This is a genomic window from Paenibacillus sp. sgz302164 (assembly GCF_056120505.1).
This window is the reverse complement of the sequence record NZ_JBVYOL010000003.1, coordinates 230686-288356: the sequence shown is the minus strand read 5'-3', so window position 1 is coordinate 288356 and position 57671 is coordinate 230686. Positions and strand designations below refer to the sequence as shown.

47 protein-coding genes, 1 tRNA gene, 2 pseudogenes, 1 riboswitch and 1 other annotated feature (1 of these 52 running past the window's edge) are annotated in these 57671 nt (G+C 52.0%); of the genes and pseudogenes, 45 read left to right on the top strand and 5 right to left on the bottom strand.

From position 1 onward, the window contains the following. Window positions 1–43 precede the first annotated feature (43 nt). The 15 genes and pseudogenes from AC0LWT_RS06885 (at window position 44) to AC0LWT_RS06815 (ending at window position 15970) form a co-directional block, all read left to right on the top strand. Window positions 44–1112 (top strand): annotated as a pseudogene (locus AC0LWT_RS06885) (DNA-methyltransferase). 30 nt (window positions 1113–1142) lie between these two features. Then, window positions 1143–1445, top strand: coding sequence for a LexA family protein (locus tag AC0LWT_RS06880; RefSeq protein ID WP_474680483.1), 303 nt, complete (start codon window positions 1143–1145; stop codon window positions 1443–1445). A 6-nt stretch (window positions 1446–1451) separates the two neighbouring features. Continuing rightward, complete coding sequence (locus AC0LWT_RS06875; RefSeq protein ID WP_474680482.1) at window positions 1452–2255, top strand: phage replisome organizer N-terminal domain-containing protein; 804 nt, start codon at window positions 1452–1454, stop codon at window positions 2253–2255. Then, entirely contained in the window at window positions 2197–3015 is an 819-nt protein-coding gene (locus AC0LWT_RS06870; RefSeq protein WP_474680481.1) for an ATP-binding protein, read from the top strand. Before AC0LWT_RS06875 ends, AC0LWT_RS06870 begins: the two co-directional genes overlap by 59 nt. Window positions 3016–3017: 2 nt before the next feature. After that, window positions 3018–4397: a phosphoadenosine phosphosulfate reductase domain-containing protein gene (locus tag AC0LWT_RS06865; RefSeq protein WP_474680480.1), complete on the top strand. Its 1380-nt coding sequence runs from the start codon at window positions 3018–3020 to the stop codon at window positions 4395–4397. Between the two features lie 78 nt (window positions 4398–4475). Then, a complete protein-coding gene (dnaN, locus tag AC0LWT_RS06860) occupies window positions 4476–5564 on the top strand; it encodes a DNA polymerase III subunit beta (RefSeq protein WP_474680479.1) in 1089 nt (362 codons plus the stop codon). Between the two features lie 24 nt (window positions 5565–5588). Continuing rightward, window positions 5589–5996 carry a RusA family crossover junction endodeoxyribonuclease gene (locus AC0LWT_RS06855; RefSeq protein WP_474680478.1) on the top strand — a complete coding sequence of 136 codons (408 nt, stop codon included), beginning with the start codon at window positions 5589–5591 and terminating at the stop codon, window positions 5994–5996. A 119-nt stretch (window positions 5997–6115) separates the two neighbouring features. Continuing rightward, window positions 6116–8284: a DNA cytosine methyltransferase gene (locus AC0LWT_RS06850; protein WP_474680477.1), complete on the top strand. Its 2169-nt coding sequence runs from the start codon at window positions 6116–6118 to the stop codon at window positions 8282–8284. 78 nt (window positions 8285–8362) lie between these two features. After that, window positions 8363–8590, top strand: a complete 228-nt coding sequence (locus AC0LWT_RS06845; RefSeq protein WP_474680476.1) for a hypothetical protein — start codon at window positions 8363–8365, stop codon at window positions 8588–8590. A 70-nt stretch (window positions 8591–8660) separates the two neighbouring features. Further along, window positions 8661–8810, top strand: a pseudogene (locus AC0LWT_RS06840) (helix-turn-helix domain-containing protein); the annotation flags it as partial. Between the two features lie 213 nt (window positions 8811–9023). Next, window positions 9024–11579: a response regulator gene (locus AC0LWT_RS06835; RefSeq protein ID WP_474680475.1), complete on the top strand. Its 2556-nt coding sequence runs from the start codon at window positions 9024–9026 to the stop codon at window positions 11577–11579. 333 nt (window positions 11580–11912) lie between these two features. Beyond that, a complete protein-coding gene (locus AC0LWT_RS06830) occupies window positions 11913–12542 on the top strand; it encodes a hypothetical protein (protein WP_474680474.1) in 630 nt (209 codons plus the stop codon). A gap of 763 nt (window positions 12543–13305) precedes the next feature. Further along, window positions 13306–14355 (top strand): GerMN domain-containing protein, encoded by a 1050-nt coding sequence (locus tag AC0LWT_RS06825; protein WP_474680473.1) that lies wholly within the window; start codon window positions 13306–13308, stop codon window positions 14353–14355. A 228-nt stretch (window positions 14356–14583) separates the two neighbouring features. Continuing rightward, window positions 14584–15345, top strand: a complete 762-nt coding sequence (gene rph, locus AC0LWT_RS06820) for a ribonuclease PH (protein ID WP_474680472.1) — start codon at window positions 14584–14586, stop codon at window positions 15343–15345. Further along, a complete protein-coding gene (locus AC0LWT_RS06815) occupies window positions 15329–15970 on the top strand; it encodes an XTP/dITP diphosphatase (RefSeq protein WP_474680471.1) in 642 nt (213 codons plus the stop codon). Before rph ends, AC0LWT_RS06815 begins: the two co-directional genes overlap by 17 nt. 72 nt (window positions 15971–16042) lie before the next feature. Here AC0LWT_RS06815 and asnB read toward each other — a convergent pair whose 3' ends face one another. Continuing rightward, a complete protein-coding gene (gene asnB / locus AC0LWT_RS06810) occupies window positions 16043–17887 on the bottom strand; it encodes an asparagine synthase (glutamine-hydrolyzing) (protein WP_474680470.1) in 1845 nt (614 codons plus the stop codon). 175 nt (window positions 17888–18062) lie between these two features. On the opposite strand from asnB, the gene AC0LWT_RS06805 reads away from it, so the two are divergent. The 4 genes from AC0LWT_RS06805 (at window position 18063) to AC0LWT_RS06790 (ending at window position 20803) form a co-directional block, all read left to right on the top strand. Further along, complete coding sequence (locus AC0LWT_RS06805; RefSeq protein ID WP_474680469.1) at window positions 18063–18419, top strand: hypothetical protein; 357 nt, start codon at window positions 18063–18065, stop codon at window positions 18417–18419. A gap of 46 nt (window positions 18420–18465) precedes the next feature. Then, window positions 18466–18579, top strand: coding sequence for a DUF4023 family protein (locus tag AC0LWT_RS06800; protein WP_474680468.1), 114 nt, complete (start codon window positions 18466–18468; stop codon window positions 18577–18579). Between the two features lie 151 nt (window positions 18580–18730). Further along, window positions 18731–18862 (top strand): hypothetical protein, encoded by a 132-nt coding sequence (locus AC0LWT_RS06795; protein ID WP_474680467.1) that lies wholly within the window; start codon window positions 18731–18733, stop codon window positions 18860–18862. Window positions 18863–19028: 166 nt separating this feature from the next. Then, window positions 19029–19228, top strand: a riboswitch (cobalamin riboswitch). Window positions 19229–20434: 1206 nt separating this feature from the next. After that, entirely contained in the window at window positions 20435–20803 is a 369-nt protein-coding gene (locus AC0LWT_RS06790) for a (2Fe-2S) ferredoxin domain-containing protein (protein WP_474680466.1), read from the top strand. A 130-nt stretch (window positions 20804–20933) separates the two neighbouring features. Here AC0LWT_RS06790 and AC0LWT_RS06785 read toward each other — a convergent pair. Beyond that, window positions 20934–21007 (bottom strand) — tRNA-Arg (locus AC0LWT_RS06785). A 236-nt stretch (window positions 21008–21243) separates the two neighbouring features. On the opposite strand from AC0LWT_RS06785, the gene AC0LWT_RS06780 reads away from it, so the two are divergent. The 6 genes from AC0LWT_RS06780 (at window position 21244) to AC0LWT_RS06755 (ending at window position 28536) form a co-directional block, all read left to right on the top strand. Continuing rightward, window positions 21244–22140 (top strand): HEAT repeat domain-containing protein, encoded by an 897-nt coding sequence (locus AC0LWT_RS06780; protein WP_474680465.1) that lies wholly within the window; start codon window positions 21244–21246, stop codon window positions 22138–22140. A gap of 141 nt (window positions 22141–22281) precedes the next feature. Further along, window positions 22282–23583 carry a trigger factor gene (tig, locus tag AC0LWT_RS06775; protein WP_474680464.1) on the top strand — a complete coding sequence of 434 codons (1302 nt, stop codon included), beginning with the start codon at window positions 22282–22284 and terminating at the stop codon, window positions 23581–23583. Between the two features lie 252 nt (window positions 23584–23835). Further along, entirely contained in the window at window positions 23836–24426 is a 591-nt protein-coding gene (gene clpP, locus AC0LWT_RS06770; RefSeq protein ID WP_474680463.1) for an ATP-dependent Clp endopeptidase proteolytic subunit ClpP, read from the top strand. A 12-nt stretch (window positions 24427–24438) separates the two neighbouring features. Next, window positions 24439–25704: an ATP-dependent protease ATP-binding subunit ClpX gene (clpX, locus tag AC0LWT_RS06765; protein ID WP_474680462.1), complete on the top strand. Its 1266-nt coding sequence runs from the start codon at window positions 24439–24441 to the stop codon at window positions 25702–25704. Between the two features lie 95 nt (window positions 25705–25799). Beyond that, complete coding sequence (gene ispG, locus AC0LWT_RS06760; RefSeq protein WP_474680461.1) at window positions 25800–26897, top strand: flavodoxin-dependent (E)-4-hydroxy-3-methylbut-2-enyl-diphosphate synthase; 1098 nt, start codon at window positions 25800–25802, stop codon at window positions 26895–26897. Window positions 26898–27717: 820 nt separating this feature from the next. Continuing rightward, window positions 27718–28536 carry a divergent polysaccharide deacetylase family protein gene (locus AC0LWT_RS06755; protein ID WP_474680703.1) on the top strand — a complete coding sequence of 273 codons (819 nt, stop codon included), beginning with the start codon at window positions 27718–27720 and terminating at the stop codon, window positions 28534–28536. Here the strand turns inward: AC0LWT_RS06755 and AC0LWT_RS06750 are convergent. Continuing rightward, window positions 28533–29204, bottom strand: a complete 672-nt coding sequence (locus AC0LWT_RS06750; protein ID WP_474680460.1) for an N-acetylmuramoyl-L-alanine amidase family protein — start codon at window positions 29202–29204, stop codon at window positions 28533–28535. The two genes, AC0LWT_RS06755 and AC0LWT_RS06750, sit on opposite strands and share 4 nt — an antisense overlap. 172 nt (window positions 29205–29376) lie before the next feature. Between AC0LWT_RS06750 and lonB the strand changes: the two genes are divergently transcribed. The 15 genes from lonB (at window position 29377) to hemG (ending at window position 46916) form a co-directional block, all read left to right on the top strand. Next, entirely contained in the window at window positions 29377–31095 is a 1719-nt protein-coding gene (lonB, locus tag AC0LWT_RS06745; RefSeq protein WP_474680702.1) for an ATP-dependent protease LonB, read from the top strand. Between the two features lie 168 nt (window positions 31096–31263). Further along, window positions 31264–33612, top strand: a complete 2349-nt coding sequence (lon, locus tag AC0LWT_RS06740) for an endopeptidase La (RefSeq protein ID WP_474680459.1) — start codon at window positions 31264–31266, stop codon at window positions 33610–33612. A gap of 19 nt (window positions 33613–33631) precedes the next feature. Further along, a complete protein-coding gene (yihA, locus tag AC0LWT_RS06735) occupies window positions 33632–34252 on the top strand; it encodes a ribosome biogenesis GTP-binding protein YihA/YsxC (protein WP_474680458.1) in 621 nt (206 codons plus the stop codon). A 232-nt stretch (window positions 34253–34484) separates the two neighbouring features. Further along, entirely contained in the window at window positions 34485–35072 is a 588-nt protein-coding gene (locus AC0LWT_RS06730) for a non-ribosomal peptide synthetase module (protein WP_474680457.1), read from the top strand. A 304-nt stretch (window positions 35073–35376) separates the two neighbouring features. Next, window positions 35377–35778 carry an adenosylmethionine decarboxylase gene (speD, locus tag AC0LWT_RS06725; protein WP_474680701.1) on the top strand — a complete coding sequence of 134 codons (402 nt, stop codon included), beginning with the start codon at window positions 35377–35379 and terminating at the stop codon, window positions 35776–35778. Window positions 35779–35890: 112 nt separating this feature from the next. Further along, entirely contained in the window at window positions 35891–36427 is a 537-nt protein-coding gene (locus AC0LWT_RS06720; RefSeq protein ID WP_474680456.1) for a hypothetical protein, read from the top strand. A 161-nt stretch (window positions 36428–36588) separates the two neighbouring features. Next, on the top strand, window positions 36589–37992 hold the full coding sequence (gene hemA, locus AC0LWT_RS06715) for a glutamyl-tRNA reductase (RefSeq protein WP_474680455.1): 1404 nt from the start codon (window positions 36589–36591) through the stop codon (window positions 37990–37992). A 35-nt stretch (window positions 37993–38027) separates the two neighbouring features. Continuing rightward, window positions 38028–38858 carry a cytochrome C assembly family protein gene (locus AC0LWT_RS06710; RefSeq protein WP_474680454.1) on the top strand — a complete coding sequence of 277 codons (831 nt, stop codon included), beginning with the start codon at window positions 38028–38030 and terminating at the stop codon, window positions 38856–38858. 7 nt (window positions 38859–38865) lie between these two features. After that, on the top strand, window positions 38866–39579 hold the full coding sequence (locus AC0LWT_RS06705; RefSeq protein ID WP_474680453.1) for a precorrin-2 dehydrogenase/sirohydrochlorin ferrochelatase family protein: 714 nt from the start codon (window positions 38866–38868) through the stop codon (window positions 39577–39579). A 5-nt stretch (window positions 39580–39584) separates the two neighbouring features. Then, complete coding sequence (hemC, locus tag AC0LWT_RS06700) at window positions 39585–40532, top strand: hydroxymethylbilane synthase (protein ID WP_474680452.1); 948 nt, start codon at window positions 39585–39587, stop codon at window positions 40530–40532. Between the two features lie 7 nt (window positions 40533–40539). Beyond that, complete coding sequence (cobA, locus tag AC0LWT_RS06695; RefSeq protein WP_474680451.1) at window positions 40540–42078, top strand: uroporphyrinogen-III C-methyltransferase; 1539 nt, start codon at window positions 40540–40542, stop codon at window positions 42076–42078. A 40-nt stretch (window positions 42079–42118) separates the two neighbouring features. Further along, the gene (hemB, locus tag AC0LWT_RS06690) at window positions 42119–43111 is read left to right on the top strand and encodes a porphobilinogen synthase (protein ID WP_474680450.1); all 993 of its coding nucleotides are present in this window, start codon (window positions 42119–42121) and stop codon (window positions 43109–43111) included. Between the two features lie 302 nt (window positions 43112–43413). Then, on the top strand, window positions 43414–44478 hold the full coding sequence (gene hemE / locus AC0LWT_RS06685; RefSeq protein WP_474680449.1) for a uroporphyrinogen decarboxylase: 1065 nt from the start codon (window positions 43414–43416) through the stop codon (window positions 44476–44478). Between the two features lies 1 nt (window position 44479). Then, on the top strand, window positions 44480–45424 hold the full coding sequence (hemH, locus tag AC0LWT_RS06680; RefSeq protein ID WP_474680448.1) for a ferrochelatase: 945 nt from the start codon (window positions 44480–44482) through the stop codon (window positions 45422–45424). Between the two features lie 34 nt (window positions 45425–45458). Continuing rightward, window positions 45459–46916, top strand: coding sequence for a protoporphyrinogen oxidase (hemG, locus tag AC0LWT_RS06675; protein WP_474680447.1), 1458 nt, complete (start codon window positions 45459–45461; stop codon window positions 46914–46916). Window positions 46917–46924: 8 nt separating this feature from the next. Here the strand turns inward: hemG and AC0LWT_RS06670 are convergent, their stop codons facing one another. Then, the gene (locus AC0LWT_RS06670; protein WP_474680446.1) at window positions 46925–47587 is read right to left on the bottom strand and encodes a Crp/Fnr family transcriptional regulator; all 663 of its coding nucleotides are present in this window, start codon (window positions 47585–47587) and stop codon (window positions 46925–46927) included. Between the two features lie 72 nt (window positions 47588–47659). On the opposite strand from AC0LWT_RS06670, the gene hemL reads away from it, so the two are divergent. Next, window positions 47660–48958: a glutamate-1-semialdehyde 2,1-aminomutase gene (hemL, locus tag AC0LWT_RS06665; RefSeq protein WP_474680445.1), complete on the top strand. Its 1299-nt coding sequence runs from the start codon at window positions 47660–47662 to the stop codon at window positions 48956–48958. 450 nt (window positions 48959–49408) lie between these two features. Here the strand turns inward: hemL and AC0LWT_RS06660 are convergent, their stop codons facing one another. Beyond that, a complete protein-coding gene (locus tag AC0LWT_RS06660) occupies window positions 49409–50887 on the bottom strand; it encodes a phosphodiester glycosidase family protein (protein WP_474680444.1) in 1479 nt (492 codons plus the stop codon). Window positions 50888–51153: 266 nt separating this feature from the next. Between AC0LWT_RS06660 and AC0LWT_RS06655 the strand changes: the two genes are divergently transcribed. The 4 genes from AC0LWT_RS06655 to AC0LWT_RS06640 all read left to right on the top strand — a co-directional run. Then, the gene (locus AC0LWT_RS06655; RefSeq protein ID WP_474680443.1) at window positions 51154–52041 is read left to right on the top strand and encodes an RluA family pseudouridine synthase; all 888 of its coding nucleotides are present in this window, start codon (window positions 51154–51156) and stop codon (window positions 52039–52041) included. A 120-nt stretch (window positions 52042–52161) separates the two neighbouring features. Then, entirely contained in the window at window positions 52162–53190 is a 1029-nt protein-coding gene (locus AC0LWT_RS06650; protein ID WP_474680442.1) for a LysM peptidoglycan-binding domain-containing protein, read from the top strand. Between the two features lie 312 nt (window positions 53191–53502). Then, window positions 53503–53759: a binding site (T-box leader), on the top strand. 388 nt (window positions 53760–54147) lie between these two features. Then, window positions 54148–56817 carry a valine--tRNA ligase gene (locus AC0LWT_RS06645; RefSeq protein WP_474680441.1) on the top strand — a complete coding sequence of 890 codons (2670 nt, stop codon included), beginning with the start codon at window positions 54148–54150 and terminating at the stop codon, window positions 56815–56817. 61 nt (window positions 56818–56878) lie between these two features. Beyond that, window positions 56879–57671: the 5' portion of a bifunctional folylpolyglutamate synthase/dihydrofolate synthase gene (locus AC0LWT_RS06640; RefSeq protein ID WP_474680440.1), read on the top strand. The gene runs 593 nt beyond the window's last position; only the first 793 of its 1386 coding nucleotides appear in the window; it begins with the start codon at window positions 56879–56881; its stop codon lies beyond the right edge, outside the window.

Genomic DNA, 57671 nt, shown 5'->3' with positions numbered 1-57671 from the left:
CATGGAAGGTAGCCCGATTCTACATGGCGATAATGTGGTCGTGATGCGCGAACTTCCAGAGAAGTTTTACTATACGTGCGTTACATCACCACCATACTGGGGGCTTCGGGACTACGGGGTGCCACCTAGCGAATGGCCAGAAATCACATATACCCCTATGGCTGGACTTCCGCCAGTCACCGTTCCATCATGGACCGGATGTCTTGGTTTGGAGCCAACGCCAGAAATGTTCGTTGCCCACATCATCTATGTGTTCCGTGAGGTATGGCGGGTTCTGAGGGATGACGGCACCGTCTGGATGAACTTTGGTGATTCGTATGCTGGTGGAGGTAAAAACGCCGGTAACAGCAAACCCCATCCTAAAGCTTATAAGGGCCTTGAGTACCTGGGGGATCAAGTAAAAACAAAGATTCCTAATGCGCTGAAAGCAAAAGATTTAGTCGGGATTCCATGGCGAGTTGCATTTGCTTTGCAGGCAGATGGATGGTATCTGCGGATGGATAATATCTGGAGCAAGCCCAATCCTATGCCTGAGAGTGTGCAGGATAGGACAACTAAGTCTCACGAGTACATGTTCTTGTTTTCTAAGAGTGGGCGGTATTACTACGACAGAGAGGCAATTCAAGAATCTTCTGCATCGGATCACCCCCCCCGGGAATCACTCACATAAAGGTACTGATGCTTACGAATCAGGAGATAGCAAACATCGGACTAAAGCTGGTTTGGTGAAGTACGCGGAGAAGGTAAGGGCGAACTCATTCGCTCGATCTGTAAAAGAGCAGCCACCACCAGGTCAGCCATCACAACATCGGGAAGATCGAGAAGACATCGAATACAGTGGTACGCGAAACAAACGCAGCGTTTGGACAGTAGCGACGCAACCATTTCCAGAAGCCCACTTTGCAACATTTCCTGAAAAGCTAATCGAACCTTGCATCTTAGCCGGAGCGCCCGTTGGTGGACATGTCCTTGATCCGTTCGGCGGCAGCGGCACGACGCGGAAAGTGGCGCTTGAGAATGGCAGAGAATGCACGCTTATCGACATAAATCCAGAATATATTAAAATTCAGGAGCGTCGGACGGAAGTAATTCAGCCTAAAATGCAGTTTTGAAAAAAGCAAGCCTTATAAGGTGGTGTAACAATGAGCAGGCAACAATCCATCCTTGATTTCATTACTCAGTATAATAACTCGAATGGCTACTCCCCGACTTTTAAAGAAGTCAGGGAGGCCGTAGGGTTAAAATCATCTTCTTGCGTTTCTAGGTATTTAAATCAATTGGAAAAGCAAGGGGACATTAAAAGGGCTCCAGGTTCAGCAAGGGCTATAGAGGTCGTAGGAGCCCGCAAACAGACCGATGAGGTAACGGTATTGAAGAAGCACAAAGATATCCCTAGCGTCATTCTATGGCAGGAAAGACGATATGTATATGATCCAATGAGGTGAAATGACGTGTCTGATATTAAATGGATAAAAATAACTACAGACATGTTTGAAGATGAAAAAATCGACTTTATTTCGAGTTTACCAGAAGCTGACGCATTAATTGTTATCTGGGTAAGATTATTAACTCTGGCCGGAAAGTGCAATGCTGGAGGGTACATTCTACTTACTGAAAAAATACCATATACAGATGAAATGCTGGCTCATAAATTCAAAAAACCATTAAATACAATCAGGCTTGCACTAGAAACGTTCCGTCGGTTAGAAATGATTGAAATGGATGAGTTTGGTATATTCATCCCTAAGTGGGAGAAGCACCAAGAGGTTGATAAACTCGAAAAAATACGTGAACAAACACGGGCAAGGGTATCAAATCACCGCAAAAAAAGTAAGTTGGAGCTTCAAAAATGTAACGTTACAGTAACGGAAGAAGTAACGCCAAGTAACGCTATAGAACAAGAATTAGAACTAGAACCAGATAAAAAAGAAGATAAAAAAGAAGATAAAAAAGAAGATAAAAAAGATTATGCGCCTGACGACGCCAAAACCAAACGGAAGTATGCTGATTTCGTTTTTCTGACGGAAGAAGAGTACCGCAAACTCTCCGATCTGCTGAAAGATGAACTTCAAGACTACTTCATTCGCTTTGGAAGTTGGTTAAGCGGACAGACCGCAAGAGTTCAGAAGAGCCGCAGCGCCTATCTCACGATTCTAAATTGGCACCGCGAGGACATTAAGAAACGAGGTGTAAAAAATGCAGTCAATGGGCGACGTTCTGAAAACCATAATTCCGGGGTCGACTTTGGGTTCTGAGATCGGCCGGCATATCTGTGAAGGATGCGGAAACGAAGTCGTTATCATTCAAATGCCAATCTTAGGCGGACCCGACAAAGGAAAACTAATCACCAAAAATCGCGGCTGCGTATGCTGGGAAAATGATCAGGCTCGGGATGCAAAACGGATTCAAAGAGCACTGAAGATCAAGCATATGGTAGACCGCTATAGCACGGTTAATCCGGACTTGAAAAATGCGGAGTTTGATAATTTCGAGGCAGACACGCCTATTTTAAAAAAATCTTTAGAGGTCTCAATCCAGTATGCACAAGAATTCTCGTTTGATAGACCAAAGAACCTGCTTTTCGCCGGATTGTATGGTTTAGGTAAATCACATCTTGCCTACTCGATTTGCAAGTCATTGCAGGCAAGGGGATTCTTGGCGATATTTATCTCAGTGCCGAAACTGCTCACGATCATCAAAAGCACGTACAACAAAAGCAGTGATTTTACGGAGGCTGAACTTCTGGACGTGCTCTCGAAAGTGGGTCTTCTTGCCTTGGACGACATCGGGGCAGAGAAATCGAGAAAGGAAGAAGAGGGCGAGACATGGTCGACGGAAAAATTGTTTGAGATCATTGATGGCAGAAGCGGACGTCATACGATCTACACGACGAATCTAACGTCGGAAGAATTGGCTCGGAAGGTCGGGCAAAGGAACTTTTCGCGAATGATGATGAATACGAAACCGGTCAAGTTTGATGGTGAAGACTACCGAATTAAAAATAAGAGGTTTTAGCCATGCTCGAGCGTCTTCATGATGACCCTCGACCGGAAATCATCCAAGATACAAAACTATGGAATAGGTTGTTTCGCTTAATGATCGAAATGGAAGACAGCAAGAACAGGATGGAGGTAAAAACTGTTATGGATCTTCAAACAAAAATGATGCTTACCGTGGCTGAAATCGCAGAACAATATATGAACCCTGAAACCGAAGGTCAGCCGTGGGCAGTGGCTTGGAGCGGTGGAAAAGACAGCACAACCGTACTCGCACTGCTTTGTCGAGCGCTCCAAATGATACCATCAGCGAAACGGACTCGCGATATTCGTGTAGTTATGTCCGATACAAAAATGGAAAACCCCATTTTGGAACGATACATGCATAGGCAAGTCGATTTGGTCAATGACTGGGCGTACAAGAACAGCATCCCACTCGAAGTTAGAGTCGTTACTCGTGAGAATAACCGCAGCTTTTTCGTCGGTGTGATCGGAAAGGGCTGGACACTTCCGACAAACGGGGATGATCGCTATTGCACCCATATGCTGAAAATCGACCCGCAAAATAAGGCTGTAGAAGATATTAACCCTTGTCTGTTATTGATCGGGTCACGTTCGGATGAGTCTGCCAGGCGGGCAGCTACAATTGAAAAATATCGTGAAGAGAAAGGCAGTCGATTTTCGGTCAGCCCATACAATAAAGGCAGGAAAATTTACTTGCCGATTGTTGATTACTCCACTGAGGAAGTTTGGCAGATTCTGTTGAATCCGCTGCCGTGGGGAAGTAGCGACGACATCCGGAAGCTTTACAAAGATGCAACCGGCGAATGCGCGATTATCAACCCTAATGGAGCGGAAAAAGCGTCGAAATTTTGCGGTGCGCGTTTCGGTTGCTGGACCTGCCCGCCGATTACCAAAGACAAGAGCACGGAAAACATGAGCAAAAAATATGATTGGATGGTTCCATTAACGGAGTGGCGCAAGCTACTCAAAGATGTCCATAATCCGAAGAAAAACCCGCACTTCCGCAGTGGATACCGCAGAGATAAAACACCACTCGGCCCGGGAAAAGGTTGCTTGGCGATCTCTGCGAGGAAGTTCCTTCTAGAAAAACTTCTTCAAGCACAAGAGGATGTAAACCGGCTTCGATCACATGATGCCGACCCTTTGAATCGTGGACCCATCCAACTCATTAGCCCGGATGAAATCGAATTGATACGTGAGTATTGGGTTGAGGATGAGCAAGAGCGACCGTACTTAATCGATAACCGCGAAATGGTTCTCGGAGATTGGGACAAAGCAGATGAGCGAAATGCTGAAAGAAAGGAGTTGAGACGGCAAAAGAAAGAAGCCAAGATAATAGCCGCTGGCGGTGTGGTTCAACAGATTATGTCGATATAAAACAGGGATGAACGTTATTCCTTCGAGCAATCACAAACAAAAACCGAACACCAGTTCTATTATAGGAGGATTTTAAAGGTGAAAATACAAATTCAACAGTCCATTTTAAGCAAACAGTTGGACAATGCAGCTAAGTTCCTACCCAAGAAAGCTCTTATGCCGATCCTATCACATATTGTTTTATCTGCAACTTCTGCTGGATTGGAAATCATAGCGGGGGATACTGATGCATTTATTAAGCCGGTTGTTAAGCAAGAAGATTTCATAATTGAGAAATTAGGAGCTGCTGCAATACCCGGTAAAGAACTAAGCGATATTCTAAATAAATTATCGGGACTGGTTACGATTGAAGTTAAAACTGGTCAAGCGGTGATTAGTACTGGGAAATCTGAATTTGTACTATCTGTAATGGATGCTGAAGAATATCCCGCCTTCCCGGCAGTAACTGAGCCAAACATCACTATGAAGGGCAAGGATTTAAAGGAGCTTATTACTACGACTGTATACGCAGCAAGTACCAATGAAGCCACGCCTATTCTTACCGGGATATTGTTTAGCCAACTGGGTGGTATGTTAAAACTGACAGCTTGTGACCGTCACCGGCTGGCAGCGATTGAAACTGAGAATGAAGGAGAGGAATTTCTTGCAGTAGTTTCAGCACCAACACTGACTGATCTTTCGAAAATAGTAGGTGAGGGAGATTTGGAAATCAGTTTCATAAATTCTTTTATTGTCAAAAACTCTGAATTTACGTTCTATTCCCGGATACTTGACGGTTCATATCCCAATACCAAAGAACTCATACCTACCAGATTTTCAACAGAAGTGACGGTGAATAAACGTGATTTTGCCGAAGCAATTGACCGTGTACGCATCGTTGCGAAAGAAAGTAAAAACAATCTAATGAAAATTAGTATTAGCCAAAATGTAATTACAATCGAGTCAAAAGAAGAAACAAAACGGGCAAGAGAAGAAGTTGACATCAAGGAACTATCCGGCAAAGAACTGGTTATAAACTGCAATGGAAAATACTTGGATGATGCATTGAAAACAATAGGTTCGGCAGAAATAGTCATTAGACTGAATGGTTCAATGGATTCATTTATCATCAGGGGAAAAGATGAATTGTCATATCATCTGATCCTCCCATATCGAACAACAACCTAACAGTTATGGAAGGAAGGTGAACAAATGGAACGTTTGATTCTTCCTGAAATACCTCCAAGCGTAAATCACATGTATGAAAATAGGTCCCATCATTATCGTGATAAAAAAGGTCAACTGAGGAGCCGTAGGATGCGCGTACTAACACCCGCGGCACAACGTTGGTTTGACAATACAGTCATTTTTACAAACTCTTGGAGAAACAAAAATAAATGGATGACGGAACAAGGGAAAGTAATTGTCAGGCTTTGGTTTTACTTCCCTAATCACAACCACATAGATACGCACAACGGATTAAAGGGCTTACTTGATGCCTTTGAAGATGCACTTATATATCAAAATGACCGGAACGCTTTGCCACGGATTATGGATTTTGAAGTAGACAAAGAAAACCCACGGCTGGAAGTCGAATTCGAAAGGATGAATAAAGAGTGAACAATCAAGAAGAGAAAGACCTGAATAGCGACAATGTAACCGAAGATACAAACCAAGTAACATTACGTATCGATGAGAATGTATTTATTGTCCCAAGATATGAAATGGGGGATTGAATCATGGTTGATATTGAGAATACAGAAAAGACAGTTGCAGTCCTCTATGGTGGTGCTGGTGGGTACACAAAGGGAATAATCCGGTCCAAATCCGAAATGTATGGGAAGTTATATAAGTTTCGAGTGTTATGCAGTATCGACTATGATCCTATTGCGAATCATAACCACGATCTACTGCTTGGAGATAATCTCTCTGTGACAATGGATTTGTTTGATAGAGAACAATATATTTCTTTTCATGGTCATGAGCCGCCGGCAGAATGGCATGAGGCGTCAGGTTTGGATATCTGGCAGTCGTTTGGTTGTGAAGTTCCCGACCTAATCTTTTTAAGTCCGCCTTGTAAGGGGTTCAGTGGTTTATTGCCGAAGAAGTCCGCTGAATCAATGAAATATCAAGCTTTAAACAGACTTACGTTGCGCGGACTTGAATTAGTTTTGAAGGCATGTATTCGATATGGCGGCGATTTACCATCATTCATTCATTTTGAAAACGTGCCAAGAATTCAATCCCGAGGCAAAGCGCTTCTTGACCGAATTATACGACTTCTTAAACGATTTGGATTCGAAACGAACATGAGGGCCGATCATAACCTGGGGGAGATTGGGGGCCTTGGTCAAAGCAGGCCGCGTTTTTTGATTCTGGCCAGAAACAAGAGTAAGATTCCTAACTTCACATATCTTCCCCCGAAAAAGCGTTTACGTACTATTGGGGATATAATCGGTCCACTCCCGATGCCTGGCGATACTCTTAGAGGCGGGAAGATGCACAGAATTCCAATGCTAACCAGAAAATCATGGGAAAGGTTATGTGTCATTCCCGCTGGTGGAGATTGGAGAGCTTTGAACAAGGCTGATTGGCAAAATCTTCGTCTTATGTATGAACCACGTGGCGGCGGTGCATTCGGAGTGCAGGACTGGAATGAACCGGGCAATGCAGTGATCGGCAATGTAAGAATAAATGGTAGTAATGGTAGTGCATCAATTGCCGATCCTAGAATCAATCATCAACCGAGAGACGGTTCATATGAAATTACGAACTGGAATGAACCATCGAAAACAATAACTGGCAATACAGCTATTGGTAAAAGTAATGGTGTTTCAGCCATCAGTGATCCAAGGTTGGGGTTAGATATCAATGGTAAAGCGAACATCTATCGGATGCAGAGATTTGAGGAAACCGCGAGCTGTGTAACTGGGGCAATAGGGCCAAGCAATGGTGCCGCATGTGTTTCCGACCCACGCTTGAAAGAACGCGAAGGCAGGCACCCTGCAGTTTATAGAATCGTCCGAATAGATGAGCCTGCACCTTGCGTAACAGGAACAAGATTCGGCAGCGGAGCGATTGCTATTGCAGACCCAAATTTTGAATCCAAAGATCCAAAATATAACCATACCTACAAAGTAACGGATTGGAACGATGTAGGCGGAACAGTAACAAGTGGTGGAGGTCCTTCGAATGGAGGCCATGTTATTGCTGATCCTCGTGTCAAGACGGACCTTCACCCCGATTCTTACGGTGTTCAGGAATGGGAATCGACGGCCAAAACAGTCAGGGGTGCTTCACGAATTATGCAGTCTGCATCATCAATAAGTGACCCCAGGGTGAACGATCGACCCGGGCGTTATACAGATCAATATCGAATGCAGAGTATGAACGAACCAGCGGGAACGGTAACGGGAGTAACGGATATTCAGGCTGGAGCACAACTAATAGCCGATCCTCGAATGAACTGTTCTCCTCGATCCGGAACTATGGGTGTACAAGATTGGAATGAACCATCTGTTACGGTTACAGGAAGCATGGACATTCATGCCGGCGAGGCCGCGGTTGCTGACCCAAGAATACCAGATGTAAATGAACGTTGTGTCATGATTATTATTGCAGAGGATGGAACATGGCACCGGCCATTAACGACTTACGAACTGGCAATGCTTCAAGGGTTTCCGACTCATCTTCCTGATGGCCGACCCTTCCAGTTGGAGAAATGCAGCGACTCTAAGGCGAGAGAGTATATCGGTAATGCTGTCCCTCCTGCAGCTGCGGAAGTTATGGGAAATGTGATTCTAACGGCAATAGCGATGGCCGAAGCAGGCATTACCTTTGAATTTAGTCATGAAGAAATATGGGTACTACCGTCAGGGGAACAACCTGAAATAACTATTCTTCATTAATTATACGAGCCTTCATTTGCATCATGGACAATTTGTAATGAATAAAATGTACGGAGGACGCAAACAGGAGGGATGCCTTTGGAATCCCCTAAGACAGATGATTCTATTGTTTTTATTGGTAAGGACGATGGAAGAGAAAAACGCGTATCCCTCTTTGTAAAGGGTACAGATGGTTGCAATATCGGATTTATTAGAAATTCTAAACCTTCAACTGAACGCGACAGAAAAATTATTCTTGAAACAATAGCCCGAGTAGCAATAGAAACAGCAATGCACAATTCAAAAAAAGAAGCTCAAGAGGAATAAACACTCTGGGCTTCTTTTTTTTATTCATAATCTATATATTAAAATTATTTGGTGTAATCTGTATTGTTAAGACAAAACTACGAAAGATATTGCGCAGCAGCTCTTCATCAGCGAAAAGACCGTGCGTAATCATATTTCCAACGTCATGCAGAAGTTGAACGTAAAGGGTCGTTCACAAGCGGTTGTAGAACTGATCAAGCTTGGGGAATTAAAGATCTGATCCCGGTCAGCGAACGGATCCATGTAAGCCTTCGATGCTTCTTACCCAGGAGCGATTCGAGGGCTTTTTATGTGGAGAAAAAAGCAATCGTGCAAAGGATCCTTTCTCCACAAACGGAGAAGGGACTATTTTTGTTCTTGACCTATACCTTGGGCGTGGGATAATAAAAATAGGAATTTTACCCAAAAATTTTACAGCATAGAGGGGTGGATTATGAGGAAATTTATCGTAATCGTAATCTTGGGCATGATTTTGGTCTATTTGTTGTCGTATGGGAAATCTCTGTTGGACAAGAAGGCGCATGACGCTAATGGCATGCTGAAGCTGTCGTATTGGCAATACAGGGAAGGCGATTCGCCTGCGGGCGAATACGGTAAACCGCTCTGGTCCGATCCGTCCGGGTATGATGGAGATGGATGGAGCCCGGTAAAGCGGGTGCAGCGGTTTGAAAAGAGCGCCGATCCCGGGATGTATTGGATAAAAACGAAGCTGCCCGAACAAACTTGGCGGGACGCCGGGCTTTATTTGATCATTTACGGAAATTATGAGGTTTTTTTGGACAAGTCCTTGATATACAGCTTCGGAACGATCCGTCCTTCAGGGAAAGTAGCTTACGCGGGAACTCCGAACCGCCTGATCCCCCTTCCGCCAGACAGCGCGGGCAAAACGCTGCTAATCCGCGTCCAGGCTACGAGGGATCGCATCGGAGTGGCCGGAGAAGCGACAATCAGCGAACGGAGCGAACAGATTTTGCTGCTTGTCAAAAAAGAAGCGTTCGCGGCGCTGCTTTCCTTCTTATACGGAACAGCGGGTATCGTCGCCTTGATGATGTACAAAAAATCCCGAGGAGAGCCGGCTATGTTTGCCTTCGGATGGTTCGCCCTCTGCCTGAGCATCTACTTGTTTGCCCGGCTAGATATTAAAGATTTTTTTGTTGACGCCCCTCTATTGTGGAGCTGGGTTGAAATGACTTCTCTTTATGCGGGTACCGGGGGTTTTATTTGCTTAGTCAGCCATACGGCGGGGGCGGGCCATTATTTCGTTCTGCGGCGCTTATGGCAGGCAAGTCTGCTGTATGCTTTCGGCGCGGCGGTTTTATCCGGAATCGGAGTCATTCCTGTCCAATCGACGCTGGCCCCGTTTCAACTATTCATGATCGCCTCCGCGCTCATTACTTTCGGGGTTGTTTTCTTGCAGGCAATGAAAAACCGCGCGCAAGCCCAGCTTGTTCTAGCCGCGATTGCCATCGTAACCGCATGCGCGCTTCATGACGTCGCGTTGTTTTTATTTGTGCTGCACAGTCCGTTTACTTTGCTGCATGCGGGTATGCTTGCTATGCTTATTATTTTGTTTGTCGTTTTGCGGTTCCGGTTGACCGACACGTTTCGGGCGTACAAGCGGCAGATTGAGCGCAGCAACGAAGCGCGTTCCCGGTACGATAAGTTAAAGGACAGCTTTTTGACGGTTGCATCCCGTGATTTGCAGACGCCTCTAAGCGGCATTGTCGGGATCGCCCAGTCTTTGCTGGATGATGCAAGCGGAAATGCCCGCAGAAGCTTGGAGCTGATCGTATCCAACGGCAAAAAGCTGAACAGGCTGGTGGACGATATTCTCGATTGGAACAGCTTGAAAAATGAGCGGATTGTTTTGCAGGATCGGGTTTTCCCGCTCAGATCCGCCGTGGACAACGCCGTGCTGCTGCTCCGCCCGCTGCAAAAGCCTTCGGTCTCTTTGATCCGGGAAATTCCGGATATGCTGATTTGTGCGGACGAGGGTAAAATGCAGCAAATTATTATTCATTTGCTCGGCATTGCGCTCAAACTTACGGAACAGGGCTGCGTCAAAATTTCCGCCGTTCAGAAACCGGATGTTTTGCAAATCAGCATCGAAGATACGAGCGATGGGATTCCGGAAGAACAGCTTGACATGATTTTTGAAGAGTTTTATCAAATCCCGTCTCTTGATACTGCGGGGCACCCAGGCCAAGGCTTCGGCCTCCCGATTGCCAAAAAATGGATTGAATTCATGGGCGGGACGATAACCATCCGCTCTGTTCCCGACGCAGGCTCCCAACTTATTTGCGAGCTGCCCGTTCCGGTTTTGGATGGCGGTTTGCAGCATGAAGTAGCGGCAGCGGCCGAAGAGGAAGAAGCGGCGTTCTATCCCGAGATTCACCCGGAAACAGCGACGATCCTCGTTGTGGAGGATGAGGAAGCGGACCGGCATGTCATCCGGAATTATTTAAACAAGCTGCCCCAGTGGAGGCTGGTTTTTGCCGCAAATGCCGAAGAAGCGCTGGAAATGGCGCATAAGGTTTACCCGGATCTAATTTTGCTTGATGTGCTGCTGTCGGACAAGGACGGCTACGAGCTGTGCAAAATGCTGCGCCAGTCGCCGCCGGTAGACGATTTGAAAATCATCCTGTTGACGGCAAAGGGGGCCGATGACGAACAAAAAGGGTATGATGCGGGAGCGGACGAATATCTTGCCAAGCCGATTGACCGCTTCGAATTAATCAACCGGATCAATGCTCATATCCAGTCCAGATGGTTTTTGCGCAAAGAAAGACAGCAGTTTTTTACAGACAGGCAGCTCGAGTTTTTGCGGCTGGCTTTCGAATTCAAGGAGGAGAACAAGGAAAAGCTTGCCGATAAGCTGTATGTAAAGTACGAAACGATTAAAAAAGATGTCAGGAAAATCAATCAATATTTCGCTTCCCGTTCTTTTTCGGAAGCGGCCGTACAAGCCAAGCGCAGAAACATCATTTGACCGCGCCCTGAACAAGAAGAGCCCGCACTCGAACCGGAAGGTCCGAGGCGGGCTTTTGTTCGCTCAAGCGGCGCCATCCCCCCGAAGCAGCCTTCTCCCTGTTCTTCCCGGAGCGCGCCTCTCCAGGCGAGCATCGCGCCGCTGCTTTGCCGCTCCTTTCGGCCGGTGATGGGCCAGGCCCGCTTGATATCACCGCTTTTGTTATGGGGGGGATCGAAATTCCCCCCGGCAAAAAGTGCGGGGGAACACACGTATACTGTCCGGTATTGGGCATCTCCGGTATAAAGGTGTTAGGTTCATCGAACCCAAACCATACCAACGGAGGAATGCTTCATGAAATTATGGAAAATTGTTTTAACTTTGGTTTTAGCGGTAACAGTCATCTTACCTTCCCAAGCGTTCGGCGCCTCCTCGACTTACAGCGGAGTTAGCGGGAAAAGATGGGTGCAGGAATTCCCCGGGTCCAGCAGTGTCAACGATTTGAGCAGCGGCTTCAAACCGAAGGCCGAAAAGTTCATTAAAGCAATGAAAGACGCAGGCATCACAGTTACGGTGAACGCTACTTTAAGGCCTAAAGAGCGCGCCTATTTGATGCACTATTCGTACAAAATCAGCAAAGGGCTGATCAGTCCGAAAGATGTCCCTGCCATGACCGGAGTCAACATCAAGTGGGTACACCCCGACGATGACAAAAGCTACACAAAATCGAAAAAAGGCGCAACGGAAATGGTCAACGCTTACGGCATTGTAGCGGCCCCTGCGCTTGACTCCGATCATATTCGCGGCAATGCGATCGATATGAACTCCCCGGTTACGAAATCGACTTCGATCAAAAAAGCGGACGGCACTTCCGTTACGATCAAAACGTATGCGGATCTCGTTGCAGTCGGCAAAACGTACGGCGTCTATCATCTGATGCCGATCGATAAAGACCCGGTCCATTGGTCCAGCGAAGCAAACTGAATAAGCGTCAAGCTTTTAAAACCGCCGGTACATCCGGCGGTTTTGTCATGCCCGGAGGGCGTTTGCGGCGCTGCATGGCGGGCAGGCATGAGACTTGAATGGCAGGCCGAGCCGATGGAGAAACCTGCGAAAACCCTATGACGCCGTGGACGTCTACTACGTTCTATTTGCGTATAAAGTGCAGGCTGCCCGGGAACCCACACGCCAGAGCTGACCGAACCATTTGCCTAGTTGCGCGAAGAAAAACCTGCAAAAGTACAGTTTTTGCACGACGGATGCGCTGGCCACGACAATTTCCTGCAATTGTGCAGGCTTTTCGCTTTGAACAGGGGCTCAGGTTCATTTTCATCGAAAATTCCTGCACAATCGCAGGCTTTTCGCCAAAATGAGCCATTCGCATGAAAAAAACCTGCACTTTTGAGCACTTTTGCAGGTTCTCCCTCTGCCAGACCACCTTCCTTGCTCCACAACCCGTGCAGGAGAGGCACGGGATGGAGAGAGCGCCTGTCCCCCCGCCGGTTCCTCTACCCCCCGTCACTTTTTCAACAATCTGATTTTCCAGGTTTTTTGCACGTGTATAGAGATGTGCAGAGAGGGCGGTTTTCTCGCGCTGACAATAAACTTTGTCCCTACTTGGACAAAAAGTAGTTATAAATCGGACAAAGCCCCGTATACATAGTAGTACCGGAAAGCAGAGTACAGGCTAGACGCGAGGGAAGAGGCAGTTGCAAAACTGCGTACCATTAAAGGAGGAAACAAGCATATGAAACATCAAAATTGGATTCGTTCAGCCGCTATCGCGGGGGTGATTGCCTTGCTGACTACGGGGTGCTCGATTTGGGGCTCCGGGCAAAAAGGCGACATCGATGCTCCTCCGCAAGCCGGTGCGGAGACAGACGCCAAGACAACCTCGTCAGCGGTAACGATCGATATGGCGGCGGACAATTCGTCGCAAATGACGGTTTATGTGAAGGACGCGAAAGGGTTTGTCGCGCCTGTAAGTCTGGGATTGCCGAAGACGCAGTCCGTAGCCCGCACAACGCTGGAGTACATGGTCGACGGAGGCCCGGTTGCGAGCTTGCTTCCTTCGGGATTTCAGGCGCTGCTTCCGAAAGGTACCAAGGTGCTCGGAGTTAATGTGCAGGCGGAGAAGAAGCAGGCTGTGGTGGACTTTTCCAAGGAGTTTTTGAATTATGACCAGCAGGATGAGCGCAAAATTTTGGAAGCAATCACGTGGACGCTTACCGGATTTCCGACGGTTGAAAAAGTGCAGCTTCGCGTGGACGGCAAAGAGCTGAAAGAAATGCCGAAAGGCAAAACGCCGCTGGATACGCCGATGTCGCGTCTGATGGGCATCAACATCGAGAAGGCGGGGGATGCCGACTTCGGCCAGGCGACTCCGGTTACACTGTATTTCATGAATCAAAACGATCAAAATTACAAATATTATGTACCTGTTACTCGCCTTGTCAAAAGAACCGACGATGTCGCCAAAGCGGTTGTCGACCAGTTGATCAAAGGGCCGGATCAGAAAAAAGGCTTGACCGCGGTCATGAACGCGACGACCGAAGTGAAAAGCGTAACGAAATCCGACGGGCTGATTACAGTCGATTTCTCCAACAAGCTGCTCGGAGCGGATCAAAAAGCTTCCGCAGACGCGCTGCAGTCGGTGATCCTATCGCTCACGGAAAATACGGGCGCCAGCAAGGTGCAAATCAAAGTGGACGGCGCCGTAAAAATTACGTCGACCGACAATCAAAACTACAGTAAACCCGTATCACGCCCAGCACATGTAAATCCGGTGAAGCTGTAGGCTGACCGGCTCACGACCTCTACGCGGCCGCTTGTTCGAAGGGCGACTGCGCTAGAGGTCTTCTCGATTACGAAATTCAAAAAAATGTAACTTTCCACATTTAAATGGAAATAAAACGGAAAATTGTTGGGAAAATCCCCTATTTTTTTTACAAAAGCGCTGCACTACATTACAATGATGCATATGGAAGAAGAGCTTCCTACCGGAAGCCCACAGGAGGAGAACTGCATGATGAGAATCAATGGAAGAACAAATGACGAATTACGGCCGATGAAAATAACCCCTCACTATAACAAACACGCGGAAGGGTCGGTGCTGATCGAGGTAGGAGATACCAAAGTCATCTGCACGGCGACCATCGAGGAGCGCGTCCCTCCTTTTATGAAAGGGCAGGGCAAAGGCTGGGTGACGGCGGAATATTCCATGCTGCCGCGGGCTACGCAGGTGCGCAATCAGCGCGAAGCCGCCAAAGGCAAGCTGGGCGGAAGGACGATGGAAATTCAACGGCTTATCGGCCGCGCGCTGCGTTCCGTCGTTAACCTGGAGGCGCTTGGCGAACGCTCGATCACGCTGGATTGCGACGTCATCCAGGCGGACGGCGGCACGCGGACGACGTCCATTACGGGGGCGTTCGTGGCGATGGCTTTTGCGATCAATAAGCTGGCAACGGATAAGCATTTGGCAAAGTTCCCGATCAACGACTTTCTGGCGTCCGTCAGCGTCGGCGTCATCGGCAGCGCGTCCCGTCTGGATCTCAACTATGAAGAGGACTCCCAGGCGAAGGTGGATATGAACGTCGTGATGACCGGGCAGGGCAAATTCGTGGAAATTCAGGGAACCGGCGAAGAGGCGCCGTTTTCGCGTCAAGAGCTGGATGAACTGCTCGCTCTGGCGGAGTCCGGCATTCGGACGATGATCGAGGAGCAGCGGAGGGTGCTCGGACCGATCAGTGATCGCATACGAGGGGTGCAACATGCAGCTGCAGAGTAAATTTGTCGTTATCGCAACGCGCAACGAAGGAAAAGTCAAGGAGTTTGCCGAGCTGTTCGGGCAAAAAGGGTACAAAGTCCGCAGCTTGGCCGATTACACGGATTTGCCGGACATCGTGGAGAGCGGCTCCACGTTCGCGGAAAATGCGCGCATCAAAGCACAGGTCATATCCGCGCATTTGCATGTGCCTGTGCTGGCGGACGACTCCGGCCTGTGCGTAGCCGCTCTCGGCGGAGCGCCGGGGGTGTACTCCGCCCGGTTCGCCGGCGAGGATGCCGCGGACGCCGACAACAACGCCAAGCTGCTGCGGGAGCTTGGCGCCATTCCTCCAGCGGACAAGCCCGCCGCCCAAAGCGGGCATCCGGAGCTGCTCAGCGAAGCTGCCTTCGTCTGCGCCCTGGCGCTGATCGATCCGGTCGGCAACGAGCTCGTTGAAGCCGAAGCGAGCTGTGACGGCTATATGATCGGCGAGCCCAGGGGCAGCGGCGGTTTCGGCTACGATCCGCTGTTTTACATTCCCGCTCTCGGCAAGACGATGGCGGAGCTGACGATCGAAGAAAAAAACCGGATGAGCCACAGAGCCAAGGCGCTTCGCATCTTTTTGGACAAGCTTTCCGCGAATTAGGAAAAAACAATAACAAACCTGCTTATCCGTTCTAAGGATTTAAGCAGGTTTTTCGCTTCTTCCGCCGGCCGATCAGCGGATCGATATTTTGTAAGTGCGCAGCCAGGTGTCCACTTGCGCCAAATAGGCGAAAAGCTGCGGACCGGTCATCAGCTGGCCGAACCAAGGGATATTGAAGTCCGTCGATTCGGATCTCGCCAGATCGCGGATTTTTTTTACGTCGATAAACGGCAAAATCGGGGACGAAGTATCGTCGAGGATGTCGAGCACCCAATTTCTTACCGCCGCCAAATAGTTCGGGTTGTGCGTTTTCGGATAAGGGCTCTTTTTGCGGGTGAGTACGTCATCGGGGAGAACGCCTTTGAGCGCTTTGCGCAAAATGCCTTTTTCCCGGTCTCCGGCCGTTTTAATTTCCCAGGGAATATTCCATACGTATTCGACCAGCCGGTGATCGCAGAACGGCACCCGCACTTCCAGCCCGACGGCCATGCTCATGCGGTCTTTGCGGTCCAGCAAAGTCGGCATGAAGCGGGTGATGTTCAAATAGGACATTTCCCGCATCCGGTTTTGCCGCTGCGTTTCTCCGGCGAGCCGCGGCACTTCGGCCAAAGCTTGCTGGTAACGGCTGCTTACGTATTCCGCAGGCTTGATCCAATCGACCAGATCCGGGGCGAGCAGATCGACGCGATTGGCCAGCTTGAGCGACCAGGGGAAAGTGCCGGCCTCCAGCGCTTCATCCCGGTGAAACCAGGGGTAGCCGCCGAAAATTTCGTCCGCAGCTTCGCCGGATATGGCGACTGTCGCTTCTTTTTTGATTTCGCGGCAAAACAAATACAGCGAACCGTCGACATCGGCCATCCCCGGCGTATCGCGAGCAAAGACGGCGGTTTTCAGCGATTCGACGAGCTCGGGAGTGTCGAATTCGATGGCGTGGTGCACGGTGCCCAAATGTTCAACCATTCTTTTGATCCACGGGGCATCCGCATTCGGCTGAAAGACACTCTCTTTAAAATGTTTGTCATTATCGACATAATCTACCGAAAAAGTGTGGAGGGCGCCTTTTCCGCTCTCCTTATAGCGGCCGGCGGCCAAAGCGGTCAGCGCGCTGGAATCGAGCCCGCCGGACAGCAGCGTGCAAATCGGCACGTCCGACACGAGCTGGCGTTCCGCGGTATCTTTCAGCAGCTCGCGGATGCGGAGCGCCGTCGCATCGACATCGTCCGGATGCGGCTGGCTTTCCAGCTTCCAGTAGGCCCGTATGGACAAGCCGTTGCGGTCAAACACGGCGCAGTGTCCGGGCTTCAGCTCCGCCATGCCCCGGTAAATGCCGTGTCCCGGCGTGCGGGCAGGGCCTACGGCGAATATTTCCGCCAAGCCTTCGGCGCCGACCTCCGCTTTAAAATCGGGGTGAGCCAATATCGCTTTGGGCTCCGACCCGAACAGCAGAACTTCGTTCTGATGAGAATAAAAAAGCGGCTTTACGCCGAGCCGGTCTCTGACCAAGTATAGGGTCTGTTCCTGATCGTTCCAGGCGGCGAAGGCAAAAATGCCGTTGAGCCGGTCGACGCAAGCCCGCCCCCATTCGATAAAGGAAACTAGCAGCACTTCCGTATCGCAAGTGGTGTGAAAGACGTGGCCGCGGGCCTTGAGCTCTTGCGTCAGCTCCGGAGCGTTGTACAGCTCCCCGTTATATACGATCGTGTACGTGTAGTCGCCTTGTTTCCGAATCATCGGCTGGGCTCCGTTTTCCGGGTCCATGACGCTGAGTCGGCGGTGGCCAAGCGCGCAATGCTGCGAGATCCATGTGCCGGAAGCATCCGGTCCGCGCAGGTTCATGGTTTCCGTCATATTTTCTAGAATGGACGGGTATTGAGTCAGGTCTTTCCGCCAATCGATCCATCCCGTGATTCCGCACATAGACGTTCATCCCTTTCCTTAAGAGAGCATGATGATAAAGGGTATGCGTACGGCATTTGGAAAATGTCTGTCCCCCGGGAGGCGCCCCGGCATTTCGGCAGTTTTGTATTTTATTACAAGGACTGTTACAATAAATAAAATCAAACTAGTTACTAAACGATAAAGGTGATGACCGATGAAAAAGAAACATTCCAAAGCCCAGATCGATTATTTGGCAGCGAGAGAACATTTTCTGCAAATCAGCAAGCAAGCCGATAAACGCATTGCCCAGCTGAAGGAGCAAGGCAAAGAAGTCGGACAAGCGGAAATGGAAGAAATTGTGGAGCGCGTCGGATTGCATCGGGCGTACAACGATTTGACGCATGCCGAGAACGTTCTGATCAACTGGACGCATACGGCCATTAAAAGCGAACCGACGTTCGTCAGCAAGCGCGCTGAATTTGAAGAGCTTTACGAAAACATCAAAACGAACGCAGAGGCTAGAGGCGCTATTTTGAATCTGGCGATGCGTTTAAATTTAGAGCTTGCGTGAGACTCTATAGAGGCAGTGCCATTATTTCTTCAGGAGGCGAATGCTCATGGATAGCCATTTCATCAGCAAGCTGCACGACAAGCAGAGAAAAGCCGAGAAGAATTTAAGGACTCAAGGCCACAAACGGCCCGGCGACAAATTGCCGAACCGCAAGCACTGACGTCTGATGGCACCACCAAGAGCCTGTCGGGATATGTTCCCGGCGGGCTTTTGCACCTGCTTTTCAATAACCTGATAGTTACAGCATACTTGAGCGGCCGCGGACCCATACTATAGTTGTAATTACTCAATTCGTCGGGAGGCAGGCCATCATGAGCAAAAGGAAAAGCATGAACTCCAAAATGCAAAGCGCGGCAGACCATTCCAAACAGTCCGAGCGGATTCAAGAAAACCTGAACTCGACCGAGCCCGGTCATCATCCGCCAAACAGACCGTCCGTATAAGCGTACGGAGATCCAGAAGAGCCGCAACCGAACGGGTTGGCGGTTTTTTTCGTGAATGCGAAAGCGCTGCCAAGTAAAATTTAGTTGTCCGCCTCCGCACTATACGGTAAGATGGGTAGTAGAATTTCAGCTAGACTTGAAAATTTCATAACGGAAATGGGTGTTTGTCCGATATTCGTCATGAGCTGTTCGCTTATGCGGTCACCGGCAAGCTTAAAAGGGAAGTCCGGTTCAAAGCCGGCGCGGTCCCGCCACTGTAAACAGGAGAGTCGCAGCAACAAAGCCGCTGATTGCACAGCCGATCGGGAAGGCCGCTGCAGACGATGACACTGAAGCCAGGAGACCTGCCTATTTGCACAGCACTGTTAAGTACCTACGGGAGATAGGGAAGGTGTGAGATGAGCTATCGGCAATTCATGAGGATAGGCGTCTTTCCCTTTTTGGTTAAAGGGGAGGGCGCTTTTTTGGATTTGCGCCTAAATGGCGGACGCAGCCGCGCGCGACGCGAAGTGACCTAGCCTGGCCGGATGCGGCCGATTGTTCCCAGCGCGTGCCTCTCCCGCGCAGGTTTGCTGGGCTGTGTAGCAAGTGAAAAAGCCCCTCCAAGCCGCTGGGCGGCGGCGGTACCCGCGCAGGTTTGCTGGGTTGGCTAGCAAGTGAAAAAGCCCCTCCAAGCCGCTGGGCGGCGGCGGTACCCGCGCAGGTTTGCTGGGTTGGCTAGCAAGTGTAAAAGCCCCTCCATGCCGCTGGGCGGCGGCACCCACGCAGGTTTGCTGGGCTGGTTAACAAGGGGGTACGAAATGGCCGGGTATGGAGAAAACCTGCGAAAGTGCAGTTTTTTTCTATGAAAATAGTTCATTTTGGCGAAAAGCCTGCGAAAGTGCAGGAATTTTCGAAGATTACGTCTCTTAGCTCGCGTATCCACCGAAAAGCCTGCACTTTTGCAGGAATTTTTCGCTGCCAGCGTATTGGCGAGCAAAAGGATGTACTTTTGCAGGCTTTTTCGTGTTGCCGATGGTATACCAGTCCTAGAGGGCGAGTTTTTCAACGTTTAAGCTATTTTTGTGCATGTGAACATTTACTCGGTTTCCGCGGCCAACCGGATTGCGGAATTTCCAAGTGCGGAAAAGAAGGTTGACAACTTGTAGCAAGTTATTGATAATTAATAGTAATTTTTACTATTAATATCGAGACAAACAGTTGTGATTGCAACGGGCAATGCCGGCGCATCCGCATCTCCCGGGCGCTCGTACCGGATCCTGAGCTGACCTGTGCCCGCCGAATACCTCTCCGCCTTGGACGTTTACGTTCAGTCGCGTGTGCTCGACCGACCGCCATTATGCAGTGAAGGTGGTGAGCGAGCTGCTGAAGGAAGCGGCCTATTGTTTTCTTTCCCGCGATATTGCCGTAGGAGCCTCGTTGAGCGATCGTATCGCATTTATCGATCTAAGGCGTTATTGTCGAAGCGGGGAGCGCGTTAGAGCTTATTTACCGGGCCCAGGCACGCTTGTACGGCGGCTTTGATGGCGCATGTGCCCATTCTAGCTGAATACGGTTGAAAGGATGATAGAAATGACAACGTGGGATTTATCGACAGTCAGGCATCATGTTCTGATTTGCAACGGCGGCTCGTGCCTGCGCAAACAGGGCGACGAAACGACGGCGGCAATCCGCGAAGAGATTTCCAGGCTCGGCGCCGAGCGGCTTATACATACGACGCGCACGAGATGCAACGGCCGCTGTGAGGATGCCTGTGTCGTTACGGTATACCCGGAAGGCATCTGGTATCAAAAAATGACGCCGGAAACCGGCCGGCGGCTCGTTCGCGAGCATTTGCTGGACGGCAAGCCGCTTGAGGAACATATGATTTATACGTACGAGCATCGCTTCACGCCAACGGGAACAAGCGTCCCCGGCGTCGATCGCGCCAAATCGAAGTGACAAGCTTCGCCATCCGCATCAAAGACGATCGGATATGTTTTTGCCCTGCCGCTTGCGGGGCGATTTTTTTTATAGCTTGATAGACAGCAAAAAAGACCGCGAAATCTCGCGGCCTCTTTCATTTAAAGGACGTCCCAGGAGGGATTCGAACCCCCGACCGTACGCTTAGAAGGCGTATGCTCTATCCTGCTGAGCTACTGGGACACATACGTGAATCGCCTGCGGTTTCAATCCGTTTTTGGCGAAGCAAGAGTTATATTATCATATGGTTTTCGTTCAAGTCAACCCCCGAATGAAAAGTTTATTTTGCAATCCGCATCGCAATCAAGTACACTGACACCATCGAGGAGTCCGGCGGTCGGAGCTGCTTTTGTGTTTGCCGAGTTCACCCGCCAGACTTCCAGATCGTTTTTGAGGTGATGAAAATAGCCGGGCAATTATTGAATAACGTGGTCCTTTTCCCGAAAACGGAGCAGTTTTACGAGGAAGAGCTGACCCGATTTTTGCAAAGAGAGCAGTATGGCGAAGCTGTGGAGCTGCTGTCTTTTTTGCTGAGATTTCCGCGGGAAGGCGACCGCAAGGCGGAACAGTGGGAAGCGCTGTTGAGCTGGCTGCAAACGATGATGCCGAATGTGGTGATTCCCGGGGCGCTTTCGTCGGAAGAGGAGCAGGAGACGACGGAGGAGGAAATGCTTCGCCAGTACGTCGAGGAGAAGGCGTCCGTCGACACCGCTTTCGTCGACAAGCTTTTGCGCATGCTGCGCAAGGGGACGCTCGAACAGCAGCTGGCTGCGCTGGAGCAGCTCGGTTTTGTGAAACATCCGGAGGCCGCCGCTGCGGTCCGGGAATGGCTGCGGGACGCGCCGCGCCATCCGATCTTGCAATTCAAGGCGCTGCAGGCTTTGAAGCACATGGGCGAGAGCGGGGCGATACACCTGTTCAAAAACGGGAAGCACGTTTTCGTCGAGATCGAGGAGACGCCGCTGTGCGCCGAGGAATTCCCGGCTCAAATACGCGACATGATCCGCAGAATCGCGGACACCAGTGAAAGGAATCAGCCGGACTTCGCTTTTTTTGCCGAGCGGACCTGGCAGGAATTTCTCGCCTACGCGTACGGAACCCCCCTCTACAGCGGTTTGCTCGCGCAGGAAGAGGGCATCGTCGATATTTGGGCCTCGGCTCTGCACGCCGTGCTGCAGGAGAAATTGTTCGGTTCCGCCGGCCATGAAGAGCATCGGGAAATGTACGGCATCACGGATTCCATGCACCTTTCCTGGAAGCAAGCTTACGCCGCGCTCCGCAAGTATTTGGAGTTCATGACCCCGGAGCAATCTTAGTTCTAAAGCGCGCCTTGAAATGAAAAAGTAATATGTTATAATAGAATGGTTATAATGGCAAGTAGAGGTGTTAGAGTTATCGCTTCACTCGCCAGAACGTGAAAATATGTCATGGTACATTTTTGGAGGGGAAGGCATAAAATGAAAGCAAGTTGGGAAAAAATAGAGAAGAACGTAGGCGTTCTTGAAGTGGAAGTTGGCGCAGAGCGCGTCGCAGATGCACTTGATAAAGCATTCAAAAAAGTATCCGCGAAAGTGAACGTTCCGGGCTTCCGCAAAGGCAAAGTGCCTCGTTCCATCTTTGAAGCTAAATTTGGCGTGGAAAGCTTGTACCAAGACGCTCTGGATATCATTTTGCCAGAGGCATACGTGCAAGCGGTTGAAGAAGCGGGCATCGATCCGGTCGACCGTCCTGAAGTGGACGTTGAACAATTCGGCAAAGGCCAAGCTTTGAAGTTCAAAGCGAAAGTAACCGTTAAACCGGAAGTAACTCTGGGCGATTACAAAGGACTCGAAGTTGAAGTTTCCGACGCCAACGTCACGGACGAAGAAGTGAACGAAGAGCTGAAGCGTCTGCAGCAGCGCCATGCGGAACTTGTCGTTCTTGAAGAAGGACAAGCAGCAAACGGCGACGTTGTTGTTCTCGACTTCGAAGGATTCGTTGACGGCGAAGCGTTCCAAGGCGGCAAAGCGGAGAAATATTCCCTTGAGCTTGGATCGGGCAGCTTCATCCCGGGCTTTGAGGATCAACTGGTTGGTCTGGCCAAAGACGAAGAGAAGGAAGTTAACGTAACGTTCCCTGAGAACTACCACTCCGAAGAGCTGAAAGGCAAAGAGGCTGTGTTTAAAGTGATAATTCACGAGATCAAACGCAAAAACCTGCCTGAGCTCGACGATGAGTTTGCCAAAGACGTAAGCGAGTTCGATACGCTTGACGAATACAAGGAAGACACGAAAAAACGTCTTCAAGAGCGTAAAGAAAGCGATGCTGCGGCTGCAAAAGAAACGGCGGTTGTCGAAAAGGCGGCTGCTAACGCGGAAGTGGAAATTCCGGCGGCAATGGTTGAAGCCGAGCTTGACGTTATGGTAAAAGAGTTCGAAAGACGTCTCCGCTCGCAAGGCATGACGCTTGAGATTTACTACCAGTTCTCCGGCCAAAACGAAAGCGTGCTGAAAGATCAAATGAGAGAAGACGCCGAGAAGCGCGTCCGCAACAATCTCGTTCTGGAAGCGATCGCGGCGGCAGAAAATATGACCGTATCGGAAGAAGAAATTGACGCGGAACTGGAAAAATACGCGCAATCTTACCAAAGATCCGCTGAAGAGCTTCGCACCCTCTTTGCTTCCAACGGAAGCCTAGACGGTTTGAAGAACGACCTCGTTGTAAGAAAAACCGTAGATTTCCTGCTTGAAAATAGCAAGAATGTTTCCGCAGCAGTGTAAATAAGGTAAGTAAAGGCACGTACGTAATGTTGGCGTGCCTTTCTTTTACCCTATTTTACCTCGGATTATTGCCCGATTGCGCGCGAATTGTTCGGCGGCGCAGGCATTGCCCGAAAAAATGACTTTGCTGCGCAAACGTGTTAAACTAGTGACTAAAGCTGGAAAAAGAGGGCCTGTCGTATGCCGTTCTCTTCTCCGGCGAAAATCCCGTAAAGGGTGAAACATGGCAATTGCCGTTAAGGAGTTGGTACAATGAGTCTTATTCCTATGGTAGTGGAACAAGAGAGTCGTGGCGAAAGGTCTTACGACATTTATTCGCGTCTGCTCAAGGACCGCATCATTTTCATCGGCAGCGCGATCGATGACGATGTTGCTAATTTGGTCATTGCCCAGCTGCTCTTTTTATCCGCTCAGGATGCTGAGAAGGATATCCACCTATATATCAATTCCCCGGGAGGATCCGTAACGGCAGGGATGGGTATCTTCGATACCATGCAGTTCATCAAGCCGGACGTGTCCACCATTTGCGTGGGAATGGCGGCAAGCATGGGGTCTTTGCTGCTGACGGCAGGGGCCAAAGGCAAGCGATTCGCGCTGCCTAATGCGGAAGTCATGATTCACCAGCCGCTCGGTGGCGTCAGAGGTCAAGCGACTGATATCAAAATCCATGCGGATTGGATTATCAAAACGAAGCAAAAGCTCAACCAGATATACGTGGAGCGTACGGGACAGCCGCTTGAAAAGATCGAAAGAGACACCGATCGCGATAACTTTATGAGCGCTGAAGAAGCGAAGGCATACGGGTTAATCGACGAGGTTATCACTCGAAACGACTTGAAATAAAGGAGTGATCCCATGTTTAAATTTAACGATGAAAAAGGCCAACTCAAATGTTCCTTTTGCGGGAAATCCCAAGACCAAGTTCGCAAGCTTGTTGCCGGTCCGGGAGTCTACATTTGCGATGAATGTATAGAGCTTTGCACGGAGATTGTTGAAGAAGAGCTGGGCCATGAGGAAGAGCTGGATCTGAAAGACGTTCCCAAGCCGAAAGAAATCCGCGCCATTTTGGATCAATACGTGATCGGCCAGGAGCAGGCGAAAAAGTCGCTGGCTGTAGCCGTTTACAACCATTACAAACGGATTAATTCGCAAAACAAGCTTGAAGATGTGGAACTGCAAAAAAGTAATATCGTCCTTTTAGGGCCGACAGGAAGCGGTAAAACGCTGCTTGCACAGACGCTTGCCAAAATCTTGAACGTTCCGTTCGCCATCGCTGATGCGACTTCTTTGACGGAAGCGGGCTACGTGGGCGAAGACGTGGAAAACATTTTGCTCAAGCTGATTCAAGCGGCCGATTACGATGTGGAGAAAGCCGAGCGCGGCATCATTTACATCGATGAAATCGATAAAGTGGCGCGCAAATCGGAAAACCCGTCGATTACAAGAGACGTATCCGGCGAGGGCGTACAGCAGGCGCTGCTCAAAATTTTGGAAGGTACGGTTGCTTCTGTTCCTCCGCAAGGCGGACGCAAACACCCGCATCAAGAATTCATCCAAATCGATACGACCAACATTCTGTTTATTTGCGGCGGCGCTTTCGACGGCCTGGAGCAAATCATCAAGCGCAGAATCGGTAAAAAAGTGATCGGCTTCAGTACGGACGGCGGCAAAGTCGATCTGAAACCGGGCGAATATTTGTCCATGGTGCTTCCCGAGGACTTGCTTAAATTCGGGTTGATTCCCGAGTTCGTAGGCCGTCTTCCGGTCATTTCCACTTTGGAGCCGCTGGACGAAGAAGCTTTGGTGCGCATTCTTTCCGAGCCGAAGAACGCTCTCGTGAAGCAATATCAAAAAATGCTCGATATGGATAATGTTGCACTGGAATTCGAGGCGGATGCGCTTGACGCTATCGCCAAAGAAGCGATTAAGCGCAACACCGGCGCACGCGGCTTGCGGGCGATTATCGAGAGCATCATGCTCGACGTGATGTTCGAGGTGCCTTCGAGAACCGACATTTCTACCTGCAAGGTGACGAAAGAAACGGTGCAAAACAAACTTGCGCCTGTTCTGACGACCAAAGACGGCCAGTCGGCCGGCAAAAAGAAGGAAGAAAGCGCGTAACCCACAATTTCACATTCAATCCTACAGCCTCCAATCCGGTTTCCGTCAGGAAATTGGAGCGGAGGATGTTTGGTGTCATGGGGAGAGAAACCAGGATGTTTCACAGAAAAGAGACGAGAGCTGTTCGGGTCGGGGATTTGACGATCGGCGGCAGCAATGAAGTCATTATTCAAAGTATGTGTACGACGAAAACTGCGGATGTGAAAGCGACTGTAGCCGAAATTCTCCGTTTGGAAGAAGCCGGCTGCCAGATCGTTCGTGTTACGGTCAACAATAAGGAAGCTGCGGAAGCCATCAAGGAGATCAAAAAGCAGATTCATATCCCTCTGGTGGCGGATATTCATTTCGATTATCGTCTGGCGCTTATGGCGATCGAAAACGGCATCGATAAAGTCCGGATCAATCCGGGAAATATCGGACGCCGCGAGAAAGTGGAAGCTGTCGTAAAAGCGTGCAAGGAGCGAGGCATTCCTATCCGCATCGGAGTTAACGCAGGCTCACTGGAGAATCATCTGCTGGAGAAATACGGCTATCCTACCCCTGAAGCGATGGTGGAAAGCGCGCTGTTCCATATCAACATCCTGGAAGAACTCGATTTCCACGATATTATCGTATCGCTCAAAGCTTCGGACGTGCCGATGGCGATCGCCGCTTACTCCAAAGCTGCCCAAGCCTTCAACTATCCGCTGCATCTCGGGATTACCGAGGCGGGCACGCTGTTTACCGGCTCCGTCAAGAGCGCGGCGGGTATCGGAGCGCTCTTGAACATGGGCATCGGCAACACGGTGCGCATTTCACTCAGTACGGACCCTGTGGAAGAAGTGAAGGTGGCCCGCGAACTGCTGAAGACGTTCGGCCTCATTACGAACGCCGCTACGCTGGTGTCCTGCCCGACCTGCGGCCGATTGGACATCGACCTGTTCTCCATTGCGAATGAGGTGGAGGACTACATTTCCCGGATCAAGGTGCCGATCAAAGTGTCCGTGCTCGGCTGCGCGGTTAACGGGCCGGGAGAAGCCCGCGAAGCCGATATCGGCATTGCCGGCGCGCGCGGAGAAGGCTTGCTGTTCCGCTACGGCGAAATGATCCGCAAAGTCCCGGAAGCAGATCTGCTGAACGAGCTGAAAAAGGAAATCGATTCAATTGTCGATGCATACGAAAAAACCGGAGTCATACCGGGACGCAAACACTAACAGAGATATGAAGAAGCCGTTTAAGGTGCCGCAAAACGCCTGAACGGCTTTTTTGCTTTTTGCGGGCCGCGGCAGGCAGCACCTGTGAGATCGCAGCCTGCTAAACAGAAGCCTTGCCAGCCCTTCAGCTCCCCACCCGCCAGAAGTTTTGAATAGCCCCGATCATTCTCGCCAGTCCATCACAAGTGTCCGGAAAACCTACCAAATAGTATTCGCTCCCACCAAATAGCATACCGCCGCACACCGTCTTAAACTAGCTTGTCACCCTGCAAAACTGTAAAAGTGCAGGTTTTTTCTGCGGAAATGGCCAGTTTGGCGAAAAAGCCTGCGATAGTGCAGGAATTTTCGGTCATGACGGGCATAGCTCAAGATTCAGCGTTAAAAAACTGCAGATTTGCAGGAATTCATCGTGCCAGGCGCATACGTGAGCAAAAAGATGCACTTTTGCAGTTTTTTTTACATTACGAAGCTGCCGACGCGTTTGCACCACGCCATCAGCGCTCATTGCACGGAGCCGGCAACGCTTTCGCACCGCGCGATCAGCTCTCACCGCGGGGCGAGAGCAGCACAACAGCGGTCAACCTCGCGCCATAGTAAGCGAGCTTTGCGACGAAAGGCCGCCTCCCGCAATGGGCGGGCGATGTTTCACATGCGCAACAAGGGCGAAGCCCGCGGCTGAACGCCGCGACGCATCCGCCATTTTGGGCGGCGTCTTTTTTGCCGCGAATATTATGCCGCAACCGGAAGCATAATGAATGAATCTGGAAAGCATTTGCTTTCTATGCTAATTTTTGGCGAAAAATAATAAGGAGAATGAATGATGATCAGGATTCAATTACAACGCATCGGCAAACTGGCGCTCCCGCTGCTTATTGGTGCATGCCTGCTCCTGCTTCCGTACCCGTCGGCCGCTTCGGCCGATCCGGCTGCGCCGCTGCAGCTGCCTGCCGTGCCGTCCGGCAAGCGGGTTGCAATCGTCATCGACGATTTCGGCAACGGCATGGACGGCACCGAACAAATGATGAGCATGCCGATTCCGCTCACGATCGCCGTCATGCCTTTTTTGCGGACGACTAAGCAGGATGCCGAACTGGCACACGAAAAAGGCCACGAGGTCATTCTACACCTTCCTATGGAGCCTGTGTCAGGCAAGCCGAGCTGGCTCGGGCCGGGAGCGATCACAACCGATCTGTCCAACGAGGAGATCCGCAAGCGCGTAATAGCGGCGATCGACGACGTTCCTTATGCGGTCGGCATCAACAACCATATGGGCTCGAGAGCTACGTCGGACGAACGCGTCATGAAAATCGTCGTCGAGGTATGCAGGGAAAGAGGCTTGTTCCTGCTCGACAGCCGAACTTCCCACAAAAGCGTGATGACGAAGCTGGCCGCGGAAATGGGAGTTCCGTATGCGGAAAACCAGCTGTTTTTCGACGATACTTATACGTACGGCCACATCAGCAAGCAAATGGCCAGATTCAAAAAGCTCCTGCAGCAGCAAGAGCAATGTATAGCAATCGGCCATGTAGGGCCGCCCGGCAAAAAAACCGCGCAAGTCATTCAAGAAGCGATTCCCTCGATTCAGAAAGAGGCGACATTTGTTACGATCTCCCAAATCGTCAAAATGCCGGCGCGTTAACGCGGATGGATCATGGCAAAATATTGCTGGACCGCGCTGCTGATCGCTTCCGCGATGCGAGCTTGATGATGGGAGTCGTTCAGCAGCTTCCGGTCGGTTTTATTCGAAATAAATCCCATCTCCACGATGACTGTCGGACATTTGGTGTAGCGGAGAACGAAATATTTTTTGCCCGGCACGGGAAGCTCATGGGTTCCGTACAGCCGGTTCAGGGAATGCTGCAGCAAATTGGCGAGCAGAATGCTTTCCGATTGATTTTGATAAATGACGAGCGGCCCTCGCCGGTCCGATTTGCCCGACCAGTTAATGTGCATGCTGAGCATCATTTTGGGACGAATGGCATTGGCGATCCCCGCGCGCTGCGCCAAGTCTTTGCGGTGCCTTCCTCCGTACGACCAATGATTGTCCTCGCTTAAGGCGTAGTCCGTATTGCGGTTTATGATAACCCGGTAGCCTTTCTTTTTTAACAGCTTATACGTTTTTTTCGAAATGGCGAGATTCAGGTCTTTTTCCTGGTATTTTCCATACAAGGCCCCGCTGTCGATACCGCCGTGTCCGACATCGAGCAGCACATCGGCATTCGGCAGGAGCGGGTTATCCGCGTGAGCGTCTGCACCTCCGAGACAAAGGCTTAATAACAGCATAATGACAGCCGAACCTAGCTTCATGACGCCACATCCTTTTTACATCAATCTCTCCCCTTTATCCTTCTTCCGAATGAAGACGATCATTCATCCTGCAAAAGTTTGCATAGTTTGGATTAACCTGCTTGCGCCTCGGGAATAATGGGGATAGGGTGCTGGTACGATGGCCATTTTCAAATTTGGGAGGTTATGTATGATGAGTTTAAGTATTATTCTCATGGTAATTCAAGTTTTTTTCGCCGTTGTGATCGGACTGTATTTTTGGAATTTGCTGCGCAATCAGCAGACGAACCGTTCTGCTGTCGATAGAGAATCCAAGAAGGAACTGGAGAAGCTGAGAAAGCTCCGCTCCATATCGCTGACAAAGCCGTTGTCCGAGAAAACGAGACCGTCCTCCATGCAGGATATCGTCGGGCAAAAAGAGGGGCTCAAAGCTCTGAAAGCCGCGCTGTGCGGGCCAAATCCGCAGCACGTCATCATTTACGGCCCTCCGGGCGTCGGCAAAACGGCCGCGGCGCGGGTCGTTCTGGAAGAAGCCAAAAAAAATCAGGAATCCCCTTTCCGGCATGATTCCAAATTTACTGAGATTGACGCAACGACAGCGCGTTTTGACGAGCGGGGCATCGCCGATCCGCTGATCGGTTCGGTGCATGATCCGATTTATCAAGGAGCGGGAGCTATGGGCGTAGCCGGCATTCCGCAGCCCAAACCGGGCGCTGTGACGAAAGCGCACGGCGGCATCCTGTTTATCGATGAAATCGGCGAATTGCATCCGATTCAAATGAACAAATTATTAAAGGTGCTGGAAGACCGCAAAGTATTTCTCGAAAGCGCCTATTACAGTTCGGAAGATACGAATATTCCCAACTATATCCACGATATTTTCCAAAATGGGCTGCCTGCCGATTTCCGCCTGGTCGGGGCTACGACACGCACGCCTAGCGAAATTCCGCCGGCCATACGCTCGCGGTGTCTGGAAATTTATTTCCGCCCGCTGCTTCCCGAAGAAATCGGTGAAATTGCCGAAAAAGCGCTGCAAAAGATCGGTTTTCAAGAAAGTCCGGCAGCGGTTAATGTCGTGAAGAAATACGCCACGAACGGCAGGGAAGCCGTCAACGTGATTCAGCTGGCCGCGGGTATTGCGCTGACCGAGAAGAGAAGCGGAATTGCAGCCGCCGACATCGAGTGGGTGGTGAACAGCTCGCAAATCCCGCCCCGGCCGGAAAAGAAAGTACCGCAGCAGCCGCAAATCGGTTTCGTCAACGGGCTTGCCGTGTACGGCCCGAATCAGGGAACGCTGCTGGAAATTGAAGTGATTGCGATCCCGACCGCGTCCGCCGGTGCCGGGAAATTCAATATTACGGGCGTTGTCGACGAAGAAGAAATGGGCGGAGGCTCCCGCACCATTCGCCGAAAAAGCATGGCCCGCGGCTCCGTCGAGAACGTGCTGACCGTGCTCCGCAAGCTCGGGATGAACACGGCCGATTACGATCTGCATATCAATTTTCCGGGCGGCGTTCCGATCGACGGCCCTTCGGCCGGCGTTTCAATGGCGACGGCGATTGCGTCGGCCATACATAAAGTTCCGGTCGACAACAAGCTCGCGATGACGGGCGAAATGAGCATCCACGGCAAAGTGAAGCCCGTAGGAGGTGTCGTAGCCAAAGTGGAGGCGGCTTTTCAGGCCGGAGCGACAAAAGTGATCATTCCTAAGGAAAACTGGCAGGAAATGTTCGCCGATCTCCCGGGCGTTGAAGTGACGGCGGTGGAATCGATCGAAGAAGTGCTAAAAATCGCTCTCGGCATCGAGCTGCAGGATAACGTCATCCCGATGCCGCTATCTCCGGAACGCTCGATCTCTGCTTCCTCCCTGCCGATTCTGCATGCCAAATCGCCAAATACGATCGATTCCTAGGAGTCTGGCGGGTGAATCGCGTACCCCCGCTATGCACAAAAGTAACTCCGCCCGCCAGACTCCTAGAAGACTTGACGCAAAATGTCAGGTTGCCGATTGGTGTTTTGCTTGCAGTTTTGATAAAATGTAAAAGCGATAAAGGGATACAATTTCTAGGAGGTGCAGAGGATGGGACCCGGTAAAAACAAAGTGCGCAGACTGCCGCTATTGCCTTTAAGGGGATTGTTAGTCTATCCGAGTATGGTGCTACATCTGGACGTGGGACGGGAGAAATCGGTGAAAGCCCTGGAGCGGGCAATGGTCGATGACAGCATGATTCTCCTCTGCTCCCAGTCTGAGATCAACATAGAAGAACCCTCCAAGGAGGATATTTACCGCGTAGGCACGATCGCCAGAGTCCGGCAAATGCTGAAGCTGCCCAACGGGACGATCCGCGTTCTGGTCGAAGGCGTGCTGCGCGCCGAAATCAGCGAGTACCTCGCAAATGACGAGTACTACGAAGTCACGGTCAGAGAGCTGCCGGAGCAGGAAGTCACCGACCCTGAGATCGACGCTTTGATGCGGACGGTGCTTAACCAGTTCGAGCATTACATCAACCTTTCGAAAAAGGTGACGCCCGAAACGCTTGCGGCGGTTTCCGATATTGACGAGCCCGGCCGGCTGGCCGATGTCATATGCAGCCACTTGTCCCTGAAAATAAAAGACAAGCAGGACATTTTGGAAACGGTCGATGTGCGCGAGCGGCTGGAGAAAATGCTGAACATTTTGAATAACGAGCGGGAAGTGCTCGAACTCGAACGCAAAATCAGCCAGCGCGTCAAGAAGCAGATGGAGAAGACGCAGAAGGAATATTACCTTCGCGAGCAGATGAAAGCGATCCAGAAAGAGCTTGGCGACAAGGAAGGCCGGGCCGGCGAGGCCGATGAGCTGCGCAACCAGCTCAGCGAAGCCGAGCTGCCGGAGAAGGTTAGAGAGAAGGTTGAGAAGGAAATCGAACGGCTGGAAAAAATGCCGTCCACTTCCGCGGAAGGCGGAGTGATCCGCAACTATATCGATTGGCTGCTCAGCCTGCCTTGGTCGAAAAGAACCGAGGACGACCTTGATATCGCCAAAGCCGAAGCGATCCTGGATGAGGATCATTACGGGCTGGAGAAGCCCAAAGAACGGGTGCTTGAATATTTGGCCGTACAGAAGCTGGTCCAAAAGCTGAAGGGCCCCATTCTTTGTCTGGTCGGTCCTCCGGGGGTAGGGAAAACCTCCATCGCGCGTTCCATAGCCAGATCGATGAACCGCCAGTTCATCCGAATTTCGCTCGGCGGCGTCCGCGATGAAGCGGAAATCCGCGGCCATCGCCGCACTTATGTCGGCGCCATGCCGGGGCGCATCATCCAGGGGATGAAAAATGCCGGCTCGAACAATCCGGTATTTTTGCTGGACGAAATTGATAAAATGGCGATGGACTTCCGCGGCGACCCGGCTTCGGCGCTGCTCGAAGTACTCGATCCCGAGCAGAACAGCACTTTTAGCGATCATTTCATTGAAGTACCGTTCGATCTGTCCAGCGTCATGTTTGTGACTACCGCCAACGCCGTGCACAATATTCCCCGGCCGCTTCTGGATAGGATGGAAGTGCTTTACATCCCGGGCTACACGGAAATCGAGAAGCTGCAAATTGCAAAGCGGTATTTGCTGCCCAAGCAGAAGAAGGATCATGGCTTGCAGGAGGAGCAGCTGGCCGTCGATGAAACGGCTCTGATGAAAATGGTCCGCGAATATACGCGCGAATCCGGCGTGCGGAACCTCGAGCAGCAGGTTGCGAGCATGTGCCGCAAAGCGGCCAAACAGATCGTTTCCAACTCGTCCGAGACGGTTCACGTAACCGATGACAACTTGAAAGATTTTCTCGGCCCTGCCAAATTCCGCTACAACATGGCGGAGGAGAAGGACCAGATTGGCGCCGTGACAGGCCTTGCCTGGACGGAAGTAGGCGGCGATACGCTCGTCATTGAAGTGACGGTGATGCCGGGAACGGGCAAGCTGACGCTGACAGGCAAGCTCGGCGATGTGATGAAGGAGTCCGCTCAGGCCGCCTTCAGCTATACGCGCAGCCGCGCGGAGCATTTCGGCATTGCGCCGGATTTTCACGAGAAGAACGATATACACATTCATATCCCGGAAGGCGCAATTCCGAAGGACGGACCGTCCGCGGGAATTACGATGGGTACGGCGCTTATCTCGGCGCTGACGAACATTCCGGTGTCCCGCCAAGTGGCGATGACCGGCGAAATTACGCTGCGCGGCAGAGTGCTGCCGATCGGCGGATTGAAGGAAAAGGCGCTTGCCGCGCACCGCGCAGGCATTCGTACGATCGTTTTGCCGCAGGATAACGAGAAGGATATCGTAGAGATTCCCGAGAGCGTCCGCAGCGAAATCACCTTTTTCCCGGTAAGCCATATGGATCAGGTGCTGGAGCATGCGCTGGTAGGCGGCAAGCCGGCCGCACCGGTCGGATCATAACGGAAAGTAGTGAACAAACATGAAGGTCAATCAAGCTGAGTTCGTAATCAGCGCGGTCGGACCTGGCCAATACCCACAGGATGCCTTGCCGGAGATTGCTCTGGCAGGGCGTTCTAATGTCGGGAAATCGTCGCTCATCAACCGGATGATCGGACGTAAAAATTTGGCCAGAACCAGCTCGCAGCCGGGCAAAACCCAAACATTGAATTATTACCGGATCAATCAGGACTTATATTTTGTCGATCTTCCCGGATACGGTTATGCGAAAGTATCGAAAACCGAGCGGGAGCGGTGGGGCAAATTTATCGAAAGCTATTTATTGGGCAGAGAGCAGCTAAAGCTGGTCATGCAGCTCATCGATTTGCGGCATCCGCCGACGAAGGACGATCAGGCCATGTATGAATGGCTGAGGCATCATGAGGTGCCTGTTTTCGTTGTCGCGACCAAAGCCGATAAAATTTCGAAAAGCCAGTGGCAGAAACACGCCAAGATCGTCAGAGAGACGTTAGGCATGGGCAAGGGCGAGCAGCCGCTGCTGTTTTCCTCCGAGCTTGGCCTGGGCAAAGACGAACTGTGGTCCGTTCTGGAACGGCATATCGGGTATGAAGGCTTATCCGAGCAAGCGGAGGAACGTTCCTGATTTTACGAAAAAAATTGATTTTTTATTGTAAATTAAGGAGAGAACTCGGAAAAAGCCGCAGGGATAGCGAGTTTTATTAGTGATAACCCGATGGCATTCCGGCTTTATTTCGATTTTTTCAGATTTTTGGCTAAATTCCATGAAAAGAACGCAGGAATATTAATCCCTCATGTAGTATAATATTAAACAAGGCAACACCAATGGCTTGAAAACAAAGAATCGAGGGATTTTTATGGCACAAAGGTTAGCGACTGAATATGTCAAAACCTGCCTCCAGTTAACAGAAGCCGAGATGTTCAAGTTTTTTCAAATGTTCGTGGATCATCAAGTGACTTTGCAAGTCAAAGTTCTGGAAAACGGCAACCAGGAGGTTGTGTTCCAGGATGGAGCGGGTCAGGAGATCGTCCTGTCGTTTGAGCGGAAATCGGGCCTATATGAATGTACGGGATCCTGTAGATTGAGCAATACTTTGCTGGCTAATTTAATGCGCAAAGCGGTATCCGAGTTCAAGGGAAGCGCGATTGTGAACCGGATTTATACCGGCTACACGATGGTTTATTATTATGAGCGCGGCACGGTCGTCAAAATTGTTGAACAAAAGGACCAATTGGCTACGGTTATTTACGAATTTAAAGATACGCTCGGCCGGTTGGAGCAGTTGTTCCACAAAAAAGAAGTAGAGCGGGAAATCGAGAACATCTACCACGAAATCAATCATTTCCTGGATCTGCGCAATACGGTGCAGGAGCAGGAAATCCGCAAGCAAATCGACGAACGCCTCGAGCAACTGACACATCGTTTGTTTACGTTAGAGGCTTAATAAATTTCCATACATGAATAAACAAGCGTATAAAGGCCCTTTACAAAAGGGTCTTTTTTGTTGCTGCAGCCGGCAAATACCGCATCAAAACGCATAAAATAATTTGTCAAAAAAAAACTATTGCATTTCTGGACGATAGATGGTATTTTTATTTTCGTTGACAAACAATATAGGAACCAGGATTCACTCAGGACATTGAATGTTGCGAGAGATTATTCCCTCGGGAAGTGAATGACGTAGGTCCTAGCGGATGAAATTTTTTTCAAACATTTTATTCCTAGGAAGGGGGAACCGAAAGATGGAAATGGAATACTCAACTTTCGGAAGACACGTTGCTGTAGATACTTGGGGGGCAGATTTTGAACTACTGAACAATGCAGAATGGCTGCAGGCTCAGATGGTAGAAGCTGCCGAGGTATGCGGAGCAACCGTATTATCTGTACAATCCAAGCAATTTGAACCACAAGGAGCAACAGTGCTAGTCATGTTGTCCGAGAGTCATCTCTCCATTCATACGTATCCTGAGAGAGGTTTTGCCGCGCTGGACTGCTATACTTGCGGCGAGACAGTTGACCCTCAATTGGCAATCGACTTCATGGTGTCCGTTTTGAAACCGGAAACGGTGTATGCGAAGAAACTTGTTCGCGGCATTGGTGAACTGCAAGTGGAAACTCCAGTAATTATGCAAGCAGAGCTTGTAAAATAAGAAGACGATGCGCTAATAGCGGTAACCACGGAGAAATCCGTGGTTATTTGTTTTGTCCCGATCCCATACAATGTTACAGCCAGACATGTCCGCTTAACTTGGAGGGATCGAAGTGAAAAATAAAATGCTGCGCAAAACGGCGATGTTCGCAGTTGTACTTTTTTTGATCGGCTGGCCTTTGTATCAGACGATCGGCATGTTCAGCGACCGCAAGGAAGAACATGATGCTTCGCATTTGCTGTACCAAGTCTCGCTGTTCCAGATCGAACTGCTGAACAGCTGCCTGGGCGAAGCGGGAAAAGCCAAAAGCACCGGCGAACTTGATGCATGCAGACAGACGTTGTATTCCGCAGGATATACGCATGAGCGGCTTGTGCTTGCCGCCGGCGGGAACGGGTACCTGACGACGCTGGACAGCGTCCCCCAGCTCATGCAGTATGTCCAGCGGCTGCAGATCGGCGGGGAGAGAAAGCTGAAGGCGGACGAAGTCCAGACGCTGCAGGCTGCGGCTGCGAAATTTCAGCAAATCTATGAGGTTTACGAGAAGCTGATGGCGTCGGGCGGGGGAGTCATTGCTTCGCAGAACGAGAAATTGATTTCGCTGGACAAAAGCCTTGCCGAGCTGGTCCGGAAAAAATTGCTTGAATAACGGCCTGGCCGGCATGATTGGTATATCTGGGCAGCAACACGTGCAAACTAACGAAGATAGGCGGAAAAAGCATTCATAAATTATTCAAAAAAAATGTCGGAATGCTTGTTTTGCTGTGCTATAATGATTCATAGAACTTTGGAGAAAGGCAGGTGGAACACATGCATATTATGGCAGTAGGCTTAAACTATCGCACTGCGCCCGTCGAAATCCGCGAGAAGTTTACTTTTGCGGCTTCGGAATTATCGCAGGCACTGACCGAACTGAAACATACGAAAAGCATACTGGAATGTGTCATTGTGGCTACCTGCAATCGTACGGAAATCTATGCTGTAGTGGATCGTCCGCAGGTTTGCAGCCATTATGTAACCAGCTTTATCGAGCGTTGGTTCGAAGTGCCGAAAGATCAATTTCAAAAACATTTATATACGTACGAAAATGAAAAAGCGATCGAACACCTGTTCCGAGTGACAAGCGGTCTCGACTCGATGGTTATTGGAGAAACGCAAATTCTCGGCCAAGTACGGGACGCCTTTTTATTGTCGCAAAACCTGAAAGCGACGGGGGCGTTTTTCAACACGCTGTTCAAGCAGGCGGTCACCCTTGCCAAGCGGGCTCATTCCGAGACGGGAATCAACGACAATCCGGTATCCGTAAGCTATGCCGCGGTAGAGCTGGGCAAACGGATTTTCGGTACATATGCTAACAAAACCGTGATGATTATAGGCGCCGGCAAAATGAGCGAGCTGACGGTCAAGCATTTGTATGCGAGCGGAGCGAACAAAGTTATCGTTGTGAACCGCACGTACGAGCGCGCTGTCGAACTGGCGGCCAAATTCAACGGCATCCCCTGCGCAGCCGATCAAATGCTCCGGCATTTGGCGGAAGTCGATATTATTATCAGCTCGACGGGGGCTCCCGGCTATGTGCTGACAAGAGACCACTTGCAGGCTGTTTTGCAAAAAAGAAAGTCGCGCCCGCTCTTTATGATGGATATTGCCGTGCCGCGGGATCTTGATCCGCAAATCAGCGAGCTGCAAAATGTGTTCCTGTATGACATCGACGATTTGGAAATGATCGTTGACAAGCATCTGCAGGAAAGAAAGAGGGAAGCGGCGAAGATTGAGACAATGATTGCTGCCGAAATGGACATTTTCGATCAATGGACCAAGACGCTTGGCGTAAGCCCGGTCATCAAGGCGCTTCAGGCGAAAGCGAACCAGGTGCACGAGGAAACGATGGAAAGCATGCTGAAAAAGCTTCCTGATCTGGATGAGCGGGAAGTGAAAGTAATACGCAAATTGACCAAAAGTATCGTAAACCAGATGCTGCGCGATCCGATCCTGCGCATCAAGGAAATGGCTGGAGAGCGGCACGGCGACGAGGCGCTTGACATGTTTACGAAGCTGTTTGCGCTTGAAGAGGTGCTGGAACAGCAAGAGCAGGCAGACGAGCAGGCACAGGAAGCAGAACGAAAAGCGATCGAAGCGGAGGCAAAGCGCGCCCAGGAAGACAAACTGCTCGCTATCGGTCTGAAACACGCCGACGCTGTAGCGCAATCTTAAGTGATTCGGCGCTAACAATGCCCAGGAGAGGTGCCATGGTCACACGAAGCTTTTTGATGGACGCGATGATTTATATATATGCCCTGAGCCTGCTGTTTTACTTTTCGGATTTCGCTCACGCGAACCGGAACGCAAAACGGATGGGGACGGGGCTCCTTTTATTTGTATGGGTTTTGCAAACCGCGTATATGGCGTTCGGCTTGTACGGACGCGCGTTCGAGATGGGATTTTCCCGTTCCGATGTGCTCTATTTGTTTAGCTGGCTGCTTGTGACGATATCATTAATTATAAGCAGGTTTGTCAGGATTGAATTATTCGTTTTTTTTATCAATGTGTTCGGCTTTGCCATTCTCGCTCTTAATGTGTTCGGCAATCCTCAAATGATACCGATTTCGAGCCAGTGGGATGTGAACAGCGAGCTGCTGTTTATTCATATTTCGATGGCGGTCGGCAGCTATGCGGCTTTTACGGCCGCGGCGATCTTTTCCGGCATGTATTTGTTCCTCCACCGCAAGCTGAAGGAGAAGGAGTTCTCCGATACGGTCATGAGGCTGCCTTCTTTGGAAAAGATGGAGCAGTATACGTACAGGTCGGTCATTATCGGGGCGCCTTTGCTGCTGCTCGCTTTATGCTTGGGCATTGTCTGGATCGCGCTTCAAGGGAACGGCGGCCTGTTTTTCGATCCGAAGGTTGTCAATTCCGTTTTTGTATTGGCGGCTTACGCCTTTTACTTGTTCCAGCGCCATTCCATGCGTATCTCGGGCAATAAGCTGGCGGCGTGGAACATTGCGGCTTTCCTTATTGTCATGATCAATTTTGTAGTGTCGAACTTTTTTTCCGGCTTTCACAGCTGGATTTGGAGCTGATTCGAATTTGAAGCACCCGTACCCGGTGATGTTGAATGTGGAAGGCTGCCGATGCCTCGTCGTCGGCGGCGGTAAAGTGGCGGAGCGCAAAGTTCTTGCGCTGACGAAAGCCGGGGCGGACGTTACGGTAATCAGTCCGGATGTGACGGACGAACTTGCCGGCATGGCGGCCCGCGGCGAGGTAGTTCTTCTCAGGAAGACTTTCGAGCCCGGCGACCTCGCCTCCGGCGTATCGGACGGTGCAACCCGCTACATGCTGGCCGTAGCCGCGACGGATCAAGCGGAGGTCAACAAGCGGATTCACCGGGAAGCGCAGCGTCTCGGTATGCCGGTCAATGTGGTGGATGAACCGCAGATCAGCAGCTTTATCGTGCCTTCCGTCTTCCGCAGAGGGAAGCTTGTAATCGCAGTGTCAACGGGAGGGGCCAGCCCTTCTGCGGCGCGCAAAATTGCGAAAGAACTCGAAGCGGCTTACGGCGACGAGTACGAGGTCTATCTGGATTTTCTCGGCGATGTGCGCTCGAAAATTCAAAGCCTGGTGGAGGATAAAGCGGCAAGGCAGCGGATGTTCAAGCAGATGCTGGAGTGGGACGTGCTCGGACGCATACGGTCCGGGACGTTTGGGATATGGAAGGACGAATTGTTTGCTGAGCTGGAAAGAAAGCCGAATATAGATACAATTATGGCTTTCAGTGGTCGGAATAGAGAGGCAGGGGACTAGTAGAGATGAGAACTATCGTAGTTGGCACCAGACAGAGCGCGCTTGCATTAACGCAAACCGGTCAGGCTGTGAAGCAATTGGAAAAACTGGCTGCCGGGTATGGAATCGAATGCCGGTTCGAGATCAAGAAGATTGTGACCAAAGGGGACCGCATCCTGGACGTGACGCTGTCCAAGGTCGGCGGCAAAGGCCTGTTCGTCAAGGAGATCGAACAGGCTCTGCTGGACGGCGAGATCGACATCGCCGTCCACAGCATGAAAGATATGCCCTTCGAGCTTCCCGAAGGGCTTGTCATAGGAGCGGTGCCCGAGCGCGAGGACGCGCGCGATGCGCTGATCACGCGAGGGCACCGGTCGCTCGACGAGCTGCCGCAGGGCGCGCTCGTCGGCACGAGCTCGCTGCGGCGCGCCAGCCAGCTGCAGCACCTCCGCCCGGACCTCCGCATCGAGTCGCTCCGGGGGAACATCGATTCGAGGCTGCGCAAGCTCGAAGAGGGCAACTTCGATGCGATACTGCTGGCGTCGGCCGGTTTGCACCGGATCGGCTTTCAGGATCGCATCACGGCGTATTTGCCGCCCGAAGCATGCCTCCCTGCCGTAGGGCAGGGAGCGCTGTGCATCGAATGCCGGGGCGGCGACGACTTCGTGCTGGACCTGCTCGGCAGGTTCCAGCATGAGCCTACCGCGCTCGCGGTGCGGGCGGAGCGGAGCTTCCTCGGCAGACTCAACGGAGGCTGCCAGGTGCCGCTCGGCGCTTACGCGAGCGTCAGCGTCAACAGCGGCGGCGGTGCCGCGCCGCTGTTGACGCTGACGGGCATGGTCGGCACGCCCGACGGACAGACGCTGCTGAAGGAGACGGCCAGCGGCAGCGATCCGGAAGCGCTCGGCCTGCTCATCGCCGACAAGCTGATCGCGCAAGGTGCGGACCGCATCCTCGCTGCGGTAAGGGAGTGAGCGCGCGATGATCAAAGGAAAAGTATATCTTGTCGGAGCCGGTCCCGGCGACCCCAAGCTGATCACGGTACGCGGTCTGGAAGCGATCCAAAAGGCGGACGTGATCGTGTATGACCGCCTGGCAAGCCCCCGTTTGCTAAAACATCGAAAACCCGGAGCTGAGCTTATTTTTGTAGGCAAGCTGCCGGATAAGCATATGATGAAGCAGGAAGAGATCAACCGCTTGCTGGTCGATCTCTCGCTGCAAGGAAAAGTTGTTACGCGGCTCAAAGGCGGCGACCCGAGCGTCTTCGGACGCGTCGGCGAAGAAGCCGAGCTGCTGGCCGACCATGAGGTTACGTACGAAATCATACCGGGAATCACTTCATCCATCGCGGTGCCGGCCTATGCCGGAATACCGGTGACTCACCGTGATTTTACGTCATCCGTGGCGATCGTCACCGGGCATGAGTACCCGAACAAAACGTACTCCAGCCTGGATTGGGAGCATTTGGCGAAGGCGATCGGCACGATGGTGTTTCTGATGGGCGTAGCCAATCTGGAGCAAATCTGCCGGGAGCTGATCCGCTGCGGCAAGCCGCCGCAAATGCCCGTCGCTCTCGTGCGCTGGGGGACGTGGACGGATCAGGCGACGATCACGGGGACGCTGGAGGACATCGCCGAGAAAGTGAAGCGGGCGAATTTCCAATCCCCGGCCGTCATTATCGTCGGCGAGGTTGTCAAACTGCGCGAGAAGCTGGCCTGGGTGGAGAAAAAGCCGCTGTTCGGCCGCAGAGTGCTGGTCACGCGGGCGCGCAGCCAGGCGAGCGAGCTTGTCGATCTGATCGACGAAATGGGCGGGGAGCCGGTGGAGTTCCCGGTCATCCGCATGCAGCCGACGAGCCGGCCGGAAGCGGTCGAGGCATTGGACCGGGCGCTTGAGAGTTTGCCCCGATTCGATTGGATATTGTTCACGAGCGTTAACGGCGTGGAATATTTTTTCCGCAGACTGCGCGAGATGCGCATCGATGTTCGCCTTATGGGCGGCGCCCGGATCGCGGCTGTCGGCCCGAAGACCGCTGAAGCTTTGGCTGAACGCGGTTTGATTGCCGACGTGCTGCCGTCCAGATTTCAGGGTGACGATCTGCTGGATGCCATCCAAACCGAGCTGAAGGCGGGCCAGCACGTGCTGCTCCCGACAGCCGATATCGCCAAGGAATACATTCCTGCGAGACTGGCGGAGCTTGGCCTTCACGTTACCGAAGTGGACGTGTACGAGAATGTGCTCGATACCGAGGGCGGTGAGGAAGTGATCGAGCTGCTGCGCAATCAGGCCATTCATATCATTACTTTTACAAGTTCGTCGACAGTGACCAATTTGCTCGAAGCTTTGCGCCGGCTCGGGGCCGAAGATCCCGTCAGCCTGCTGCAGAGCGCCGAAATTGCCTGCATCGGTCCGAAAACGGCGGAAACCGTCCGCCAAGCGGGCCTGCCGATCGCTTATATGGCCGAAGAAGCGACGGTTGCTTCTTTGGCGCAAAGCTTATCGGCGCGCAAGCCGCACTAATGCATATCCATATTCAAAGAGTCAAGGAGGCCGTAACTATATGAGTTTTCCGATTGTACGCAACCGCCGTTTGCGCGGGTCGGCAGCGATCCGCAACCTGGTCCGTGAGAATCAGGTTACGATTCATGATTTGGTTCAGCCGATTTTTGTCACCCATGGAACGGGCATCAGGGATGAGATCGCTTCTATGCCCGGAGTGTTTCATTTTTCGCTCGACCGGATGGAAGCCGAAATTGATGAGATCGTGCAGCTAGGCATTCAAGCGATTTTGCTGTTCGGCTTGCCTGAGCACAAGGACGCCGAAGGCACCTCGGCCTACGAGGAGAACGGTATCGTTCAGCAGGCGGCCCGCCGCATCAAGGAGCTGCATCCGAACCTTTTGATCATTGCCGACACTTGCCTGTGCCAATTTACGGATACCGGGCACTGCGGCGTTGTCCATCATCATCCGATTACGGGACAAGCCGACGTAGCGAACGATGCGTCCCTGGAACTGCTGGTCAAAACAGCCGTATCCCAGGCCCGGGCAGGCGCCGACATTATCGCGCCCTCCAATATGATGGACGGCTATGTGCAGGCGATCCGCTCAGGGCTCGACGAAGCCGGCTACGAGCATGTGCCGATCATGGCGTATTCCGTCAAGTACGCGTCGGCGTATTACGGCCCGTTCCGCGACGCCGCGCATTCGGCTCCGCAGTTCGGCGACCGCAAAACGTATCAAATGGACCCGGCGAATGCGCGGGAGGCGCTGCGCGAAGCGGAAACCGACGTGATCGAAGGCGCCGACTTCCTGATGGTCAAGCCTGCGCTCGCTTATATGGACGTGATCCGCATGCTCAAGGATAATTTCGATCTGCCTGTCGTCGCTTACAACGTCAGCGCGGAATATTCCATGATCAAAGCGGCTGCGCTGCAGGGCTGGATCGATGAAAAGTCCATCGTTATGGAAACGATGACGGGCTTCAAGCGCGCCGGCGCGGACATTATTCTTACTTACTTCGCCAAAGATATCGCACGCTGGCTGCGTGGCTGATGATTCGCTTCGAATAGCGATTCACGACCGGCAGTCCGGCGGATGAACTCGGCAGAAGGCATACGTATGTGCAATGACGGATTTTATGCGGGCGAACGCATAAAATCCGTCATTATTCATTGGGCAAGCCCAAAGGCAGTTCCGCCCGCCGGACTCCTGAAACTGCTGTGCACCGGAGGGTCTTTTGTCATACTTTTGTCGGAAACCGAAAGCTCCCATCGGTTGTTACAGGCGTATAATTAGGGCATAATGGATGAGAAAAGCACGGAATATTATGGTTTGGAAAAAGAGGAAGGTGCCTCGTGAGTTATAACGATAATTTTATTAAGGCTTGCCGGAAAGAACCGGTAGATACGCTGCCCGTATGGTATATGCGCCAGGCAGGCCGCTACGATCCGGATTACCGCAAAATTAAAGAAAAGTACTCGCTGCTTGAAATTTGCAGCCAGCCCGAGCTTGCCGCAGAGGTTACCATGATGCCGATCAGGAAGCTTGGTGTGGATGCGGCCATTTTGTACTCGGATATCATGAATCCGGTTGCTTCGCTCGGGGTTGACTTCGATATTGTAAAAAACATCGGTCCCGTCATTCATACGCCGGTCCGCACGGCGCAGGATGTAGAAAACCTGCGTCCGATAGACGTTGAAAAGGATTTATCTCACATCATTGAAACGATTCGGATTTTGCACCGGGAGCTGGAGGTTCCGCTGATTTCGTTCGCCGGTGCGCCGTTTACGATCGCGAGCTATTTAATCGAAGGCAAGCCTTCGAAAAGCTATATCCGCACGAAAACGCTGATGTACAGCGAGCCCAAAGTTTGGTACGCCTTGATGGATAAGCTGGGGGATATGGTGATCACGTATCTCAGAGCGCATATCGCCGCCGGCGCCAAAGCGGTGCAAGTGTTCGACAGTTGGGTGGGCGCGCTTTCGCCTTCCGATTTTCAAATGTACGTGCTGCCGACGATGAAGCGGATTTTCAAGGAGCTTGCGGATTTGACCGAGCCGAAAATTTATTTCCCGGGCGTCAGTTCCGGCGAATTGCTGCCTTATTTGAAAGATTTGCAGGCGGATGTCATCGGCCTAGACTGGCGGATTCCGATCCCGGAAGGCCGCAAAAGACTCGGAGACCGGTTTGCCGTTCAAGGCAACCTCGATCCTTACGTGCTGACAGCGCCTATGAGCGTCATCGAGCGGCAGGCGAAAGCCATCATTGACGAAGGCATCGGCAGGCCCGGCTACATTTTTAACCTGGGGCACGGCCTGTTTCCGGAAGCCTCGTTGGAGAAGCTCAAACATTTAACCTCGTTTATCCACGAATATTCGCATGCCGCATTATCCCAGCAAACAGAGAAGAGTGGTGTCTAACATGACAAAACGCCGTATCGGTGTATTGGTAATGTCTTACGGAACTCCGGAAAGTCTGGATCAGGTCGAAGCGTATTATACGCATATTCGGCGCGGCCATCCGCCTACGCCGGAGCAGCTGCATGAATTGACGTCGCGTTATGAAGCGATTGTCGGCGGTTTTTTTCCGCTGCGCGAAAATACGAACAAACAGGTTCAAGGGCTGGAAGATACGCTGAACCGCGAGCATGGAGATATGGAGTTCGTCTGCTATCAAGGTCTGAAGCATGCTCAGCCATACGTGGAGGACGGCGTGGAGCAGATGGTCAAGGACGGCATCGAAGAAGCGGTCGGCGTCGTGCTGGCGCCCCATTACTCGGTCATGAGCGTGGGCGGATATGTGAAGCGGGCGCAGGATAAAGCCGCAGAGCTTGGCTTGCGCATTGATTTCGTACTGAGCTATCATCTGCATCCGAAGCTGATTCAAGCATTGACGGAGCGCGTGGAGTCCGCGCTGGCGAAGTTCGACGCCGCGAGCCGGGACGATGTCCGCGTCATTTTTACAGCGCACAGCCTGCCTGAAAAAATTGTCGAAATGAAAGATCCGTATCCCGATCAACTGCTGGCAACCTCCAAGGCGATTGCCGAGCGGGTGGGCGTGACGAATTGGCAGTTCGGCTGGCAAAGCGCCGGGCAGACCGCGATGCCATGGCTCGGGCCGGACATTTTGGACGTGCTGCAAACGATTCGCAAGGAAGAAAACGTGAAGCATGTGCTGCTGTGCCCGATCGGCTTTGTATCCGACCATCTCGAAGTGCTTTACGATATCGATATCGAGGCGCAGGCTTTGGCCAAGGAGCTGGGCATCCATCTGGAACGTACGGAGTCGCTGAACACGGACCCGCTCTACATGGAGACATTAAGCGACGTCGTTTACGATAAAGTGAAGGAAAGCACGAGCAAATAAATTTTTTCGTATGTGCGCGAAAGGGGAGATTTCCATGAGTGCAGAACGACCGCACATCATCATTATCGGCGGAGGCATAACCGGTCTCAGCGCCGCTTACTATGTCAAAAAGAGATTATCTGCCGAGGGCGTAAGCGCGCGTCTGACGGTCGTGGAGAAATCATCCTCTTTTGGCGGCAAAATTCATACGATTCAGCGCGACGGCTTTGTTATCGAAAAAGGCCCGGATTCCGTCCTCGCGCGCAAGCGGCCGACGATCGATCTGGCCCGCGAGCTCGGCCTGGAAGGGGAACTGACGGGGCTCAATCCGCAAGCCAAGAAAACGTATATCGTACGCAGGGGCAAAATGCACCGCATGCCGCCGGGTCTCGTGCTGGGCATCCCGACGGAAATAGCACCTTTTATGAAAACAGGGCTGATCTCGCCGCTCGGCAAAGCCCGGGCTGCGCTGGACGTAGTGCTGCCTGTGCGCGAGGAGACGACGGACGAATCGCTCGGGCACTTTCTGGAGCGCCGGCTCGGCAAAGAGGTGCTGGAAAACGTCGTGGAGCCGCTGCTTGCCGGCATTTACGCGGGTGATACGTTCAAGCTGAGCTTGAAGTCCACCTTTCCGCAATTTCAAGCTATGGAACAAAAGCACAAAAGCTTGATCAAAGGAATGATGGCAAGCCGGAAAAACAATGCGGGGGAAAACGCCCATGTGCCCGAGCCACTCAAGGCATCCGCTTTTGTCACTTTCAAAAAAGGGCTGCAGACGCTGGTTGAGGGGCTGCTCGAAAGCTTGTCCGACTGCGACCTGCGAACGGACACCGGCGTCGTATCGGTAAGGAAGACGGAGCTTGGCCTTACGGAAGTCGTGTTTGAGGACGGGCATACGGAAACGGCGGACGGAGTCATCATCGGTACGCCTGCGTATCAGACGGCCCGGCTGCTGGCTCATCTGCAGCTTGCGGATCATTTGAAGCAGATCGAATATATTTCAGTCGCCAATGTCATTATGGCTTTTGACCGGAAAGACATTCCGTTCGAGCTGGACGCCTCCGGCTTCCTGGTGCCGCGCACAGAAGGGCGCACGATTACGGCGAGCACGTGGACATCGTCCAAATGGCTGCATACGGCGCCGGACGGCAAAGTGCTGCTGCGCTGTTACATCGGCCGCTCGGGCGAGCAGGAATGGCTGAACTGGAGCGACGAGCAGCTCGTGCAAAAAGCCCGCCACGATCTCGGCGAGCTTCTGGGTCTGCATGCAGAGCCGTTGTTTTATGAGATTACACGGATGCCTCAATCGATGCCGCAATATCCGGTTGGCCATTTGGAGAAAATAGATCGGTTTCGCAAGGAGCTGGCTGCGGAAATGCCGGGGGTGTTTGCAGCCGGTGCGGGATTTCACGGGGTCGGTATTCCCGACTGCATCCGCCAGGGGCAAGAAGCCGCTGTACAGCTGGCTGACTACATGGCGCAAAAGCTTCCCGACCCTGCATATGCCCGTTAGGCGCCGGACTAGCGAAGCTTGGACAAATCCAGCCTGAAATCGACGGGCGAGATCGTAAGAATCTGCTTTTCCTCCAGATCGCGGATCACCTGCATGAGCGTATTTTTTTGGACCCCTGCGAGCTGGGATATTTCGTCATAATTCAGAACAAGCTTGATGATGATGGAGTTCTCGCTGCGTATGCCGTGTTTGTTCGCCATTGTGATCAGGCTTTTGATGACGCGGGTTCTGGCGTCGAGGAATGTCAGGTCGTAGACGTGCTGGTTCGTATCGCGCAGCCGGCTGCTCAGTTCCCGCATAATGCCGAGCGCTATGTCAAAATGATTGCGCAGCAGGCCGAGGAAATTTTGCGCAGTCAGCGTGACGAGCGCGCATTCTTCCAACGTTTGCGCGGAAGCCGAGCGCGGCTTGCCGTCGATCAGCGACAGCTCGCCGAAGCTTTCTCCCGATTTGCAGATCGACAATATTTTCTCCTCGCCGCTATTGCCGGTCGTATAAATTTTGACGGACCCGCTGATCACCATGTAGAACACCGAGCCCGGGTCTTTTTCGGAAAAAAGCACCGTATTCGGCCGATATGATTTTTTGCTGCAAATTTCGGCTACGGCACCCAGTTGGGCATCGGTCAATTGCGAAAATAAAGGTACCCGTTTGACGAATTCTAGCATCATGTACCGCCTTTAGTCATAAATTGGATTCCGTTTTATTTTACCATATATGGTCTTCGTGGAGGTATGAAGAAAATGAAAAATTCGAGCAGAATCGATACGCGTTCGGCTGCCGCATTCAGCGAAGCGAAGAAAGTGATTCCCGGCGGTGTGAACAGTCCTGTGCGCGCTTTTAAATCGGTAGGCTTGACCCCTTTGTTTATGGAAAAGGGAGCCGGCTCCAGGGTCACCGATATCGACGGAAACAGCTACATCGACTACGTCGGTTCATGGGGACCGCTCATCGTCGGCCACGCCCACCCGGAAGTGGTGGAAGCGATCAAAGAGGCGGCTGAAAAGGGAACGAGCTTCGGCGCACCGACCGAACTTGAAACGGAAATGGCCAACCTCGTTATCGAACGGGTGCCTTCAATCGAGATGGTACGCATGGTGAGTTCGGGGACCGAAGCGACGATGAGTGCCCTCCGGCTGGCACGCGGCTTTACGAAGCGCAACAAGATCGTGAAATTCGAAGGCGGCTATCATGGGCATGCCGATGCTCTTTTGATCAAGGCGGGTTCCGGGGTCGCTACATTGGGCTTGCCCGACAGCCCGGGGGTTCCCGAGAACGTAGCGGTCAATACGATTACGGTGCCTTATAACGACCTGGAGTCGATTAAACTTGTTTTCGGGAAGTTTGGCGAAGATATCGCGGCAGTGATTGTAGAGCCGGTCGCCGGCAATATGGGCGTCGTTCCGCCTGCGGAAGGCTTTTTGCAAGGACTGAGAAGCATTACGCAGCAGTACGGCAGCTTGCTGATCTTCGACGAGGTGATGACCGGCTTCCGGGTGCACAAACATTGCGCTCAAGGGCTGTACGGAATTACGCCCGACCTGACGTGTCTTGGCAAGGTGATCGGCGGCGGATTGCCGGTAGGGGCTTATGGCGGAAGGCTCGATATTATGGAGCACATCGCGCCTGCCGGACCGATCTATCAGGCCGGAACGCTCTCCGGCAACCCGCTCGCTATGGCGGCCGGTTACACGACTTTAAAGCTGCTCGGCCAACCGGGCGTGTACGAGGAATTGGAGCGGAAATCGGCAATGCTGGAAGCCGGATTTAAGAAAAACGCCGCCGAGGTCGGCATCCCATGCACGATCAACCGCGTCGGCTCGATGCTGTGCCCGTTTTTTACCGAGCAGACCGTTGTCGATTACGAAACGGCGAAAACGTCGGATTTGGCCAAGTTCAACGCCTATTTCGGCCATTTGCTTGATCTGGGCGTTTCCGTGGCGCCTTCCCAGTTCGAAGGGATGTTCATTTCCACCGTTCACTCAGATAGCGATATAGCGGAAACGATCGAAGCTCACCGCGAGGCGCTTAAGCGCCTGTAAAAGATGGGCGGGGCACTTCACGCTGCGATGATGCAAATAAGCCCATTTGTAACCTGGAAATGGAAAAGCAGCGAAGGTGTGTTTATAGCCTGAGGAATGGAATGCTGCGAAAAGTATGATCGGTTACATTTACAGTTTGGAAAAAACTGCAAAAGTGCAGGCTTTTTCGATGGAAACGGCCCGTTTGAGGAAAAAGCCTGCAAATGTGCAGGAATTATCGGCCAAACCGGGACCAAGCCTCCGACCCGGCAGAAAAAACTGCACTTTTGCAGGAATGATTCAAGACAAGCGCATCGTGAGGGCAAAAAGATGTATTTTTGCAGGTTTTTTGCGCGTTTGCGCTAATGGTGTCCGAGGTGCAGGAGGGGCGCTGAATCCTCTGAAGCCGTTTACGGCGGCGGAAGAGGGGGAGCAGCAAAAAAAGGTTGACCCATTCGGGTCAACCTTTTTTTAGTTCGCCTTCGGAGAAGCCGCAGGCGCTTGCGTAGGGCTTGCATCGGTTTTCGCTGTTCCCCCTCCGTCAGGGGCAGGGCTCGCGGTTGCAGCAGGCGCTACGCTCGGTTTCGGCGTCGCCGACGGAGCAGGATTCACGCTGCCTGCTGCGGCGCCGGTTCCCGCAGGCTCGCTCGTGCTGCCGCCGCTCGCGCTCGGCGACACAGAAGGCGAAGCCCCGGGCTTCGCCGAAGCACCTGCTTTCGGCGATCCGCTCGCCGTTCCGCCGGGCCCCTCCGAAGCGCCCGGCTTGGCCTGGCCGGTTTCGTCCGTTTCGGCTTTCGCGGATGGCTTCGGCGTCGCTGCCGGCTTCGGCGTTGCCGTCGCCTTGGGCTGGTTCGCTTTTTTCTGAGCCTGCTCTTTCAGGAAATCAGGGTGATCGTAAGCGCCGCCCGGATCAATCGTAGTCAAGCCTTCCCAAACGTTATCGACCTTAACGGACTCGGGATGATCGAAGACAAGGAAAGCGGACGGCAAACGGCGTTCGCCGTAACGGCTCGATGGCTTGGTAATCAGATCGTTGTCGTAAACCATTTCCGACGAAGCCCCGCCGTCCAGGAAGCCTGCGTTAATGACGCCGTCTTCAAGGAACAGGTCCTGGACTTCTTTGAGCGTTGCGCCTACGCTGTGCGCTTGGCGGCCGTCGATCACGATAAAGATGACGGTTCCGTCCGCTTTTTGCCCGACGGCTGTTCTGGGCGCTCTGCCCCAGCCGCCGTCCCCGCTCGTAATCAGCCCTTTGCCGTTGGCGATAACGCGGGGATAAAACGATACGGCCTCGGTTACATTAAGCTTCAGCAGCTCGTTGATGCTGTATTTACCGATAATGAGCGTTCCTTCCTTGGTAAAACCTACGATTTGCTGAGGAATGGAGCCTTCCTGGTCGGTGTACAAAATGTTACCGCCGGACATAATGGCGCCGATCGGGGCAAATCCGTTGCCAAGCCCGTCGGGATCGTTAAATCCTCCGCCGTTCACGCCGGCTACGGCTCCCGTCCGCTGCACCATCGACGTAATCCGCTCGCCTTCACCCTGCTTGGAAGGGACGACTACGCGGATCGTTCTCGGATCGTATACATACATTTTTTTGCCTTTCCAGAATTGGCCGGAAATGTCTTCAACCTTGACGAGACTTTCCATAGGACGGTTTTTGTTATACTTCACGGCTTGCAGATCTTGTTTTTCGATAGAGTTGATTTCCGTCAAATCCTGCATTTCTTTGACCAGTTGATCGCGGCGCTCGGCGCCGACAAAGATCCAGGCCCAGTCACGGTGCTGCGTCGTGATGACCGTTTTGGCCAAATAAACACGGATGGTTTCGCCAAGAGGCGTTAAAAACAAAAAGCTCGAACAAAGAAACGTACATGCCGCTATAAGCAGAAGCAAGCGTTTCAGCCAGCTCCAGCTGCGAAAATGCTGTAAAATTGCAGTATTCAAAATAATTCCTCTCCTGCTCCATTTTTCTTCAAATTCTAAGATGTCGAAAAAAACAGTACTAGATTTCATTCTATCATATTTACGCATGCAATTGTTAATGGTAATTGTTAAAATAAAGTGGACTTGATTCAAGCATGAAGAAGGAGCTGCCCGATTGTGAAGCGATACTATTTTTTTGATTTTCCAATAGATGTGATGGCCGTTGTTTTTTTCTTTTTGCTGCTGCTGGCCGTATTGCTTATTTTCTTTCATAGAGGCAACCGGTCATGATCGGATGGAAGCGGAAAGGCGAGTGGATGGAGCTTCCTCTCCCCGGCGACGATTGGAGCCCTCTAGCTCCGCTAGCCGCTGAAAGGCTGGGGGCTCTGCTGCCTGTCCCGCGCAAACTGTATTTGCGGCTGGCTGCTCAAGGAGGCGTGCGCGTGCAGGCGGGAAAGCTGCTGCTGCGGGTTTTTCCCGAGGATGCTCCCGGTTTTGAAGCGGAGTACGGCGAGGTGGAGGTTTTGTACGAGGATGATTTTTGTCTCGTCGTCAACAAGCCCGCCGGGATGTCCGTTCATCCTTCGGAGCGGGGACAGCAGGGGACGCTGGCTTCGGCCGTAGCCTATTATTATGCGTCTACGGGGCAGGCGTGCGCTGTCCGCCATATACACAGACTTGACCGGGACACGACCGGCGCCGTTCTGTACGCCAAGAACGAATGGGCGCACGTGCTGCTCGACGAGGCGATGCGCGACAAGCGGATCGACCGGAGATATGCGGCGATTGCCGAGGGGCGGTTTCGCGCCAAAGGAGGAGCGATCCGCGAGCCGATCGGCAAGGACCGCCATCATTCCGGCAAAAGACGCGTAACGCCGAGGGGCGATGCGGCCGTAACGCATTTTGAAGTCGCGGAGCAGTTGAAACGGGCGGCACACGTGCAGCTGCGGCTGGAAACGGGACGTACGCATCAAATCAGAGTCCATCTCAGCCATATCGGACATCCTCTTGCGGGGGACGTTTTGTACGGAGGGTCTTCTGCGCTGCTGGGGCGCCAGGCTTTGCATGGAGAGCGGCTGCTTTTTCAGCATCCGGTCACGCTGGAAAGGGTCGAAGTGCAGGCGCCGTGGCCTGAAGATATGCTGCTTTTGCTAGAGAAGCTTCGAGTTTCGTAAAAATATAGTCATGCCATCTCTTTTTCACCCATATACTTTAGAGACAAATCTTAAGGTATTGGTTGAACATTCCAGTCGTTTGCCTTGCGGCGGGAATTGAAGGAAGGGAGGATTTTGCCAGTGGCTGAACAGCAACCGGGTTTAAGATTCGATATCTACGAGCGCGTCCACTTGCAGGAAGAATTGGCGGGTATTCAAGAGCTGAACGATGTTGAGCTGGTGCCGCATATCCAGGTCTTAACGCAGAACGAGCAGGCGATCCTGAAAGGGAATCTGCTGCTCACCGGAAATTATGAAAGCGACGATGGAGCGTCACGACTGCTCGAACATTTGATTCCCGTCGAAATTACGCTGCCCCTCAATCGAATTCATCGGGTGGAAGACATTTTGGTGGAGATTGAAAATTTCGACATCGATCTTCTCTCGGCCAGGAGCTTGAATGTGACGGGAGTTCTGTCTCTGCAAGGCGTAGAGATGGTGTCATCGCCGCCTGACAGCTGGCGGGGGGAAGAGGAAATCACCTTTGTCCATGAAGCCGAGGAGGAGCGTGTGGAAAAGATAAAGCCGGCGCCTCCCGCACCGGTTCAGAAAGCTCCGACGGAGGTGAAGCAAGAGGCGAATGAGCAGGCGGTTCCTGAAGTTCCGGAGTCCAAACCGTTTCCGCCGGCTTACGAGGAACCGCTGCAAAACGAGGCCCCGGCCGCGGAAGCCCCGAAGGTGGAAGCCGAGTCGAAGGAAGTTCCCCAGCAGGAGGCGGCTTCGGTTATTCCGGAGGAGAAAAAGGAGAAAGAGCCTAAGCTCGCTTTCGGCAAAAAGGCGAATGAAGCGATGGAAGTGCAGCCTAGCGGTATAAAATCGCTTATTTCCAAAGCCGGGGCGCTTTTTCACCCGGAAAAACGGAAAGAGGAAGCCGAGGCAAAGGCCGCCGAGGAAGCGAAGGGCGAGGTTATAGAATGGAAGCGCCTGTTCCTGCGGACGGACTCGGGGGTGCAAGAATTCCGCAAATTAAGAATGTGCATCGTGCAAAAGGAAGAAACGCTGGAGTCGATTGCCAAACGCTATCAGTTGAATCCGCGGGAGCTGCAGCTTCTTAACCGGCTTGGCGATCAGGAGCTTGTCGCGGGGCAGGTTCTCTATCTTCCCAAATAACGGGTACATAAGCAAAAGTCTTTGGCTGCGCGAAGAAGCGGCCGAAGGCTTTTTTACTGCATAAGCAAAGTATAAGTTTTCAATTCCCGAAAACCGCTTGCTTATTGGCGATAAAACCAACCTCTAAACGCGGTCGCTCATCTTCGAAAAGACCTCGATAGAGGTTTATCTCAATCCCAAAAATGGGTCTAAGCATAAAATATGGAAAAACGGTTATAATGAAAATTACAAATCGACACAATCTGCACGGCAGTATATTGACTCTGATGAAAATGTTCGCTATCATATGGTGTAAATCATTTTGAGCAATACTTGGAAACGTTGATGGGGAGTAGTAGCCGGTATGTCCTTCAGAGAGTGGAACTGCAGCGCTGAAAGGTTCCATAGGTCGCAGCCGATCGAAGTCGCCCTGGAGTTGCAAACGTGATAGAACAATGCGCGCAAGTTGCCATCGGTTCCGCAGCGTTTGCCGGCCGCAGCCGTTATCTGTTTGAGAGCCATGCCTTTCCCTGGCGGGACAGGGCGTGGAATAAAGGTGGTACCACGGAAGCAAGCCTTTCGTCCTTTGCGGCGGGAGGCTTTATTTGTGTTTCTTTACCTCCCAAACCCTCCTACAAGGAGGGCCCCAGCGTATGCTTTCGAAGCCAGTTTTGCTCCGCAAAACTCTGAGGTTTCGCCCCCTGGACAACGAGCGATTGCAGCAGGGAGCGGGGATAGGCGCTTTTGGCGATGAGCAGGTAGAGGGAGCGCTTTCGTCTTTCATACGAGTTTCGGTGAAACTCTCGTCTTCGGACACGCTTGGACGTTAGCGTGAGGGAAATGGAAGTTTTCCTTACGGAAAACGGATCGCCCGTTCCCTGACGGGAACGAAGCCAACAGAGGCGGATCGCCCTGAGAACGAGGCCGCAAAAATTAGCGAACAAACTTCAATGCAAATAATGACATGGAGGTAACTATATGAGCGAAACGAATCAAACGGCTCAGCAATTGCAAATGCCTACGACATACGATCCGAAGGAAGCCGAGCGCAAATGGTACGACTACTGGATTAAAAACGAATTTTTCAAAGCGGGAACCCGTTCCGACGCCGAGACATACACGATCGTTATTCCGCCGCCGAATGTGACGGGGATGCTGCATATCGGGCATGCGCTCGATTTTACGCTGCAGGATATCATGATCCGCACGAAGCGGATGCAGGGCTTTGACGCGTTGTGGCTTCCCGGCTGCGACCACGCGGGCATATCTACGCAGACCAAAGTGGAGCAGAAGCTGCGCGAGGAAGGCCAGACCCGTTACGATCTGGGGCGGGAAAAGTTTTTGGAGAAAGTATGGGAGTGGAAGGACCATTACGCGAACACGATTCACGAGCAGTGGGCGAAAATGGGTTTTTCGCTCGACTACTCCCGGGAGCGGTTTACCCTTGACGAAGGGCTGTCGCAGGCGGTTCGCGAGGTGTTCGTCAGTCTTTATGAAAAGGGCTTGATCTATCGCGGCAACTATATTATCAACTGGGATCCGGCCGCGCGGACAGCGCTTTCCGACATTGAAGTCGAGTATAAGGAAGTTCAAGGGAACCTTTACCATTTGGAATACAAAACGACGGACGGCACAGGCTCGATCGTCGTAGCTACGACGCGTCCCGAGACGATGCTCGGGGATACGGCCGTTGCGGTTCATCCGGACGATGAGCGCTATCAGCATCTGATCGGCAAAAAGCTGCTTCTTCCGATCGTCGGTCGCGAGATTCCGGTTATTGCCGACGAGTACGTGGAAAAAGAGTTCGGAAGCGGCGCGGTCAAAATTACGCCTGCGCACGATCCGAACGACTTTGAAGTGGGCAAGCGCCACGATCTGCCGCAAATTCTTGTGATGGACGAAACCGGTACGATGAATGCCAATGCCGGCCCTTATCAGGGCAAAGACCGCTTCGAGTGCCGCAAGCAGATCGTCGCCGATCTGAAGGAGCAGGGCGTACTGGTCAAAATTGAGGAGCATGTGCATCAAGTCGGCCACAGCGAGCGCAGCGGCGCGGTTGTCGAGCCGTATTTGTCCACACAATGGTTCGTAAAAATGCAGCCGCTCGCAGAGGCAGCGATCGAAGCGCAAAAATCCGGCAAGGGCGTCAACTTCGTCCCTGACCGTTTTGAAAAAATTTACCTGCACTGGATCGAAAATGTGCGCGACTGGTGCATTTCCCGCCAGCTGTGGTGGGGCCACCGCATTCCGGCGTGGCATTGCGCCGATTGCGGCCACACGACGGTAACGCGGCAGGACGCCGAAGTGTGCTCGCACTGCCAAAGCGGCAATATCAATCAGGACGAGGATGTCCTGGACACTTGGTTCAGCTCGGGCTTATGGCCGTTCTCTACGCTGGGCTGGCCTGGCGATACGGAAGATTTGAAACGTTATTACCCGACGGACGTTCTCGTTACGGGTTACGATATTATTTATTTCTGGGTGGCGCGGATGATTTTCACCGCTCTGGAATTTACCGGGCAAATTCCGTTTAAAGATGTGCTGATGCACGGTCTCGTCCGCGATTCCGAAGGGCGCAAAATGTCCAAATCGCTCGGTAACGGCGTCGACCCGCTTGAGGTAATCGAGAAATACGGCGCCGATGCGATGCGCTATATGATTTCGACCAGCAGCACGCCGGGGCAGGATCTTCGTTTCCGGTGGGAACGCGTCGAGCAGGCGCGCAATTTTGCCAACAAGATTTGGAACGCTTCGCGCTTTGCGTTGATGAATCTGGAAGGCGTAACCGCGGCCGACATTGATTTGACAGGGTCTTTGGGCACGGCCGACCGCTGGATTTTGCACCGTTTGAACGAAACGGTCCGCGATGTAACACGGCTCATTGACAGCTATGAATTCGGCGAGACCGGACGCTTGCTTTACAATTTTATATGGGACGATCTTTGCGACTGGTACATCGAGTTCAGCAAGCTGAGCTTGTACGGCGCAGACCCTGCGGCGAAGAAAACGACGCAATCGGTGCTTGCCTATGTGCTCGATCAGACGCAGCGGCTCATTCATCCGTTCATGCCTTTCATCAGCGAAGAAATCTGGCAGCATTTGCCGCATGAAGGAGAAACGATTACGCTGGCGGCATGGCCGACTGTGAACCCGGCGTTCGAAGCGCCGGATGCGGTCCGCGAGATGGAGCTGTTGATGGACGCCATCCGAGCAGTCCGCAACATCCGTGCGGAAGTCAATGTGCCGATGAGCAAAAAAATCGAGCTTATGGTGAAGCCGGCCTCCGATGAAACGCAGGCGATTTTGCGCAGCAACGAAGAGTATTTGCGCCGTTTTTGCAATACGTCGCGGCTGGAGATTGAATCGGATCTGACGGCTCCGGAAAAAGCTATGACGGCTATCGTGACCGGTGCGGAATTGTTCCTGCCGCTTGCCGGGCTGATTGACATCGCCCAGGAGCTGGCGCGTCTGGACAAAGAGCTTCAAACGCTCCACGGCGAAGTGGAACGAATCGAGAAAAAGCTCGCCAATGCCGGCTTCGTTGCCAAAGCTCCGGCCAAAGTCATCGAAGAAGAAAAAGCCAAACTTGCCGATTACGCAGACAAGAGGGACAAAGTGATAGCTCGATTAGCGGAATTAAAAGGGTAATCGTGGAAATTAGAGCTATCGCCTAGTTGCTCCGACATAGTGATTCATATAGTAAATGAGGATGAGATCAATGAATGAAATCAAAGACTCAAGCTCGGCGGCATTCAGGACAGCCAAGGAAGCGATTGATTGGATCGTCGGCAGAATGGAAAAGCTGGGAATAAAACCGGGACTTGCCCGCATGCAGCTGATGATGGAAAAACTCGGCCACCCGGAACGCAGGCTGCAGTTCATTCATGTCGCCGGAACGAACGGCAAGGGCTCGACGTGCGCATACTTATCGTCGGTGCTGCGGACATGCGGTTACGATGTAGGGACGTTCACTTCTCCGTATTTGGAGAAGTACACGAACCGCATTCAAGTGAACGGCACAGATATCGACGACGCGTCACTGCTGCAATTGGTTAATGAAATGAAGCCGATTGTTGACGAAATCGGGGAGACGGAGCTGGGGGCTCCGTCTATGTTTGAAATCTCGACGGCGCTGGCGATTTTGTATTTTGCCAAAGTGGCCTACCCTGACTATGTAGTTTGGGAAACGGGGCTTGGCGGAAGGCTGGACTGCACCAATATCGTTACGCCGCTCGTTTCGATCATTACCAATGTCGGTCATGATCATATGGAAATTTTGGGCGATACGCTTGAGCTGGTAGCGTCGGAGAAAGCCGGAATTATTAAATCCGGCGTTCCCGTCATTACAGCAGTCCGGCAGCCCGAGGCATGGAGTGTCGTTGAACAAGCCGCCAAGGCCAAAAAAGCGACGCTTTACTCGCTGGACCGGCAATTCCGCTACACCGCGGTCACCAGCGAACTGGATCATCAAACTTTCGATTTTGAAGGTCCATTCCGCAGCC

What these genes read in the sequence shown, in the direction of transcription:
- AC0LWT_RS06865 (WP_474680480.1), top strand. Translation starts at nt 3,018, where the DNA reads ATGCTCGAGCGTCTTCATGATGACCCTCGACCGGAAATCATCCAAGAT.
- ispG (WP_474680461.1), top strand. Translation starts at nt 25,800, where the DNA reads ATGTTTCACAGAAAAGAGACGAGAGCTGTTCGGGTCGGGGATTTGACG.
- hemL (WP_474680445.1), top strand. Translation starts at nt 47,660, where the DNA reads ATGAAAAATTCGAGCAGAATCGATACGCGTTCGGCTGCCGCATTCAGC.
- hemA (WP_474680455.1), top strand. Translation starts at nt 36,589, where the DNA reads ATGCATATTATGGCAGTAGGCTTAAACTATCGCACTGCGCCCGTCGAA.
- AC0LWT_RS06835 (WP_474680475.1), top strand. Translation starts at nt 9,024, where the DNA reads ATGAGGAAATTTATCGTAATCGTAATCTTGGGCATGATTTTGGTCTAT.
- AC0LWT_RS06800 (WP_474680468.1), top strand. Translation starts at nt 18,466, where the DNA reads ATGGATAGCCATTTCATCAGCAAGCTGCACGACAAGCAGAGAAAAGCC.
- speD (WP_474680701.1), top strand. Translation starts at nt 35,377, where the DNA reads ATGGAATACTCAACTTTCGGAAGACACGTTGCTGTAGATACTTGGGGG.
- tig (WP_474680464.1), top strand. Translation starts at nt 22,282, where the DNA reads ATGAAAGCAAGTTGGGAAAAAATAGAGAAGAACGTAGGCGTTCTTGAA.
- hemC (WP_474680452.1), top strand. Translation starts at nt 39,585, where the DNA reads ATGAGAACTATCGTAGTTGGCACCAGACAGAGCGCGCTTGCATTAACG.
- yihA (WP_474680458.1), top strand. Translation starts at nt 33,632, where the DNA reads ATGAAGGTCAATCAAGCTGAGTTCGTAATCAGCGCGGTCGGACCTGGC.
- AC0LWT_RS06850 (WP_474680477.1), top strand. Translation starts at nt 6,116, where the DNA reads ATGGTTGATATTGAGAATACAGAAAAGACAGTTGCAGTCCTCTATGGT.
- AC0LWT_RS06755 (WP_474680703.1), top strand. Translation starts at nt 27,718, where the DNA reads ATGATCAGGATTCAATTACAACGCATCGGCAAACTGGCGCTCCCGCTG.
- AC0LWT_RS06750 (WP_474680460.1), bottom strand. Translation starts at nt 29,204, where the DNA reads ATGAAGCTAGGTTCGGCTGTCATTATGCTGTTATTAAGCCTTTGTCTC.
- AC0LWT_RS06670 (WP_474680446.1), bottom strand. Translation starts at nt 47,587, where the DNA reads ATGATGCTAGAATTCGTCAAACGGGTACCTTTATTTTCGCAATTGACC.
- AC0LWT_RS06730 (WP_474680457.1), top strand. Translation starts at nt 34,485, where the DNA reads ATGGCACAAAGGTTAGCGACTGAATATGTCAAAACCTGCCTCCAGTTA.
- hemB (WP_474680450.1), top strand. Translation starts at nt 42,119, where the DNA reads ATGAGTTTTCCGATTGTACGCAACCGCCGTTTGCGCGGGTCGGCAGCG.
- lonB (WP_474680702.1), top strand. Translation starts at nt 29,377, where the DNA reads ATGAGTTTAAGTATTATTCTCATGGTAATTCAAGTTTTTTTCGCCGTT.
- AC0LWT_RS06795 (WP_474680467.1), top strand. Translation starts at nt 18,731, where the DNA reads ATGAGCAAAAGGAAAAGCATGAACTCCAAAATGCAAAGCGCGGCAGAC.
- AC0LWT_RS06790 (WP_474680466.1), top strand. Translation starts at nt 20,435, where the DNA reads ATGACAACGTGGGATTTATCGACAGTCAGGCATCATGTTCTGATTTGC.
- AC0LWT_RS06710 (WP_474680454.1), top strand. Translation starts at nt 38,028, where the DNA reads ATGGTCACACGAAGCTTTTTGATGGACGCGATGATTTATATATATGCC.
- AC0LWT_RS06805 (WP_474680469.1), top strand. Translation starts at nt 18,063, where the DNA reads ATGAAAAAGAAACATTCCAAAGCCCAGATCGATTATTTGGCAGCGAGA.
- hemH (WP_474680448.1), top strand. Translation starts at nt 44,480, where the DNA reads ATGACAAAACGCCGTATCGGTGTATTGGTAATGTCTTACGGAACTCCG.
- AC0LWT_RS06815 (WP_474680471.1), top strand. Translation starts at nt 15,329, where the DNA reads ATGCAGCTGCAGAGTAAATTTGTCGTTATCGCAACGCGCAACGAAGGA.
- rph (WP_474680472.1), top strand. Translation starts at nt 14,584, where the DNA reads ATGATGAGAATCAATGGAAGAACAAATGACGAATTACGGCCGATGAAA.
- clpX (WP_474680462.1), top strand. Translation starts at nt 24,439, where the DNA reads ATGTTTAAATTTAACGATGAAAAAGGCCAACTCAAATGTTCCTTTTGC.
- AC0LWT_RS06825 (WP_474680473.1), top strand. Translation starts at nt 13,306, where the DNA reads ATGAAACATCAAAATTGGATTCGTTCAGCCGCTATCGCGGGGGTGATT.
- asnB (WP_474680470.1), bottom strand. Translation starts at nt 17,887, where the DNA reads ATGTGCGGAATCACGGGATGGATCGATTGGCGGAAAGACCTGACTCAA.
- AC0LWT_RS06855 (WP_474680478.1), top strand. Translation starts at nt 5,589, where the DNA reads ATGGAACGTTTGATTCTTCCTGAAATACCTCCAAGCGTAAATCACATG.
- clpP (WP_474680463.1), top strand. Translation starts at nt 23,836, where the DNA reads ATGAGTCTTATTCCTATGGTAGTGGAACAAGAGAGTCGTGGCGAAAGG.
- cobA (WP_474680451.1), top strand. Translation starts at nt 40,540, where the DNA reads ATGATCAAAGGAAAAGTATATCTTGTCGGAGCCGGTCCCGGCGACCCC.
- AC0LWT_RS06830 (WP_474680474.1), top strand. Translation starts at nt 11,913, where the DNA reads ATGAAATTATGGAAAATTGTTTTAACTTTGGTTTTAGCGGTAACAGTC.
- AC0LWT_RS06645 (WP_474680441.1), top strand. Translation starts at nt 54,148, where the DNA reads ATGAGCGAAACGAATCAAACGGCTCAGCAATTGCAAATGCCTACGACA.
- AC0LWT_RS06870 (WP_474680481.1), top strand. Translation starts at nt 2,197, where the DNA reads ATGCAGTCAATGGGCGACGTTCTGAAAACCATAATTCCGGGGTCGACT.
- hemG (WP_474680447.1), top strand. Translation starts at nt 45,459, where the DNA reads ATGAGTGCAGAACGACCGCACATCATCATTATCGGCGGAGGCATAACC.
- AC0LWT_RS06655 (WP_474680443.1), top strand. Translation starts at nt 51,154, where the DNA reads ATGATCGGATGGAAGCGGAAAGGCGAGTGGATGGAGCTTCCTCTCCCC.
- AC0LWT_RS06880 (WP_474680483.1), top strand. Translation starts at nt 1,143, where the DNA reads ATGAGCAGGCAACAATCCATCCTTGATTTCATTACTCAGTATAATAAC.
- lon (WP_474680459.1), top strand. Translation starts at nt 31,264, where the DNA reads ATGGGACCCGGTAAAAACAAAGTGCGCAGACTGCCGCTATTGCCTTTA.